At 68.5% G+C, this 44,886-nt stretch carries 28 protein-coding genes and 1 pseudogene; 7 read left to right on the top strand and 22 right to left on the bottom strand.

All coding sequences use genetic code 11. The annotated features are described in order from the left end of the window. Nucleotides 1–329 precede the first annotated feature (329 nt). A complete protein-coding gene (locus tag AB0D74_RS48225) occupies nucleotides 330–2,762 on the top strand; it encodes a UvrD-helicase domain-containing protein (RefSeq protein ID WP_362602242.1) in 2,433 nt (810 codons plus the stop codon). Between the two features lie 377 nt (nucleotides 2,763–3,139). Here AB0D74_RS48225 and AB0D74_RS48220 read toward each other — a convergent pair whose 3' ends face one another. The 4 genes from AB0D74_RS48220 to AB0D74_RS48205 all read right to left on the bottom strand — a co-directional run bounded on the left by AB0D74_RS48220 (nucleotide 3,140) and on the right by AB0D74_RS48205 (nucleotide 7,710). Next, nucleotides 3,140–4,825, bottom strand: a complete 1,686-nt coding sequence (locus tag AB0D74_RS48220) for a DUF6119 family protein (RefSeq protein ID WP_362602239.1) — start codon at nucleotides 4,823–4,825, stop codon at nucleotides 3,140–3,142. 97 nt (nucleotides 4,826–4,922) lie between these two features. Then, a complete protein-coding gene (locus AB0D74_RS48215) occupies nucleotides 4,923–5,783 on the bottom strand; it encodes a nucleotidyltransferase domain-containing protein (protein ID WP_362602236.1) in 861 nt (286 codons plus the stop codon). 48 nt (nucleotides 5,784–5,831) lie between these two features. Further along, on the bottom strand, nucleotides 5,832–6,206 hold the full coding sequence (locus tag AB0D74_RS48210; protein WP_362602232.1) for a hypothetical protein: 375 nt from the start codon (nucleotides 6,204–6,206) through the stop codon (nucleotides 5,832–5,834). Nucleotides 6,207–6,387: 181 nt separating this feature from the next. After that, nucleotides 6,388–7,710 carry a helix-turn-helix domain-containing protein gene (locus AB0D74_RS48205; RefSeq protein WP_362602229.1) on the bottom strand — a complete coding sequence of 441 codons (1,323 nt, stop codon included), beginning with the start codon at nucleotides 7,708–7,710 and terminating at the stop codon, nucleotides 6,388–6,390. 608 nt (nucleotides 7,711–8,318) lie between these two features. On the opposite strand from AB0D74_RS48205, the gene AB0D74_RS48200 reads away from it, so the two are divergent. Next, the gene (locus tag AB0D74_RS48200) at nucleotides 8,319–10,868 is read left to right on the top strand and encodes a hypothetical protein (RefSeq protein ID WP_362602226.1); all 2,550 of its coding nucleotides are present in this window, start codon (nucleotides 8,319–8,321) and stop codon (nucleotides 10,866–10,868) included. 9 nt (nucleotides 10,869–10,877) lie between these two features. Here the strand turns inward: AB0D74_RS48200 and AB0D74_RS48195 are convergent, their stop codons facing one another. After that, nucleotides 10,878–13,211, bottom strand: a complete 2,334-nt coding sequence (locus AB0D74_RS48195) for an NB-ARC domain-containing protein (protein WP_362602223.1) — start codon at nucleotides 13,209–13,211, stop codon at nucleotides 10,878–10,880. A 494-nt stretch (nucleotides 13,212–13,705) separates the two neighbouring features. On the opposite strand from AB0D74_RS48195, the gene AB0D74_RS48190 reads away from it, so the two are divergent. Further along, nucleotides 13,706–15,553 carry an SIR2 family protein gene (locus AB0D74_RS48190; protein ID WP_362602220.1) on the top strand — a complete coding sequence of 616 codons (1,848 nt, stop codon included), beginning with the start codon at nucleotides 13,706–13,708 and terminating at the stop codon, nucleotides 15,551–15,553. A gap of 119 nt (nucleotides 15,554–15,672) precedes the next feature. Here the strand turns inward: AB0D74_RS48190 and AB0D74_RS48185 are convergent, their stop codons facing one another. Further along, entirely contained in the window at nucleotides 15,673–15,921 is a 249-nt protein-coding gene (locus AB0D74_RS48185; RefSeq protein ID WP_362602217.1) for a hypothetical protein, read from the bottom strand. Between the two features lie 11 nt (nucleotides 15,922–15,932). Next, entirely contained in the window at nucleotides 15,933–16,124 is a 192-nt protein-coding gene (locus tag AB0D74_RS48180) for a hypothetical protein (RefSeq protein ID WP_362602212.1), read from the bottom strand. 506 nt (nucleotides 16,125–16,630) lie between these two features. On the opposite strand from AB0D74_RS48180, the gene AB0D74_RS48175 reads away from it, so the two are divergent. Further along, entirely contained in the window at nucleotides 16,631–17,422 is a 792-nt protein-coding gene (locus AB0D74_RS48175) for a methyltransferase domain-containing protein (RefSeq protein WP_362602209.1), read from the top strand. On the opposite strand, the pseudogene AB0D74_RS48170 reads toward AB0D74_RS48175, so the two are convergent. After that, a pseudogene (locus AB0D74_RS48170) lies at nucleotides 17,387–18,527 on the bottom strand (IS630 family transposase). The gene AB0D74_RS48175 and the pseudogene AB0D74_RS48170 sit on opposite strands and share 36 nt — an antisense overlap. A gap of 356 nt (nucleotides 18,528–18,883) precedes the next feature. Next, nucleotides 18,884–19,189, bottom strand: a complete 306-nt coding sequence (locus AB0D74_RS48165) for a hypothetical protein (RefSeq protein ID WP_362602206.1) — start codon at nucleotides 19,187–19,189, stop codon at nucleotides 18,884–18,886. On the opposite strand from AB0D74_RS48165, the gene AB0D74_RS48160 reads away from it, so the two are divergent. Next, nucleotides 19,179–21,773 carry a helix-turn-helix domain-containing protein gene (locus AB0D74_RS48160; RefSeq protein ID WP_362602203.1) on the top strand — a complete coding sequence of 865 codons (2,595 nt, stop codon included), beginning with the start codon at nucleotides 19,179–19,181 and terminating at the stop codon, nucleotides 21,771–21,773. The two genes, AB0D74_RS48165 and AB0D74_RS48160, sit on opposite strands and share 11 nt — an antisense overlap. Nucleotides 21,774–21,904: 131 nt before the next feature. On the opposite strand, the gene AB0D74_RS48155 is transcribed toward AB0D74_RS48160, so the two are convergent. The 7 genes from AB0D74_RS48155 to AB0D74_RS48125 all read right to left on the bottom strand — a co-directional run bounded on the left by AB0D74_RS48155 (nucleotide 21,905) and on the right by AB0D74_RS48125 (nucleotide 30,769). Beyond that, nucleotides 21,905–22,432 carry a hypothetical protein gene (locus tag AB0D74_RS48155; protein ID WP_362602200.1) on the bottom strand — a complete coding sequence of 176 codons (528 nt, stop codon included), beginning with the start codon at nucleotides 22,430–22,432 and terminating at the stop codon, nucleotides 21,905–21,907. A gap of 94 nt (nucleotides 22,433–22,526) precedes the next feature. Beyond that, nucleotides 22,527–24,878, bottom strand: a complete 2,352-nt coding sequence (locus tag AB0D74_RS48150) for a hypothetical protein (RefSeq protein ID WP_362602197.1) — start codon at nucleotides 24,876–24,878, stop codon at nucleotides 22,527–22,529. Between the two features lie 165 nt (nucleotides 24,879–25,043). Beyond that, complete coding sequence (locus AB0D74_RS48145; protein WP_362602194.1) at nucleotides 25,044–26,405, bottom strand: CapA family protein; 1,362 nt, start codon at nucleotides 26,403–26,405, stop codon at nucleotides 25,044–25,046. Beyond that, nucleotides 26,398–28,284 carry a CocE/NonD family hydrolase gene (locus tag AB0D74_RS48140; RefSeq protein WP_362602191.1) on the bottom strand — a complete coding sequence of 629 codons (1,887 nt, stop codon included), beginning with the start codon at nucleotides 28,282–28,284 and terminating at the stop codon, nucleotides 26,398–26,400. The genes AB0D74_RS48145 and AB0D74_RS48140 overlap by 8 nt, the downstream gene beginning before the upstream one ends. After that, a complete protein-coding gene (locus AB0D74_RS48135; protein WP_362602188.1) occupies nucleotides 28,284–29,153 on the bottom strand; it encodes a transporter substrate-binding domain-containing protein in 870 nt (289 codons plus the stop codon). Before AB0D74_RS48135 ends, AB0D74_RS48140 begins: the two co-directional genes overlap by 1 nt. 59 nt (nucleotides 29,154–29,212) lie before the next feature. Further along, nucleotides 29,213–29,998 carry an amino acid ABC transporter ATP-binding protein gene (locus tag AB0D74_RS48130; RefSeq protein WP_362602185.1) on the bottom strand — a complete coding sequence of 262 codons (786 nt, stop codon included), beginning with the start codon at nucleotides 29,996–29,998 and terminating at the stop codon, nucleotides 29,213–29,215. A gap of 3 nt (nucleotides 29,999–30,001) precedes the next feature. After that, nucleotides 30,002–30,769, bottom strand: a complete 768-nt coding sequence (locus tag AB0D74_RS48125) for an amino acid ABC transporter permease (protein WP_362602182.1) — start codon at nucleotides 30,767–30,769, stop codon at nucleotides 30,002–30,004. 115 nt (nucleotides 30,770–30,884) lie between these two features. On the opposite strand from AB0D74_RS48125, the gene AB0D74_RS48120 reads away from it, so the two are divergent. Beyond that, nucleotides 30,885–31,976, top strand: coding sequence for a DUF5937 family protein (locus AB0D74_RS48120; protein ID WP_362602179.1), 1,092 nt, complete (start codon nucleotides 30,885–30,887; stop codon nucleotides 31,974–31,976). A 103-nt stretch (nucleotides 31,977–32,079) separates the two neighbouring features. Here the strand turns inward: AB0D74_RS48120 and AB0D74_RS48115 are convergent, their stop codons facing one another. The 5 genes from AB0D74_RS48115 to AB0D74_RS48095 all read right to left on the bottom strand — a co-directional run bounded on the left by AB0D74_RS48115 (nucleotide 32,080) and on the right by AB0D74_RS48095 (nucleotide 43,101). After that, nucleotides 32,080–34,293, bottom strand: a complete 2,214-nt coding sequence (locus tag AB0D74_RS48115; protein WP_362602176.1) for a DUF262 domain-containing protein — start codon at nucleotides 34,291–34,293, stop codon at nucleotides 32,080–32,082. Between the two features lie 526 nt (nucleotides 34,294–34,819). Further along, complete coding sequence (locus tag AB0D74_RS48110; RefSeq protein WP_362602173.1) at nucleotides 34,820–36,772, bottom strand: DUF3732 domain-containing protein; 1,953 nt, start codon at nucleotides 36,770–36,772, stop codon at nucleotides 34,820–34,822. A gap of 32 nt (nucleotides 36,773–36,804) precedes the next feature. Further along, nucleotides 36,805–37,281 carry a three component ABC system middle component gene (locus AB0D74_RS48105; RefSeq protein ID WP_362602170.1) on the bottom strand — a complete coding sequence of 159 codons (477 nt, stop codon included), beginning with the start codon at nucleotides 37,279–37,281 and terminating at the stop codon, nucleotides 36,805–36,807. Between the two features lie 2 nt (nucleotides 37,282–37,283). Then, nucleotides 37,284–38,486 (bottom strand): ABC-three component system protein, encoded by a 1,203-nt coding sequence (locus AB0D74_RS48100; RefSeq protein WP_362602167.1) that lies wholly within the window; start codon nucleotides 38,484–38,486, stop codon nucleotides 37,284–37,286. Nucleotides 38,487–38,784: 298 nt separating this feature from the next. Further along, nucleotides 38,785–43,101 carry an NACHT domain-containing protein gene (locus tag AB0D74_RS48095; protein ID WP_362602164.1) on the bottom strand — a complete coding sequence of 1,439 codons (4,317 nt, stop codon included), beginning with the start codon at nucleotides 43,099–43,101 and terminating at the stop codon, nucleotides 38,785–38,787. A gap of 636 nt (nucleotides 43,102–43,737) precedes the next feature. On the opposite strand from AB0D74_RS48095, the gene mauJ reads away from it, so the two are divergent. Beyond that, nucleotides 43,738–44,610 (top strand): methylamine utilization protein MauJ, encoded by an 873-nt coding sequence (gene mauJ, locus AB0D74_RS48090; protein ID WP_362602161.1) that lies wholly within the window; start codon nucleotides 43,738–43,740, stop codon nucleotides 44,608–44,610. An 86-nt stretch (nucleotides 44,611–44,696) separates the two neighbouring features. On the opposite strand, the gene AB0D74_RS48085 is transcribed toward mauJ, so the two are convergent. Next, nucleotides 44,697–44,886, bottom strand: a 190-nt coding sequence (locus AB0D74_RS48085) for a sigma factor-like helix-turn-helix DNA-binding protein (protein WP_362602158.1), incomplete at its 5' end; no start/stop codon positions are given.

Here is a 44,886-nt window from a genome sequence, read left to right as displayed (position 1 = left end):
CCGGTGAGTACTTACTGGGTGGCGCCACTTCTTCCTCGTTTCCTTGTTCAGGACAACCCTATTGGATGCCTGTCCGGAAACTTAGTGGCCCCTCAGTACGTTCCGCGATTCCTGTCTCTGCAAGCGCCGGCGCTGAATGTGAAACCGGCGGCTGTGGCATCGGATCGTGAGCGGCGAATCGGAGGGGGCAGCCGCATAGGAATCGGTCGCTCTTTCGGGATTCCGTGCACCTGTCTGATGTACGGCGTCCCGGTGTCAGTGGCCGCTGCCAAGCTGATGGCACGCGGCCGGAGCCAGGGGGCGAGGGCTGGAATTGACTGACAGCGCGGGTGGAAAGGACGGGCGGCGTGGCCTTGAGGGCGACGGCTGAACAGGAGGCGGCTCGGGAGGCGTTCGCCGCGGGCCAGGACGTGGCGCTGGTGGCCGGCGCCGGAACGGGCAAGACGTCCACGCTGGTGATGATGGGATCAGCGACACGGCAGCGTGGCTTGTACGTGGCCTTCAACAGACCGATCGCAGACGAGGCCAAGAGCCGGTTCGGGGCGAACGTTGAATGCCGTACGTCGCATTCGCTGGCGCACCGTGCGGTAGGCCGCGAGTTCCAGGGTCGTCTCGACGCCTCTCGCCATATGCCGCTTAAGCGCACGGCGCAGTTGCTGGGGCTGGACCGGGACATGGCGGTGGGCAAGCGGCGGCTGAGGGCGACGACGCTGGCCCGGCTCGTGATGGAGATGGTCCGCCGTTTTTGCTACAGCACGGATGAACAGGTGGCGGCCCGGCACCTGGGGCCGGTGAACGGGCTGGATGACCAGGGCGCGCAGTATCTGGCGGAGGTGCTGCTGAAGCGTGCGCGGTGGGCGTGGGAGGACATCTGCTCGCCCACGGGGAACCTACCGTTCCAGCACGACCACTACCTGAAGATGTGGGCGTTGACGCGGCCGAGGCTGCGGGCGGACTTCGTGCTGCTGGATGAGGCGCAGGACACCAACCCAGTCCTGGAGGAGATCTTTCTGGCGCAGGATGCGCAGCGGGTGTGTGTCGGGGATCCTGCGCAGCAGATCTACGAGTGGCGGCACGCCAAGGACATCATGAGCGGTTTTCCGGGCCAGCGGCTGGAGCTGACGCAGTCGTTCCGGTTCGGCCCGGCGATCGCGGAGGTGGCGAACCGGTGGTTGCGGGCTGCCTCGTCGACGATGCGGCTGACCGGGCACGCCGGCGAGGCGTCGGGGCTGGGGCGGGTGGAGGTCCCCGATGCGGTGCTGTGCCGGGGCAACGCGGACGCCCTCGCAGAGGTGCTGCGCTTCCTCGACGAGGGTGTGCCGGTGGCGCTGGCCGGGGGCGGCAAGCCGTTGTTGAAGATCGCTGAGGCGGCGATCGACCTGCAGGCCGGCCGGCGGACCTCTCATCACGAGCTGTTCTTGTTCTCGTCCTGGGGCGAGGTGCAGGAGTACGCCGAACAGGACTCCGCGGCCGCCGATTTGAAGGCGATCGTGGAACTCGTCGACGCGTACGGGCCGCAGCAGATCATCGCGGCCGTGCAGCAGATGGTGGACGAGGACCGGGCGCGGGTGGTGGTCTCGACTGTTCACAAGGCCAAGGGACGCGAGTGGCAGCGGGTGCGGATCGGTGACGGATTCACTCCGCCTGCGGAAGCGGCGGGCGCGCGCGGCGTGCATCCGGCGGAGGCACGGCTGATCTATGTGGCGGTGACGCGGGCGCGTGAGGTGCTGGACACCACCGGGATCCAGTGGGCCGAAGCCCAGATCCGACAGGCCTCGAGCGGGTCGGTGACGAAGACCGCGGACGGTGTGCCCCTGGCCGCGCTGTCCCTGACCGGCCAGCTGGAGTACCCGCGCTCGCCGATGTCCCTGTTCCTGGCCCGGCATCTGCCCCGGATGGACCGGCTCGTCAGCAGGTATCTGCCATGGGCACGGGGGCTTGGGCCTGCGGTGCAACCGATGGACGAGCGGCGCCCCGACTACGCGGCCCTGGGACACACCATCGACTACCGTCTGCGGATCAACCTCGGCCACGGCCCGGGAGACGCAGTGACCACCGGTATCCGGCTGCTGGGCAGTGCTCTGCCCCTGACCGGCGCTCCGGCGGCCGAAACCCGCACCGCCCTGTACACGGCGGGCATGCGGCTGCTCGCCCGGCTCCACGCCCATCTGGAGGGCACGTCCCTGCTGGGTGAGCAGGAGCTGACCCGGCTGTGTCACGTGGCCGGCTTCTACGAGGCCGTCTACCGCAACGGCGCCTTCTCCCGGCGCCGCAACCTGCTCGCCCAGGCCAATGAGCGCACCACCCTGGACCAGCTCACCGCGGCAGTACCGGTGTACGTGCTGGAAGACATCGCCGAACAGATGAAGCTCGCCGAACAGCCCTTCGCACCATTGAGGCAGCTGCCGGAGCGACAGCGGGTGTGCGGGCCGGTGTTCGCCGGCAGCCGCGACCTCGGCGGGGCCGACGCGGACTTCATCGCGGGCGGCATGCTGATCGACTGCAAGGCCACCACCCACGCCCACACCCTGCACCGCTCCGCGGTGCACCAGCTCGCCGGATACCTGCTCCTCGACTACGACGACGCGTACGCCATCGACCGGGTCGGCCTCTACCTGTCCCGCCACGGAGCCCTGATCTCCTGGACGGTCCAGGAGTTCCTCGATGCCCTGGGAGCCAGGCTTCCCCTGCCCGAGCTGCGTGCTCTGCTGCGCGGTCACCTTCGCCAGGCACAACGTACGGCGCGTCCCGGGACACCGTGACAGGCGCGCCACCGGTGATCCCGTCAGTGCCCGCTACGCGCCACGGACTCCCTGCCTTCCGGCCTGAGGCTGGGCGGGAAGGCATGGAACGACGGCCCTGCGGTGCGCACTTCGCATGCGTTGGTGTGGCGCCGCCGGCAGCAGCGCCCTGTTGGCACGGCAGCCGGGCACAGGCCCCGCAAGTGTCCCGGCCTGGTGCCTGGCGGGGAAGGAGCCGGCCCAGGGGTGTCACCAGCCGCTGGCCTGTGTTCCCCCGCTGCTCGTCTGTCCCGGCGTGCGGGAGATCCATGTCGACGACTCGCGGTTTGCGACCACGCCCCGGTGCACCCCCGAGCTGGCCGTGGCGCAGGGATTCGTACCGCGGGGCTGCCCTTGGTTCAGCGGTGGATGGCGACGACTTCGACGTCCGCGTTCATCGCGCGCAGCCGTCTGACTGCTTGGAGCAGCGAGACCTGGGCGAAGGCGAAGAGTGAGTCGACGTGGATGTCCTTGCCGTCTTTGAGGAGGATCCCGAAGACTACCCGCAGGGTGCCGAAGTCGTGGAGCAGGCGATGGTCCGGCGTGTGCGCGGCCACCTGTTCGAGGAATTTGGTCCGCACTTCGATGTCGCTGCGCAGCGTCTCCACGGCGGCCACGCCCTGGGCGAAGAGGTGGTTGAGGGGGGCTGTGCTGGCGGGGGCCTTCTTGATGCAGATCAGCTGGTTCTCGGGGCCGAGGACATCGCAGATCTCCAGTCCCCCGCCCTTGAATTTCTCCGTGACGATGTCCTTTTTGTCGAACAGGAGATACCCGTCAGGCTCCGCTGCCTGGCGGTTGAACCAGTCCTCGTCGTGGGAGTCGTGGCCCCTGGAGTTGGGCGGGCCCTTGGGCCATGGCGGCAGGGTGACTGTCTGCGGCTGAGTGAACAGGGCCGTGAGTTCTTCCTCCAGAGTCTCGAGGAAGCCGGCACCGACCTCGAACCATTTGCCGTTGCCGTAGAAGAGGCGGTCGGTGCCCATCGTGATGTCGGCGATGAGCCACTCTTTCCCGTTGGTGGTGACGCTGGCCGGTGTCTGGCAGTCGTCGTCGCTGTACATGGTGACCCGTACGTCGCCGAGCGCCTTGAGCCGTTCTCCTTCAGGCTTGTCCTGTACGAACTGCAGGAGGTGGTGCAGTTCGAGATCGCTGGTCTCGATCGTGCGGGCGCCTCGTCTGGCCCGGAACGCCTGGGCCGAGCTGTAGCTTTCCTGGCATGAGTCGGGAACTCCGATGGTCAGGCGGGGACTGTCCGGGTCCGTGAGGTGTGTTTCCAGGATCGCCTGGGCCTGCACGGCCTTGTGGCTGCGGTTGTCGAGGGTGTGGACCCTGCTGACAAAACGCAGTTGCGGCAGCGGATCGGGCTTCGCGCACACGTCCTCGATCGCCTGGAGGTCGCTGAGGAACTGCTCCACGGTGGTGGCCAGGGGGAGCTTGATGGTGGCCTGTGAGCACTCGACGCGGGCGTGCCGATTCCTGCCGGTCTCCAGGGAGGTCAGCGACAGGCCGCTGACGGTCCCGCAGATGCGGCGGACGACGGCGCCGAAACGGTCCAGGCCGAAGTCGTCGATCCGCTCGCCCCGTGACACCGAGTACTCGTCGACACGACCTCTGCCGTCCATGATCTGGTTGCGGATTTTGATGACCCCGTCGTCGTCGAGACAGCGGGTGGCGAACTCCAGTCCGAACTCGTCGTCACGGAAGTAGGGATCCAGCATGTGCTGCCCTACCCCGTAGCTCAGCGCGTAGGTGCCGCGGTCGGTGCGCATGAGGATGAGTCCCGCCGCGGCACGGCTGCGTTCGTTGACTGACAGTCCGGTGATGGATTCCACCGCGCTACACCAGTCGGCGCGGTCCCGGGGCACGCCTCCGGTGATCAGCAGGCCCTCCATTCCCTGGCGGGTGAACTCCCTGGCCTGGTAGTCCTCGCTGTCGAGGTATCTCTCGCGGACGAACGAGCGCAGTTCGGGGGTAGTGCCCTCGGGGGGCTTGAGCCGGTGGAGGGTGGACTTACGGGTGGCGGATCGGGATGTGCGGGTACTGCTCACGACGGCCTCCCCCATGCGCGAAGCGCTTGAAGACACCACGAAAGCAGACAGGGCGCCGTCTTCACCACCGAACAGGTCTATCCGGCCCATGGGTGCGTCACCGGGAAGGCAGAGCAGAGCGGTCCCGGACGGTGATGTGGAGGGTGTGCAGGGGCTGGGTCCGTGTGGGGCGGACGACCTCGAACCAGTCGGTGCCCTCCTGCAGGTGGTGGGAGATGCTGCGGTAGTGGCTCCAGCCGAATCCGATACCGGTCTGCCATGTGGTGTCGCTGTAGCGGCTGCCGATGACCGGTTCCCCGTGCAGGTAGACGGAGTCGAGGGGGCGGGAGGTGGCTTCGAGGTGGGCGAGGACGGCTGCCGCGGCGCGGCGCAGCGGGCTGGTGTCGGTCCAGCGGGTGAGCGCTTCGTGGGCTGCGGGATGGGCGGGTTGAACGTCGGGGAGCAGGAGTTGGCGGACGGTGACGGCGTTGCGGTCGACGAGTTCGGTGAGGGTGATGCGCACCGGCCGCGGGACCCAGCGATCGATGCCGTCGAAGGCATCGATCATGTGGTCGCGTGGGGCCCGGCCGGCCGCGGGGTCGGGGGTGATGGCGGCGAGCCGGGCGCGGGCGGCGTCGACGGGTTCGCCCCGCTTCCATAGCAAGGTCATTTCGAAGCCTTCCGCTTCGAGGGTCTTGCGTTCGCCGAAGTGGATCTGCAGGCCGCGGCTGGTGCCCTTCAGCGCGCGCTTCATCGAGGCGGAGGGGTCACGGCCGTAGGACAGGGCGTGGAGGAACTCGGAGGTGAGACGGTCGTCGGTGCGGTGCTCCACGACCAGGTCGACGTCCGAGGGGTTGAGTGCGCCGCGTGCGTAGGACCCGAAGACGAGGATCTCGTCGACGAGGTCCAGCGGCCAGCCTCCCTCCTCCAGCCGGTCGAGCATGCCGTTCAGGAGCGTGGTGGCGCGCTCGCGTTTCACGGAAGGCCTCCGCTGGTCGATTCGGATGCCGGCTTCGGGCTTGTGGTTTCAGCCGGTCTGCCGTGGGGTGGAGGGGGCTCGGGAGATGATCGTGCTGAGGGTCCCGATGTAGGTGGTGCCCAGTTCGGTCACAGTCCCGAGGAAGGAGCCCGGGCCGTGGCGCACTGCGCTGACGTAGTTCTCGGGCAGGAGCACACGGTCGCCGACCTCGAGCGTGCCGGGGCCGCTCCAGCGGTATCCGTAGCCGTCGACGGTGATGGCCTGGTCGCCGTCGACCTCAAAGCGGCGGTTCTTGGTGTCGAGTTCTTCCCGCAGGGTGCGTATCTGGCGCTCTAGGTGTTCGACCTGGGCAGCCTCTGAGCGTTGTCTCCATTCTCTTTCCTGCGTCCGGCCGGTCTCCAGGCCCTGCTGGTATGCCTCCACGAGGGCTCTTTCGTGGTCGGTGGTGTGCAGTTTGCAGGCGAAGCCTGGGCCTGAGAACTGTGCACGGCAAGGATTGCCGGACTTGGTGGGGCGCCCGCAGGAGCGGTGATGTACCTCTTCGAACACGGGGGTTCCTCACAGGGTGATGGGGTGGCGGCCGGGGGTGTGAGGCGGCGGCGTACTACAGGGCGGTGGGCAGTGAGATCACCGGCTGGGAGATGGCCTGCGGGATGCAGGCGGGAGCGGTGCGGCCCGCCTGGGCGCAGGTCAGGGTGAGGAGTTGGAGGTAGCCGAGGGAGACCGGCCGTCCGGGGAGTTTGCCGGTTGCCTGTTCGAAGCGCTGGAGTGTGGCGGGCTTGATATCCAGGTGCCCGGCGGCATCGTGGAGATCGAGTCCTGCAGCTTCGCGGGCTTCCCGGAGAGGTTCGGCGTTGTCGTGCCAGACCTGCGGCGCCGTCTCGGCGCTCTCCCGGGCAACGGCGGCCTGGGCTGCGGCAAGGGCGGTCTGGATTCGGCCGGTACGGGGGCCGAGTAGGAACCGGGCCAGCCGGGCGGCGTCGGCTTCACGATCGACGCCCTCGCTCCAGGGCTGGGAGGCCTCCTCGTACACGCGGCCTCGGGCCGTGGCGCACTCCTCGCGCTCACCGGGGTCATGGGTGCGGTGCCGGTCGCTGGTGCAGGCCAGCGTGCTGTCCTTCGCGAGGTCCATGTCGCGGTCCTCGTCGTCGCTCTCGATCCCGTCGATGACGGCCTTGACCTGTCGGCGTTCCTGTGGGGACAAGACACGCGCGAGTGCCTCCGCGGCGGCCTGGGCTTCGGGCCGGCCGGCGGGCTCGAAGCTGCCGCCCCAGGCGTGGGATGCGTCTTCTCCTTCCGCTTTCTGGAAGGCCACGTCGATGGCCTCGAAGGTGTGCGGGCTCCAGGCCTGCATCATCAGGATGATTTCCTGCAAGGCATCCTGGGCGGCCAACTCCGTCTCCCGGACGGCGCTGCCGTGGCGGCGCCGGGTTCCGGTCATCCAGTCGGTGAAGGTCTCAGGCCGACGGGGGTCGGGCAGCTGTGTGTCCGCGAACCAGCGCACCGCCCTCACGACGCAGGCGTGCGCGTGCTGGATGACGGCGTACCAGCCGAACAGTGCCTCGCGGTAGTCATCCACATGCCGGTCCTCGGCGAAGGTGCCGGTCTCCGTGCGGCAGTGCTGCGGGCATTCCGCCGCGCTCACCCGGTACAGGGCGGCACGGGCCTCGGGAAACGTCAGCAGAGCGGCGTCCAGGTGCTCGTATTTGGGGCCGCGGTTGCGGCGCTTTTCGAGACCGTGGTCGAGGAAGACCTGGAAGCGGGGTTCCTCACGCCAGTGGGCCGCGGCGCTGCGGACACGGGCGTCGCTCTGCCACGCGCCGGTCGCGATGACCTCCCGCAGCGCCGAGGCCACGTCCCGGCGCAGTGTCGCACCCAAGGTGATCAGGACCGGCAGGCACTGGGGATCGTTCCCCAGCGTGGACATCACCAGATTGACGTCATCGTGACGGTGAAGATGACGCTGGAACATGAACGCCCCCCATTGACGCAGCAGACCCCGGCCTGGCTCCCGCACGGACGTGGAGCACAGTGCCTTCATCCTGCACCAGGGCTCGGACATCCGGCCGTTGCTCAGAGTTTCAGCGGCTCTCGGCATCCGGGGCGACCTCAGGCACATGGCCAGGGCCTCGGAGACGTCCGCACCGGCGCCGGCCGCCGACGCGGACTGGGTGCGCAGGGCGGTGAAGTCCACATACGGCTGCCCGTCCGGGGAATCGCCGCCAGGCGCGTTCGGCCGAGCACCCTACCTGGCAGACACCGGGCGACACGGGCAGCACGTGAGGTGGGCGATATGACGCAGCCGGGGGCCGGAAGTAAGGCTTGTGCAGAATCGTGGCCTTCGGGTTCTCGTGCGCCGCCGCTGCCGGGGCGTCCGCAGCAGCGATGGTGGTGGCTTAGCGAGGGGCCGGTCTTTGCCTCTTGTCCCCCGCATCACGGCTCGGGCGACGGCAGGGCAGGGTCTTCAGGCTCCGGACACATCGCAGGGATGGCCGGGGGAGTCTTTCAACTTGTGTGCAGGAGGCCAAGACTCCCGTGAACGGGACACTCACCTGCTTCACCGGGGCCTTCTTGGACATCGTGCAGAACGGCATCCGCGAGGTCTCGGTGCCGGCGCTGCGCCTGGACCGGATCTTCCTCGAACTGCACGCCCGGCTACGGGAAGCAGGACTGCCCGAGCCGGTGCAGAGCGGGGCCCGGGGAGTTCACGGGTTCCTCTTCGCCCAGAACGCCTCCCATCCCGACCACCCCAAGAAACCTCCGGAGGCTGTCCCGGCATCCGTTGCCGGACAGGAGGCCCTGCTGGACCGGCGCACCTTGCTGACCGCCGTCGGCGCCATCGGGCTGACCGTCGCCAACACCGTGCTGGCATTCCCCCGCCACCCTGCCGACCCGGTGGCGGCTTCGGGTTCCGGTTCCACGGACAAGGCTGCGAACGCAGCGGCAAAGACGGTGGCAGCCTCACTGGGACAGCCGCTCCTTGGCCACACCGACCGCGTCTACTCAGTGGCCTTCCGGCCGGGAGGGCGTGTCCTGGCCAGTGGCAGCGCCGACCAGACGATCCGCCTGTGGAAACTCTCCCGCCGAACAACCAGCACTCGCCTGCTGCGCGGTTACCCCATGGGCCCGGGCCTGAGCGTGCGAGCAGGCCACAGCATGGACCGGCACGATCCCCTCGGCAGTTGCCTCGATATCATCAGGCCAAGTGATCAAGACGGGTGCAACGAGGTCAGGGGACGGGCCAGCGTGATGGGGGAGGCTGCGCGGTTGCGGGTTCCGGTGGGTGAGGACGCGGATCGGTGGATCACCCGTGCGGACTGCCAGCGTGTCCTGTTCATCGTGCACAACGTGACCTCGGCGAGCCGCCTGCTGGATGTGCTCCCGCTGCTTCGCGACGACCTTCGTGTCCAGATGTTCGTCACCTGCATAGGCTCGTCTCCTTTTCTGGCGGGAGTGCCGGAGCTGCTCGCGGAGACGGGTTTTCCGGTGCTGCCCTGGGAACAGGCCAAGGACACGGTGTTCGACCTGGCTGTCGCCGCGAGCTACGGCGGCGAACTAGATTCCGTACGCGGCAAGTTGGCCATTTTGTCCCATGGTGTGGGGTACAATAAAAGGCTGGGGACACCGGACACCGGACACCGGACACCGGACACCGGACACCGGACACCGGACACCGGACACCGGACACCGGACACCGGACACCGGACACCGGTCTTCGGGCTGTCGCCGGAGTGGCTTCTCAAGGACGGGCGTCCGCTGGCCACCGCCACGGTTCTCTCGCATCCCGAACAGCTCGACAGGCTGCGTGCGGCCTGTCCGCAGGCGGTGCCGACCGCCGTCCTCGCCGGGGACCCGTGCTATGACCGCATCCTGGATGCTCTCCCCCAGCGCGACCGCTTCCGCCGCGCTCTGGGGGTGGGGCCCGGCCGGCGGCTGATCGTCGTCAGCTCCACCTGGGCGCCGCGTTCCCTCTTCGGTGGTGCCGCAGGACCGGGGACAGATGATCTGCTGCCCTGGCTGCTGTCCCGTCTGAGGGCGGAGCTGCCGACCGACGAGTACCGGACCGTCGCGGTGCTGCATCCGAACATCTGGTACGGCCACGGGCCCGGGCAGGTCCGTGCCTGGTTGGACAGCGCCCGGCGTGCCGGTCTGGACGCCATCGCGCCGCTCGGCGGATGGAGACAGGCTCTGATCGCCGCTGACTGCGTTCTCGGGGATCACTCCAGTGTCACCTATTACGCGGCGTCCATCGGCGTGCCCGTCCTTCTAGGGGCGTTCCCGCACGATGACCTCGACGCGCTCTCCCCCGTGGCGCGCCTCGGCCGCACCGCTCCCCGCCTTCATCGCCAGGGAAGTCTGCGGGCGCAGATCGACCAGGTGATCGCCTCGCACTGCATGGACCGGTACAAGGAGCTTGCGGAGCAGACCAGTTCGTCGCCGGGAGAGTCGGCTGCTCTCCTGCGCCGTCTGTTCTACGGGCTGATGAGCCTTCCCGAACCTGCAGGGCAGCCGGCGTTGCTCGACCCTCTGCCGCTGCCGGCGTCTGTGCCGGCCCGGGTCAGTGCGCCGGTCACCGTGCTCGCCTCCAGGATCCGCACGGTTCCGGCCGAGATCAGTGTGGCCCGGTATCCCGTCGTCGGGGACGAGTCCGTCCCGGTGCAGGACCCAGCTCAGGGAACCGGCGCCGTCCATACGGTGGTCGACGAGGAAACCCGGGAGACCAGTCGGGTGCGTATCGCCGATGTCGTCGTACGGTACGCGGCTGCCGATGATCCACGGCTCGGCCCGCCGGCCGCCTGGGCGGCAGAGGCACTCGCCCGGTATCCGCACTGCGGGCTGGTCGCCTACATCGACCGTGCGGATCGGTGTGTGGCCGGCACGCGCGCGGGAGACCTGGTGCAGCTGTCGGCTGCGGCAGGTCCGGACGGCCGGCCCGACCTGTGCGACCCCGCTGCCTACGCCTGCGCCCTGTATGCCTGGCTCTCGAGCGGCAGGGCCCTTGCCGAAGCCGTCCCCGAGTTCACCGTGCGCACCGGTGCCGTGAGGCACCGCGTCACCGTCGAGCTGCTGTCTTCGCCCGCATGATGACAGATCTCACGGATGCGCCCCGGCCAGTCGGGCCCGGATACGTTCGAGGCCAGCCTGGTCGCCGTTTTGTTCGTAGCACGCGGCGGCGGCGTGCAGGTCCTCTCTTTCCTGTGCGGGGCGGCCCGCGAGACGGTGGCAGTCGGCCCTTGCTTCAAGGGCCTCGGCCAGTTGCAGCCCCGCGCCTGCCTCGGTCATCGCTGTGACGGCCTCGTCCAGGCACACGCGGGCGAGCTCTGCGTCTCCCCCGGCCAGATGTGCGTCTCCCAGGCTCATGTAGACGCGTCCCGCGTTGTACAGATCGCCGCCGTCATCGCCCGGCAGCCGGCGGAACTGCGCGAGGGCGTCGTTGAGCTGGATGACAGCGGTGCCGAGGTCGCGCCGCCGGGTCAGGACGCGGCCGATGTGGTGGTCCAGAAGAGCGGTGGCGCGCGGCACGTCGCCGAATCCGTCCTCGCCCGGGCCGATGCGGCGCAGGATCGCCCGTGCCTCCTCGAAACACCGCTGGGCCGCCTCGAACTCCCACTGCTTGAGGTGGAGCAGTCCTCGTGCCTCGACAGCGCTGGCCTCTCCGCGGTGGTGGCCGCAGGCCCGCTCCGCACTCCGGGCGTGATCGAGGGCATCAGCAGCCTCGCGTGCCTGGCCGGCTCCCATGTAGGCGAAGGCGAGCTGTGTCCACATACGGCCTGCGGCGCGCCGGTCACCGAACTCCTCGGCACTGCGCCGGGCTGCTTCGATGCCGAGCAGGTGTGTGTCGATCCACTGCGTGTGGAAGCCGAGTCGCAGGTGCAGGCCCCACATGGCCTCGCACAACTGCCATACGAGGTCGTCGAAGCCGTGGTGGGCGGCGGCCCGGATGACGGCCGCGAGGTTCTCTCGTTCCCGGAGCAGTTCGGCCAGGGCGTGTTTGCCGTCGTCACGGGCGCGGCGTTCGGGCAGGGCGAGGTGCTGGTAGGCGGGGCCGAGCCGCCAGCGCAGCGGCATGACCCGGAAGTCCGCGCCCGCCGCGAAGCGCAGGTGCGCGATGGCGACCCGGCGGATGGCGGCGGCCATGCGGCCGTGGCCGTCCTCGGCGACAGCCCGTTCGTGGGCGTGTGCCCGGGTCAGGTCGTGGAACCGGTAGCGCTCTTCGCCCACTTCCTCCAGCAGGTGCACCCGGGCCAGCTGCTCCAGTCGCACCCGGGCCTCGTCCATGCCGATTTCGGCGGTGTGTGCGGCGCACAGGACGGTCACGGTCGGCCAGGCCCACACGGCAATCGCCCGGTAGAGCGCGGCGCAGTCGGGCGTCAGTTCACGGTAGGCGGTGTCCTGGGCAAGACGTACCGGATCGGCCGGGACGTCGGGGCCGCTCTCGCTCACGACGGTGCTCCCCTCCTGGTCGTGGCCGCGGATCCGGTCGGCCAGTTGCCGCGCGACGCGCTCCCAGGTCAGGTGTTCACGCACGGCCAGGCTGGCGCCGGTGGTGCACACCGCGAGGGGGACGCCGCCCGTGCCGTCCGCGACGGCCCGGACCACCGCGTCCGGGGCCGGCGCGCGATCGTTTCCGACGACCCGTCTGATCAAGGTGACCGAGTCCTCAGTTGAGAGCGGGCCCAGCAGGTAGGGCCGGGCGCCGTGGTCGCCGACGAGTCCCTCAAGCCGGTGACGGCTCGTCACCAGAACAAGAGCGTGGGAGGAGGCGGGGAGCAGCGGGGCGGCCTGGGCGGCACTGTGCGCGTTGTCCAGGACGACGATCATGCGTCGGTCTGCCGTGCAGTCACGGTAGAGATCGCGCTGGCGGGCCTCGTCGCCCGGCACCATGGCCGGTGGCACGCCGAGCCGCTCCAGGAAACGTGCCAGGACATCAGAGGGCGCAAGTGCCGTACTGGCTGAGGCTCCTTGCAGGTCCGCAAACAGGACACCGTCGGGAAACCGCTCCTCCAGCGCGAGCGCGCACTGAATGACGACGGCGGTCTTGCCGATGCCGCCCTGCCCGGTCACCACGGCGACAGCGGGCGCCCCAGTCGCCCGGTCATCGTCCATCAGTGCAGTGAGCCATGTGAGCACGTCCGCTCGGTCCGTGAACATCGCCGTCGTCGGCGGCAGCATCCGCGGACGCACCGCGGCCATTCGCGGCGTCAGCCACGAGGCCTCACGCACCCATTCCCTCACCTCACGGGCATCCTGCGGTGAGCGGCTGAGCAGTTCCATCAGCCATGCGGCAGCCGCCGCCCGCTCGGGCTCGGTGACGGGCAGGGAGGGGCGGCTCGCACTACCGCCCGCGGTATCCGTGTCCCGTCCCTCGGCATCGCTGCTCCTGCGGCTGAGCAAGTCGTAGAGCTTCTCGGAGGTCCGTCTGCCCATCTCTCCGCCCGCTCCAGACAAAGCCCCCGAGGTAACCGTGCCGACAGCCGAGGACACCATGCCCATCAACAGTTCCACTGCCGCCTCCCCCAACTCGCCTTTCCCGCAATGCTATCCACGAGATCACCGACACAGCCGACGGCGACGCCGCCACGAGAGCGGGTGTGCAGGGGGCCGGCGAAGCGAGTGCGGACGGTACCGGGACCTGCGCGCGGTGTCCGAGCCGTCCCTGTGCGCAGGCGCGTGTCCCGGCAGGTGCCGGACAGCTGCGGCAGCGGGCCCTGCGCGCCGGGGACACACCGTCACCCCTGCAGGCGGGTTCGCCTGCCGCGCGGACGGCGCCGCGACGGCAGGCCGCGACGGGGGCACCGGCGCGGAGCAACCCCACCCCATTCTCGTCATAGTGACGATTATTGAGGTAGTGTTGAACACCAACAGGTGGCTGGTGGTGCCCTCATCCGTGGGATGGGTCACCGGCACAAGGAGGCACTGGGGTGGAGAGCGAGACGGGCGCGGCGGGCGCCTCGAACGGTCCGGTCGTCGTGCCGGCCGGGACCCTCATCGAGCCGTCGATGGCGCTTGCGCTGAACATGCACTCCAGCCCGGGCGTGTACGCGCTGCTGCTGGGGGCGGGCATCTCGATCGCGTCGGGGGTGAAGACCGGGTGGGGTGTGGTGGAAGACCTCGTCGGGAAGGTGGCCGCGGTACGCGATCCCGATGATCCCGGTGCGCGCGCGGCGGCCATGGCGGATCCCGAGAAGTGGTGGGAGGCCCACTGCGGCGAGCCTCTCGGCTACTCCGCCCTGCTGGGCTCCGTGGCACCGGGGCCCGCCTCGCGGCAGGCCATGCTCGCCGGCTACTTCGAACCTGCGGAGGGCGACGAGGCCGGCGCGAAGGGGCCGACCGCTGCGCACCGGGCGATCGCACAACTGGTCACGCGGGGCAGCATCCGTGTCATTCTCACCACCAACTTCGACCGGCTGACGGAGCGGGCGCTGCAGGAGGCGGGGATCTCGCCTCAGGTGGTGCACCGGCCGGAGCAGTTCGACGCCATGCAGCCGCTCGCGCACAGCCAGGTCACCGTGATCAAACTGCACGGCGACTATGCGGACCTGGAGCAGCGCAACACGGTCGATGAGCTTGAGGCCTATCCGCAGGCTCAGCAGAGGGTCCTGGAGCGTGTGCTAGACGAGTACGGGCTGATCGTGTGCGGCTGGTCGGCGGACTGGGACGCGGCGCTGGTGCGCGCGGTAGAAGGCACCCGCTCACGCCGGTACCCGATGTTCTGGTCCCAGTACGGTTCCCTCGGGTCCGCTGCCCGCCGGCTGACGGCCCGGCACGGTGCGGCGGTGATCGAGGGCATGGACGCGGATGAACTGTTCACCGGCCTGGTGCGACGGGTGGAGGCGCTGGATCACCTGTCGGTGGCTCCCGTCACCCGGGACGTGGCCGTCATCCAGCTCAAACGCGCCCTGGCCGACCCGGTACGCCGCATCGAACTGTCGGACCTCGTCTCCCAGGCCGTCGGCCAGGTCGTGGACGGCGGCACCCCGCACCGTCGGCCGGTCGTCTCCCCTCCTGCCACGTGGGCCGACACCTTCGCGGCCCACGTACGCGGCTACCGGGCCGACAGCGACACCCTGCTGCACCTCCTCGCCAACGGCATCTACCACGACGACGGGACCCACGATCGGCTGTGGCTGCGCGCCGTCGAGCGCCTGGTCCGCATGCGCGAGGTCACCCCCGGCCGGTACGACGAGTGCCTGGAGAGGCTGCGTCACCTCCCGGCACTCCTGGCGACCTGGACCATCGGTGTCGCCGCGGTCCTGAGCCACCGCGAAGAATTGCTGGCGAGCATCGCAACCCGTCCGCAGTGGGCCTATCCGAGCTCCGGCCGCACGCCCGAGGGCCCTGCCTGGTATCTCAACCCTGCCCATGTCATCGAGACCCAGGGGCTGCACGACATGCACCGCGCCGAAAACGGCAACAGGCTGCCGTATCCCCAGAGCAACTGGCTCAAGGACACGTTGCGTGAGCCGTTCCAGCTCGTCGAACCCAGCGACACCGCCTACCAGGAGGCCTGCGCACGCTTCGAGTTCCTGATCTCCATGACCGCGATGGACACCGACCTCGAGTTCCGCGCCAACCCGTGGGCCGGCGAGTTCCTCCTCCACGCCACCTGGGGGTGGGACAACACCGGCCTGGCCGGATCCGTCGCCAAGGAACTCAGTGACACCTGGCCGCTCCTGCAGGCCGGCGCGTTCGGGGGAAGTCTCGAACGCGCACAGGCCGCCCACGCCGCGCTCGTCGCCTGGAGGAGCCCGAACCAACGGCATCGGTGACACCCGCCGCACAACGGTCCCGCCGGGCCCGACCCGCACAACGGGGCCACGGTCGCGCCGAACGGCCGGCGGAGCACGGCCATCGCAGACAACACCCGCCCGCAACGGCATGGTGCCCTCTACTTCTCGCCGGAGAGGTCGGCGGCAGGGGGCTGGTAGCCGCAGGAGCAGTGCTGGCCCTCGCGGATGTAGCAGTGCTCGAAGTGGCCCGCGAAGACGTCTCCCTCCGCACGGTCGGCTTCCGCGCGCAGCGCGGCGGCTTTCTCCAGCCACATCCGCTCCTCGTCGGTGCGTGGGCCAGCGTGTATCGGCGGTACGCGCTGTTCCAGCTCTGCGGCGCGGGCTCGAAGGTCGATCGGATCGCTCATGATCAGTGTTCTCACTTCAGCTTGTTGCAGCGGCCGGTGGCCGTGAAGAAGGTCCGTACGAGGTCGCCGGGCATCCGGTAGCCCTTGACCTTCCCGAACCCCGGCCCCTGCGGCTGGATCGGGGTCTTCATCCCATCAGGCCGCCAGCCCTCGCGGACACCGCGCTCCAGGATGCGCTTGAGGGCGCCGCTGTGGCCGCGCAAACTGCTTCCGTCCGTGCGGAGTTCCTCGTCGCTGACGAACCCGTCGTTGACGACCGCTTCCCTTAACGATGTCCTGCGCCCGCGATGGCAGGGTCCCGGACCCCGTGGTCGCTGCCGGAGCCCGCTGACACCCGCCCCAGCCGTCGTGGACTGTCTCGGCGGGGAGGGCACCAGCAGCCCGGGGCTCAGGTGCCGTCTGCTCAGATCAGTGGCCGCGGTGCGATGACCCCGTCGTCCGCTTTCCAGCTAGTGCCGCATCAGACAACGTTGGCCCTGTAGTACCGCTGGAAAACTCGTCGAGAAAGTCTGCCTGGCGCGTCCGAGGATGGGTCTTTCCTGGCCCCGTAGCGGTGCTTGGGTGGATGCGGGGGTGGAGGCCGGAGTGGGTTGCCTGGCAGTCTCCCCTGGGGCCCGCAGCAGCCCACTTCAGCCGTCGCAGAATACCACCTGACCTGGCCTTTCGTCTTCCTCGCTCCTATGATCGCACTCGGTCGAAGGGGGGCCGGGTGGACCGGACCGTACGCACTGTCGAGGACGTTTTCGCGCTCTTGGACGGGCTGTTCGCATCGGAATCCGAGGCCGGCCGCTTGGCGACCGGCGACGGCAGGGACTTCTGGAACCGCTTCTACGCGGACCGGTCAAGGCCGGTGCCGTTCTTCGTGGCGAAGCCGGACGAGAACCTGGCCGCCTACCTCGACCAGGGCCTGATCGCTCCCGGTCGGGCCTTGGACCTGGGCTGCGGGGCGGGCCGCAACACCTTGTTCCTCGCTTCACGCGGATTCGAAGTGGATGCCGTCGATCTCGCTTCAGTGGGCATTGCCTGGGCCAAGGATCGGGCTCGCGAGGTCCGGGGCGATATCCGCTTCCTGTGTGGTGATGCGTTCGCCCTCTCCGCCACCGAGTTGAGCGGCCCGTACGACCTGGTCGTCGACTCGGGATGCTTCCACCACCTGCCACCGCACCGCCGTGTCAGCTACCTGGCCCTGCTGGACCGCGTCCTGGCCCCCGGCGGCCATGTCGCGCTCACCTGCTTCGCCGCCGGCGAGGGGGGAATAGGGTCGGAGCTCGCCGACGCGGACCTCTACCGTGAGCGCGAGTTGCAGGGCGGACTCGCCTACACGCCTGAGGCGCTGCGCTGGATCTTCTCGGACCTGGTCGAGGTCGAACTGCGTCGCATGCGCGAGGAGCCGGCCGAGTCAGCGCTCTTCGGTGTGACGTTCCTGTGGACCGCGTTGTTCCGTCGGGATGCAGCCTCTGCCGTATCAGGCGACGTTCGCCCTGTTCACGACCTCGCGTAGGCGCTCGTCCTGGGCGTGCTTGTTCCGCCAGATGAGGTAGCGGCGGATCATGCTGCCCTGATCCTTGTGACTGGCGTGGTCGGTGCCGTCCAGGGTGAAGTAGCGCAGGGCGGTGAACTGGGCCTCGATGCGGTTGAGCCATGAGCTGTTGGCCGGGGTGTAGGCGATTTCGACGTTGTTGGCCTGGGCCCAGTCGGCGACGCGGTGGCAGCGTTTGGTGGTCAGGTGCGGGGAGTAGTTGTCGCAGATGATCGCGATGCGCTTGCCGGCCGGGTGGAGGGATCGCAGGTAGCGGCAGAACTCCAGGAACTTGGAGCAGTTCTTGGTCTTCTTGATGTGGCCGTAGAGCTGGTCTTTGCCCAGGTCGTAGGCTGCGAACAGGTGGCGGACGCCGTGCGGGCGGGTGTAGGTCGCGCGGCGTCGCCGTCGGGGTTCGCGGTCGGGGTCCTTGTGCGTGCCGCCGCGTTCGGCCCACTGGCGGCCGGGGTGGGGCTGGAGGTTGAGCGGCCCGAACTCGTCCAGGCAGAAGATGACCTCGGGCTCGCCGGGCTCGGGCAGGACCTCGCCGTCGGCAATGGCATAGAGGTGCTCGACGCGAGCTTTCTTGGCGGCGTATTCGGGGTCATGGGAGGTCTTCCAGGTCTTCAGTCGTTGAAAGTTGAAAGGTGACGCCTTCCTCGCGGAGCAGGATGCGCAGGCCCTCGTGGCTGATGGCGTCGACCACCCCCTCGGCAATCAGGAAGTCGGCCAGTTTGACCAGGCTCCAGGTCGAGAACGGCAGCCCGTGCTCGACCGGCCTGGACTTGGCGGTCTTCTTGATCTCGCGGCGCTCAGGCAGTGTGAACGTCCTGGGCCGGCCGCCCTTGTACCTGGGGTAGAGCGAGGTGAAGCCGTCGGTGTTGAAGTCGTGGATCACATCTCGGACCCGATCGGGGCTGGTGAACGTCACTGGGGCGATCTTGGCCACGTCCATGCCCTGAGCCGATAAGAGCACCATCTGGGCCCGCCGCCAGGTCACCACCGATCCGGTTCCCCGGCGGATGATCTGATGCAGCCGCTGCCCTTCGTCGTCATCGATCTCGCGGACCCGCACACGCTCAGCCACCCACCCACCCACCCAGCATGGCGTACAACGAGCCGTCCCGATCACCATCTGAACGGCTCGTCACAACAGGGCGAACGTCGCTTGATGCGGCACTAGTCCTTAAAGATCACGGCGTCGGGTGGCCCGAGGGCCGCGGCAAGGGATTCCGTCAGGGGCATCGCCGCGGGCAGTTGGACTGCGTGGGCGATGAGTTCGGCGATACGGCTGCCGGTGACCAGTCGCAGACAGCATCGGCTTCGTTCCGGGCAGTTGAGATGCTGGAGGGCGGGGCCGTATGTGAGCGAGCCGGCGTGCAGCCTCCAGCTCTCGCTCAACGGCTAGAGGCTGAGGTTCAGGCGGTACATCTGACTGCACGGTCAGCCTGCGAGGGCCATAGCGGCCGTCGCCAAAGCGGCGGCCACCGTCACGGTGGCGGCGAAGGCGGCAGCAGCTCGGGTGATGGCGGCCGGATAGCTTGCGCCGTCGCGGCGTGAAAGGTAGCCGGCTGCGGCTGCGGCCGTGATGGCGAGCACGAGGGCGGCCAGGGCGGTGAACAGGGCCAAGACCAAGTGGGGCGACACGGTGACGGATCCTTTCCCGGAATGGGGCGGCACGGGGATGTACCGACCGCAAATCTGGTGGGGAGTGCGTTCATCGGGGTTCGGGTGAACGATGATGGACACGGTCGAACACGTCGTAGCGGGGAAGCGGGGGCGTCAAGGGTTGAGCGGGGGAACCCGGAAGGGCGATGGGCAGGCACTGGCCGAGTTGCAGGCGCTTTTGGAGCAGGGGCGCGCCAAGGCCCGGATGGATCAGACGCAGCTCGCACGGCGTGCTGGACTGGGTCGCACGACGGTGAGCAAGGCCTTGCGGGCGATCGATCAGGTGCCGTCCGTGACGACGGTGGCCGCGATGGCAAAGGCCCTGGGCCTGGATGCCGACCGGCTGCTGGGGCTGCAGAGGCAGGCAGACGCGGAGGCCCAAGGTCTGACGGAGACGGCTTCGGACGGCGCGAGGGAGGGCATCGGGCACCCGATCTGCGCCTGCGACCCGTATGACCTGGAAGTCCACCCCGCAGGCGCCGCGGAGGGCGACGCCGCGCACGCAGCAGCGGGTACTGAGCTGCCGCGGACAGCACAGGTACCCGTCCTGCCGGGATATGTGCGACGCGGTCACGATGAGGTCCTCGATCAGGTCGTACAGGCAGCGTCCGCGGGGCGCAGCGGCATGCTTGTCCTGGTCGGGTCGTCCTCCACGGGCAAGACCAGGGCGTGTTGGGAGGCTGTCCAGCCGCTTGCCGATATGGGATGGCGGCTGTGGCATCCCTTCGACCCCACCCGGGCCGAAGCCACTCTCGCTGACATCCGGCGAGTGGGGCCGCGCACCGTGTTGTGGCTCAATGAAGCCCAGCACTATCTGGGTGACGCCCAAAAGGGCCCGGACATCGCCGCCGCGGTCCGCTCCTTGCTCACCGACCCGGGTGCCGGGCCGGTCTTGGTGCTGGGAACCCTCTGGCCCGAGTACGACCGCGCCTACACAGCGCTCCCCTTCCCCGGAGAGTCGGACCGTTTTGCGCAGGTCCGTGCGTTGCTGGCAGGACGGACCGTTCCCGTGCCCGATGCGTTCGACGACGCCGCGCGGTCGGCGGCACGTGACCTTGCGGCGGCCGGCGACCGGGTGCTCGCTGCCGCCTTGGACCGTGCCGAAGCAGGCCGCGTCACGCAGGAGTTGGCCGGTGCGCCCGAGCTCCTACACCGCTTCCGCACCGCCAGTCCACCGGCGCGTGCCCTTCTTCATGCCGCGATGGATGCCCGTCGGCTCGGCGCCGGTCTCCACCTTCCGCTGGCGTTTCTCACCGACGCCGCCGTTGACTATCTCACCGACCGCGAGTACGACGGGCTGGGTCCGGACTGGGCGGAACAAGCTCTGGCCGAACTCGCGGCACCCGTGCACGGTCGGCTCGCCCCTTTGCAGCGTGCCCGGCGACGCCCCTCCCGCCGCGCTCCCGGAGTTCGACGGGATCGGGACACCGCGCGCGGCGTCGTCTACCGGCTGGCTGACTATCTGGAGCAGCACAGTCGAACAGAACGCCGCGGCCTGTGTCCGCCGGCTTCCTTCTGGGAGGCAGCTCACCACCATGTGACGGATGTCCAAGACCTCGGCAGGCTCGCCCACGCTGCGGAAACGCGGCATCGGCTCCAATGGGCCTACCACCTCTACAAGCGCGTGGATCCCTGGTTCGCACTCAAACGGCAGGTCGGCTTCCGCCTGCGTGCCGACGACAGGGAAGGGGCAGCCGAACTGCTCAACGAAGCCCTCGCGCAGGGGTGTCGTGCCGCCCTGTTCGAGCTGGTCCATCTCCGGTTGGGCTCCGGCGACCGGCAGGCTGCCGAGGAACTCCTGGCCGAGCCCGCAGCCAGCGGCGACCCGTTCGCGCTCAGGGAGCTCGCAGCTCTGCGGGAGCGGGCGGGAGACGCCAAGGCTGCCGAACAGCTATTGACTGAAGCCGTCCGTGCTGGCGATACGCAGGCCCTGTTCGCTCTCTCGTGGCTTCGCCGTGCCGCTGGTGATGACGAGGGTGCCGAACGCCTTCTGGTCCAGGCTGCCGACGCAGGCGATGCCGTCGCTCAACTCATTCTCAGCGAGCACATGCAAGATGACTCCGAAGAGCTGACGAGCTCGCTCCCCCATCACGTTGAGGCCTCGGCCGACGCGGATGCTGCGCCGCTTGCCGAGACGGGATCCGGGCACAACCAGTCGGTCGACCTGTCCCTCGCCGAAGCTGCCGAGGCAGGCCAGCCATGGGCCACGATCGAACTCGCCCGTCGCCGGCAGCAGGCCGGAGACCCTCAAGGCGCTGAACAGTTCTTCACCAATGCGGCTGAGGCCGGTCATCAGTGGGCCGTCAATCAGCTTGCCCGTCTCCGGCACGCTGCCGGAGACCATGAGGGCGCCGAGCAGCTCCTGGCGGAGGGCGCTGACAGGGGTGAGCCGACCGCTTTTTTCGAGATTGCCCGGATCCGCCGAGCGGTCGGTGATCTACCCGGCGCGGAACAAGCTCTCAACCGGGCCGACGAGACCGGTCATCCTCAAGCCCTCATCGAACTCTTCCTGCTCCTGACGGCGGCCGGAGACGATGCCCGCGCCGAAGACACCGTCAAACGCGCCCTCAACGCCGGGAAAGCCTGGGGCGGAACCAGAAGGGACGTCTTCAGCATGTGGAGCTACGGGCTTGACCCTGACGGAACTCCCACCCCGCCCTGGTGACCACTGCGCGGGCTACTGAGCCGCGCGGTCGGGTGGTGCCGGCACTGGCCGGAAAACAGGGCAGGACCACCGCGGTCCGAACGGCCTGCAGTATCTGGTCACCTGCGGCTCGCCCATGAAGCCTTCGCTTGCTACTGGCTTGCGTACGGCGGCGGGCAAGTGCGCAGACCCGCCGCGGCGTGGACGGCTGTCATGGTGGTCTGACTCGCCCTGTATGCCAGGTCCTCGAAATACACCATGCTCAGGTTGCGGTGCCTTTCCCGCTCTGCGTAGACGTAGGGCGCCAGTGTGGTCCAGACGCGGGCGATTGCGTTGCCGTAGGCACCGAGGATGAGCTGCTCGTCGACGATCCCGTGGGCGACGAGTTTGCCGACGTCGTCGTAGAACAGTCCCACCCTGCGGATGTGCATCTTCACCTCTTCGGGAAGCATGCGATATCCGCCGTGGGCGGAGTGGGCTGCTGTCAGATGATCGCGGATGTACTCGATCGACCGGGAGAACTCGAGCGTCCGGGTCTCTTTGAAGAGGTCAAGGACGATCGGCAGCAGGTTGGAGTGATGAGCTAGCCGCAGCTGCCTGCGGGCCACGGCGAGGGACGTGGCCAAGGCTCCGGCGGAGACAACCAGCGCGAGCACGTTGAGTAAGGCGGAAGCATCCATCCGACGACTGTGACCGCTTCCGGCTCCGGAGCGAAGAGTCCCGCGCGTCGGCGGCCGGGGCACCATAGTCAGCCATCCGCTCGAACGTTCAGCCTTAAGCCGGGGCGAGGGGTTCGAGGACGGGCGCGGAGGAGCCCACGGCGGTGAGCAGATAGACGTCAGGGGCGTACCGGCCCGCCGTACGCAGGCCGTGCAGTTCGCGTCGTGCCACCGTCAGGGTGGCGGTGTTCCATGCCGGAGCGGCGGTCGCGAGGAGGAGCCGGTGCGCGGCAACCGCTTTGCAGCCGTCGAGGAGTTTGCACAGCTCTCTTTTGATGTCGCGGTGGACGCTGCCCAGGGTGTTGGTCTTCTTCGCTTCGCCGAGCCAGATCTCGTCGGCGCCGGCGAGGGCGAAGTCGATCTCCACGAACGGCTCTCCGTCGCGGAGGATCTCGAACTCCGCTGCGACCAAGGGGCGCGTGCCTCTGGCCTGTTGGCGCAGGTAGCGGGTGGCGAGCAGGGGCACGTCGGCGTTGTTGTCGATGAGTTCGGCGACGGCTGGGTGCAGTTCGTAGGACCATTCGGGTTCGCTGGTGTCTGTTTTCCAGCGTGCCTGGACGAGGTCGTTGCCGACGCCGCAGCGGCGGCAGCGGTAATGCTGTGTGATCTCTTCCAGGGGGTAGAACTCGAAGGCCGGGCATTCCTGGCAGCCAAGGGCCAGTCCTCTGCGCAGAATTCCCTGTCTGGCCCATTCGTCGACCTGGGTCCGCCGCTGTGGTGTGTCCCACTGCGGCGCGACGGAGGTGGCGGCCAGGGCGCGGAAGGTCATCACCACCGAGGTCTTCAGGGCCCACCAGGCGTCTTCGGGCTGGCCGGGATGCTGCTGGCCGGGCAGGAAGGTCTTCAGCAGGTCCCAGCCCGGGCTAGCGGCGAGGTCCTCAAGGGCCGTGCGGGAGCCGAGAAGGCGCTCGGCCACTGCCGACCGTTTGCCTGCGGCGCTCGGCTGAACAGCCTGCGGCGCAGCCGCCGTTGCCAGGATAGCGGGCAGGCTCGGCCACCTCAGTCGCGGTGCGGCCAGCCTGCCCGCCAGGGAAGCGCCGTGGGGGACGAAGTCGAAGCGGTGGGAGGAGTAGGTGATGCCCCCGTCCGCGGCCCTCACGAACGTCTCCCACACGTTGCTCTGCCCTGCGTACAGTGCGTCGCCGGCCAGGGCGCGGTGCGGTGGCAGCGGGTGGTCCGAAGCCACTAGCAGGACCTGCCATTTGTCCCGGGCTGCGTCCAGTCCTGCTGGTACCTCCGCGGGGAGCCCCAGGGCCGCCTCCAGTGAGCCGTCCGGCAGCACTGTGGCCGGCAGCGAGCGCGGCAGATCCCACGCCTGTTCGTGTACATAGAGGCTGCTGCCACTGGTGCGCAGCTCGTTTGCCGGCACACACTCGAACCCCTTGTCGTCCACCTCTTTGCCGTCGACGAAGGCGCGCGGCCGCCGGTCCCACATCGTGCGCATCCGCGCCTCGACGTCCTTCACCGGCATCGAGGCGCTGGTCACGCGGACTGTCCCTGTCCCTGTCCAGCGCGGAAAGCGGCCCATGATCGTCAACGGGCTCGGGTCAGGCCACGGCAGCCACATACACGGGCCGTGGACCAGGCCGGCGAGTTGGGCCAGCGCGAAGTCCTCGGGTCTGTCCCCGACGACCACTACCGGCTCCGATTGAAAGCGGGCGCGGTCCAGGCGCACGCATCGGGCCGCTGCGGGGTCGAGCAGGGCGAGTGTGTCCTGCGGCGATGAGGGATGCAGCCAGTCCAGCAGTGCGGTGTCGGCCCGCTGGACGACGCCGTCTCGCCAGCGCGCCTCATCGGGTATAGGGGAATCGTCGGGGGCCGCTTCCAGGTCCACGCCGACGCGGGCCGCGTAGGACAGCACAGTCGGCGTCGTCACCAGGGGGAAGGGGACGCCCAAAACTGGCCGGACGGCCACGTCGGCCAACACGGTCAGGCCCATGTTGGCCGGGTCGTCGAGCAGATGCGTCTCCTGCACTGCCTGCCGAATGGTGTTCACGCTCAGCCGCTCTCGCAGTCCCGCGAGCGCAGGCTCGAGGTCCGGCAGCCCACCGAAGTTCCACGGCTCCGTACGTGCGTGGTCTTCGGCTTCGCGTCTCGTCTCGCTCTCAAGGCCGCCCAGCGCCCGGGACACGGCCCCCGGGTAGATCCCCTCGACCGTGGCGCCGGAAGGCATGTACTCCAGTACATGATCGGGCTGCATCCGCTGCATCGCATCCGCCAGAGCAGGATGACCGACCGCGGAGGCAGGAACGACCGCTCCGGCACAGCCTCCCCAGACCCGGCTCAGCGCGCCCAGACCCGCCGCAGCCCAGCGCACCCACTGCGCCTCGGCAGACGGCACCACTACCAGCAGCCGCGGCGGCCGCGCGAACGCCCGCAACCCCAGGAACCGAAACTCATCAGCCACTCCCCCACTCTGGCAAAGCAGCCGCCCCGCGAGCATCCGATATTGCCCGCTCCAAGGCCCGAGTCAACCGTGTGCGACCGCTGTCACCGATCCTGGTCCGCCCATGACACCATGAGCGCCAGCGGTGCGGTCCAGTACTCAGACCACCGTGCCAAGCGCAGGCAGTCAGAGGCTGAGGTGGCCGATCCCGTCCTTGATCGTGATCTCGGTTCCGAACGGTTTCGAGAGCCGCTGCAGACGCTGGAGAATCCGGTCCGCGATGGGCGGGTCGGCCAGCCGGGGAATGCCGCGGTCGGCGTCGCGGGGGCCCTCCCAGTGGAGTTCGGCGGGGTGCAGTTCGACGGCATGCAGGGTGCCGCGGCTGTCGTACTGGCTGAGGGCGATGACGGACTCGTACCAGATCTGCTCGCCGAAGACGCCGTGGACGCGTTTGCGTTCCAGGAACTCGGCCTCGGTCTCGCCAGGGTGGGGGGCGTCCTTGTCGTAGGCGCCTGGGGTGAGTGGCTGCTGGGTGTTCTCCATGAAGAAGAAGTTGCCGAGGGAGTAGAAGATCGGGCGGCCTCGGTAGACCTCGATGCCGCGCAATTGGTGCGGGCCGTGGCCGATGAACGCGTCGGCGCCGTTGTCGATCGCCTCGCGGGCGATGAGGGGGAGGAAGTCGGGCGGGTCCTGGCTGTAGTTGCCGGGTTCGTGGGTGTGCATGGTGGCGATCGTGAAGTCGGAGGTCTGCTTGGCCTGCCGTACTGCGTGCAGCACCTCGCGGCGGTCCGACTCGTCGACGGTGAAGCGGAATTCGACGTCGTCGGGGTGGGGGCCGGTGCCGGGTTTGGCCGTGTAGCGAGTACCGAAGAGCGTGACGGTATCGTCTCGGCGGTCCGCCTCCAGTACGGAGGCGCGTACGGAACCGGGCGGCAACGCGTCGCGGATCAAGGCGAGTTCGCGCAGACGGGCGGCGGGAACGGCGATGTGCCGTGTGGTGCGCAGGGCGTTGACGCCGGGGCGGCCCGGGACACGGCCCAGCGGATCGGCGGCGCGGGACATGGCCTCGAAGCGGGAGGCGACGGAGACCAGCGAGACGCGGCCGGCCGGGGTGGTCAGGAACCGGGGAGCGCGGGCGTCGGCGAGGGTGTCGCCGGTGCCGGCGTGCACGATACCGGCCTCGGTGAGCAGTCGGTCGGTGGCCCGCATGCCTGCCACGCCCCAGTCGGTGGTGTGGTTGTTGGCCCGGGACACCATGTCGAAGCCGATCCGGCGCAGGTCGGCGGGCACCCGCGGGGTGCTGATCAGCCATGAGCCGCCGGACTCGGCCTCCGGCCAGCCGCCGAATGTGGCCGGGTCGACGGCGGTGCTCTCGAAGTTGCCGAAGGTCATGTCGGCGGAGCGCAGCAGTTCCAGCATGCGGGGCGAGCGGGTCTCCAGGAGCGGAGCGAGCGCGTCGTCGAGGACCAGGTCGCCGACCGCGGCCAGGGTGAAGCCGTCGCGGACGCCCGCGTCCCGCCAACTGGGGGACAGCGTTCCGTCATGCATGCGGGGTGCCTTTCCGGCCGAGGACCGGCAGGGTCAGCCAGGAACGGCCGCCCATATGGACCCGGTTGGTCGCGACGGCCTTGCGCCGTTCACCGACCTCCGTGCCGCCGGTGTTGGAATTGAGGTCGAAGCGGGGGAAGTTGCTGGAGCTGACGTCGAGCCGGATCCGGTGCCCGACGAGGAACAGGTTCGCGGTGTCCGGCGCCTCGACGGTGATCTCGTACGTTTCGCCCGGCACCATCGGCTCGGGATCGCTGAAGGAGTCGCGGTAGCGGCAGCGCAGGATGCCGTCGGTGAGGTTCATCGCGAAGCCCTGCGGATAGTCGGCGCTCGGTGGATGGACGTCGACGAGTTTGATCGTGAAGTCGGTGTCCGGGGCGCTGGAGGACACTGTGAGGCGCACGCTGACGGGGCCGGCGACGGCAAGAGCCTCGGTGAGCGGCGGGGTCTGGAAGACCAGCACGTCGGGCCTGCTGTCGAGGGGCAGATGGGGCTCGGTGACGCCGAAGAACCGTGCGTCGGGGTGTTGGTGGAAGGCGCCCCCGCTCATCACCGGCTCACCGGAGGTGACTTGGCCGCCGAGGGTCGGCACCGGGTCGCGCGGGTCGAAGTCGTATTCCAGGAAGGGCGGGGAGCTCTCTGGCGCCCGCTGTGAGAGGGTTCCCGTGGCGCCCAGCGTGAAGGTGACGATCTGGGTCTCCTCCGGCGGCCAGGAGGCCGCGGTGCACCAGTGACCGCCGTGGTCGAGGCGTCCCTCGGCGGTGCACCGGCCGGAGCCGCCGCCCATGAGGAAGTACCTGACGGGAGGCGGCGGTTCCGCCATGCCGTCCGGGGCGAGGTGAGCGTCGAACCAGCTCAGCCGCATGGCCGCGTAGCTCTCGGCGAGGCTGCCGTCCAGGCGGGCGTCCGGCCCGAAGTCGACGTCACCGGCGAAGGAGTCGCTGCGTCTGCCGTGGGTCCACGGGCCGAGGACCAGGTAGGCGGGGCTGTTCTTCTTGCGGCCCAGTTCGCGGAAGTTCTCCGTGGCCGTGCGGATGTACGGGTCGTACCAGCTGGACATGTGCAGGCTGGGGACGTCCGGGAAGGCGTCGTAGTAGCCGCGGGCGTAGATGCCCGGCTGCTGCCAGTACGGGCCGAACGCGCCGTTCTCCCACTGCTCCAGCAGGTAGTCCTCGTACTCGGGCACGAACCGGAGCGGGCTCGCCCCGCGGCGCCACGGCATACGGGTGAACCAGGCGGCCAAGTCCTCCGAGTCGAGGGTGGCGCGCAGGGTCGGATCGGCGCGTACGGTCTCGCTCAGCTTGGCCCGGTGGAACGCCCAGGTGGCCTGCTTGAGTTCAAACGCTCCGCCCATGCGGGTGCCCGCCTCGTAGGCGCTGGCGAAGCCGCCGGAGTCGAGGAACATCGCGGCCAGGTGCGGTGTTCCGAGCGAGGCGAGCGCGGCCTGGGCGTGCGCGGAGTAGGAGACGCCCATGGTCGCCACCCTGCCGTCGCACCAGGGCTGTTCGGCGATCCACTCGACGGTGTCGTAGCCGTCGGTGGCCTCGTTGAGGTACTTGACGAAGGTGCCCTCGGAGTCGCCGCGGCCACGGCAGTCCTGCCGTACGACGCGGTAGCCGCCCCGGGTGAACACCTCCGCCGCGGTCTGAGGCGCGGGCGGGTTCTCGCCCCCGAGGGCGCCGTCGGAACCGCGCGCCTCCCGGCGGCCGTATGGTGTGCGCTCCAGCAGGACCGGACCCGGGCTGGGGTCGGGACGGTCCGCGTAGACATCCGCGATGAGCAGGACGCCGTCCCGGGCCGGTATCCTCAGCGCGCTCCGCCAGCAGGAGCGGCCGCCGGGCAAGGACACCCGCCGCCATTCGTTCTCGGTCTCCGGCATCACTTGGCTCCGGGGAACTGGGCGGCGAGCGCGGGCCACGCGGCGATGAGTTCAGGCTCCGGCTGGGTGCTGAAGTACTTGCGGTAGAGGTTGGCGTAGGTGCCGTCCTTCACCATCGAGGCGATCTCGTTGTCGAGAGCCTTGAGGAAGGCCGTGTGGTTCTTGGGCACGGCCATCGAGGTCGGGTGGTCCACCGGTGCGGAGGCCGCCTGCCGCAGGCCGGAGTACTGCTTCATGAACTCCGTCGCGTCCGGGCCGCCCACCAGGAAGGCGTCGATCTGGCCGTTGAGGAGTTGGCTCACCGCGGCGTTCTGGGTCTGGAAGCGGACCGGGTCCGCCTTGGGGATCTTCACCGGGAGCTGCGCCTCCTGCGAGGAGCCGGTGACGACTCCGACGCGCTTATCGTTGAAGCCGTCGAAGGTGGAGATCTTGCTCGACTTGGTGGTCAGGACGACGACGGTGCTCCAGAACAGGGGCTTGGTGAAGCTGACGCTCTTCTGCCGTTCGGCGGTCACGCCGAGACCGGAGGAGGCCAGGTCGAACTGGCCCGCGGTCAGCCCCGTCAGCGATCCGGTGACGGTCGTGGCCTTGTAGTCGACCATGAGGCCGAGGCGCTTGGCGGCTTCGTCGGTCACGTCGACGATGAATCCGGCCGACTTGCCGGAGTCCTCGGCGTACGCGAAAGGCGGCTGGCCCGTCTGCGTGGCGGATCTGATGGTGCCGGCCTCGATCAGGTCGTACGGGTTGTCGTCCCCGGATGTGCCGGTACCGCTCCCGCAGCCTGCCAGCACGAGGCCGGACAGGGCGATGACCAGAAGCGAGTGGCGAGGTCTCGCAACAGAACGGGAGGAAAGGGGTGCGATAGGCATGGCGAACTCCTTGAGCGATTCGATGGTGCGGGGGGGGTGCAGCAGCGGAGCGTGTGCTGTCAGAGCACCCGGGCGAGGAACTCGCGCAGCCGTGCCGTCTCAGGGTGTTCCAGCGTCGGGCGGGCCGGGCCCGACTCGGCGATGCGGCCCTCGTCCATAAAGACCACCCGGTCGGCGACCTCACGGGCGAAGCCGATCTCGTGCGTGACGGCGATCATCGTCATGCCGGAGTCGGCGAGCAGCCGCATGACGTCGAGGACGTCCTTGACGAGTTCGGGGTCCAGCGCCGATGTGGCCTCGTCGAACAGCATGACCTCAGGCTTCATCGCCAGCGCCCGGGCGATCGCCACGCGCTGCTGCTGGCCGCCGGAGAGCTGACTCGGCCGAGAGTGCGCCAGGCCAGCCAGGCCGAGCCGACGCAGCTGGGACACGGCCGTCTCCTCGGCAGCGGCCCGGTCCATCTTCAGGACCTTGCGCAGAGCCACGGTCACGTTGTGCAGCACGCTCAGGTGCGGGAACAGGTTGAAGTGCTGGAAGACCATGCCCACCCGGGTGCGCACCGCATCCACGTCCACCCCAGGGCCGGTGATCAGGTCGCCGCCCAGGCGTATCTCGCCCGCCGTCGGCGGCTCCAGCAGGTTCATACACTTCAGCAGGGTGGACTTCCCGGAACCCGACCGGCCGATGACGCACACGGTCTCGCCCGCCGCCACATCGAGGTCCACGCCACGCAGCACCTCCACATCGCCGTAGCTCTTATGCAGGGCGCGGACGCCGACCGCCGCTACAGGGCCCGTACCGGCGTCGAGGGCGAGGGCATTCTTCTGGGACAGGATGTCGGACATCGCTCAGGCCTCCAGCACGGACGGAACGGGCGGAACCGCAGTCGGCGTGGAACCGGCCGCAGGCCCTTTCGGCTTGCGGCCGCCGGTCCGCAGCCGCAGGTCGAGCCGGTTCACCAGGTAGGTGAGCGGGATCGTGAGCAGCAGGTAGCAGGCACCAGCGGCGACGAGGGCAGAGGAGTTGTACGTCGCGGCCTGACGCTCCTGCGCGATGAAGTAGAGCTCGCGCTGCCCGACACCGAGCCCGAGCAGATACACCAGGGCGCTCTCCTTGATGTCGATGATGAACTGGCCCGCCAGCGCCGGCAGTACGTTGCGCACGCCCTGCGGGACGACGATCACCCGCATCGCGGTCAGATAGGACATACCGAGACTGCGCGCCGCGCTCAGCTGCCCGGACGGCACAGCCTGGATACCGGACCGGAAGATCTCCGCCAGGTAGGCCGCCGATATGAGGCCGATGGCGAGCACCGCGTAGCCCAGCGGTTCCCGCCCGAACGGACGGATCCCGGCCGCCGGCAGGCCCAGGCCCACCAGGCTGACGGTCACGATCGCGGGCAGACCGCGGAAGACATCGACATAGAGGCGGGCGGGCATCCTCACGAACCGGCGGTGCGACAGCAGCAGCATCGCAAGGAGCACACCCAGGACGACGCCCATGACGATCGCCAGCGAGGCGATCAGCAGAGTGTTCCTCAGACCCTCGGTCAGCAGGACGGGGAACGCCTTGAACAATTCGTCGGGGTCGAAGAACGTTTGCAGAAACAGGTGCATCGGCCGGAGCCTCTCGCTGCTCGGAGCGGAATTGGACGCAGCCTAGGTCTGCCGGTCGACCGCGACACCGATGCTTACCGCGAGCGCGGTAAGCATCGGCTGTACGCTGCGGAGCATGGCCGTGGTCATCACCTTGCAGGGCGTTGTCCCGGCGGATGTCGCAGTGGGGCTCTCACCGCTGGCCGAGCTGATGGCGTGCCTGCACTCCATCGCCGAGCCCGAGCATCACCTCGACGTGCGCCCGTGGCTGGAACGCGTGAGCGCCGCCCTGTCCGAGGAGTCCAAAAGCCTGCTCACGGTTCATGCACCGCTGTGGAACCGGCGGCGCTGCCGGGTACTGCTGCCGCTGGCACTGCCCCTGGGAAGAACACTGGAGCAGGAACTCGCCCGCCTGGAGGCGCTCCCATTGGACGAGTTCGTGACCGTCGTCGCGCCCGGCGTCCACGGCGGTGTCTTCGACACCCGCGACCTACTCATCGACGAGAGCGTGCAAAGCGCCTACGTACTCTCCAGCGAGAGGCGCTCCTTCAGCCGGGGCGAGCTGGCCCGCAGGCTGCTCCAGGCCCCGGAGCAGATGCGCGCCGGTCTGCTGGAACTGCTGCGGCGCTGCGCCGCCGAGTTCTTCGACGCCGAATGGGCACGGGTGCAGCACCGGCTGGAGAGCGAGTGCGCCCGCGTACGGGCCCGGATCCAGGCGCTGCCGCTGCCCGAGGCGCTGGCCTCGCTCAGCCCGAACGCCGTCGTCGGACAGAATCCACCGGCTGTCGTCTTCGACAAACTGCAGTCGCTGAGAGCCGACCTGTATGGTCGTCGCTGTCTGCTGGTGCCGTCCGCGCACGCCCGGCCGCATCTGATCGTCAAGGACGATCCCCCCTATCCCGTCGTCGTGCACTTTCCTGTCGAGTGGATGGACAGTACGAATCCGGTGGAACGGGCCACGCTGGCACAGGTACGGCTCCGGCTGGCGATCCTCTCCGAACCCGCGCGACTGGAACTCTGCCGGCATCTGGTGAACGAACCAATCACCACGTCGGACCTGTCCGTACGCACGGGAATGAGTCTGCCGCAGGTGTCCCGCCACCTCGGGCGACTGCGCGAGGCCGGCCTGCTCACCTCTCGCAGGGACGGCCGGCAGATCTATCACAGGCTCGACACCGACTGCCTCATGCACCTCGTCGTGGACGTGCTGACCTCGATCATCCGCTGAAGAACCCGAGTCCCCGGCTATCGAGGTTGTTCTCCCGGGCAACCGGTTTGGGGGCGAGCCGCGGTGCTCGCCCGACGATCAAGATCTTTTATCCGGGGTGCTGCTACAGGTCGCCGGAGGCCACCGCGCGATCGCGCAGGGTTCGCAGGCTGATGCGCACCCCCGTCTCGTCTTCGACGTGCCAGTCGTTCATGCCCTGGCAGGTCTTGGTGCCGCGGGCGACAGCGCCGGCTTCGTCGACCCGGCCGTAGGGGGTGCCGCCGGTTGCGGTGAGGACGATGCCGCCGTCCTCGTCGATGGTGGCCCAGTGGTCGGTGGAGCGGTAGGTGAGCACGATCCGTGTGCCGGCGGTGAGGATCTGGGCTGCGACCATTCGGGCGACGTCCGTGCGACGGCGCACGGCAGCAGGCCTGCGCAGCGTGGCGGCTGGGCGTGTTGGGGCAGGCGGCTGGTCAAAGCCGCCCGGTTCACCGGGCATGGGGATGGGCAGGCCCAGACGCTCGGGGTTCCAGATGTGTTCGAACAGGTTCAGATACAGCTCCTGACGGGTCTGGATGATGGAGGTCATCGTCTCCCGCGGTCCGAACGGCCTGAGGGCTTTGTCGAGCTTGTGGGTCTTGATGAAGTCCCGCAGCAGCGGGTTCCGCTGGTCGTAGCCGGGGGCGATGATGCCCAGCAGGACGTTGCTGCGGGCGTAGTAGCCGGCCTTGTCGTTCAGGGGCAGGTCGTTGATGCTGGAGTTCTCGCGCCCCATCAGCAGGCCGAGGCCGCCCAGTTGATTGCGGCGGCTGCGGAAGACGACGGGGTCGGGGATCTCTTCCTGCACGCGGTGGTGGTGGTTCGCCCACAGGTGCTCGATGTGGAAGCGGTCCCGGTCCAGGTAGGCGAGCACATCGTGCGGCCGCTGGCAGGCCTCTTCGACGTAGGCGGTGGCCCGGGCCAGCAGGTATCGGATCTGATGGGCGTTGTTCCCCCGCAGCCCCAGGGTGACTGCCTCGCGTACCGAGCCTCCGTCTTGGGTGACGAGGTCGCCCAGCGCGGAGGCGGTGTCGGCCACGGTGCGGCACCTGCGCAGGAGGGGGACGAGTGTGTCGTGGACCAGGGCGTCGGCGTCGGCCGCCTGCACGGGCAGGTCCTGCAGGATCCGCAGGGCGTACCAGCGGTCCATGTAGGCGGCGACGATGCGGCCTTTGTCCTTGGCGTCGGTGGGGCGGTCGTCCGGATCGATGGCGGCGAGGACGGCGACCGCCTGGCAGCTGAGTCCGTTGCGTTCGTTGAAGAGCACCGCCTCCAGGCGGTCGCCGTCTTTCTTGAGTGCGCGCGCGGCTGCGAGGAAGGGCCGGAAAAGCCTGGCCGACTTCAGCAGATCCCGCACGAAGTGCAGGAAGTTGCCGGGGCGTTCGGGTACCAGTCCCAGGTATTCGGCGTTCTGGCGGACCCACACGTTGAGGTTACTGTCGATCTGCCGGCGGTCGTTGTCGTGGCCCTCGCGTGCGCAACGGGCCAGGAGGAAGGCCTTGATGAAACGGGACGCGGCGGTGGGATCCTCCCGGTCGATGGCCAGTTCCCGCAGCATCTCGTGCCATTGGGTGTTCAGCTGGTCTTCGTTCGCTTGGACGTGGGACAACAGGTGGCTCTTGAGGAGGTCCACGGCGGTGAGGCGGGCACCGCGGTCGTTCATCGTCTCGAACATCCGGTAGCCGTGGTCGGGGCTGGCCGCCCGGATCCCGACCAGGACCACCCGGTCCAGCAGCCACTCCGTGAACCGGGTCAGGTTCTCCGCGTCGAGTTCTTCCATGAGCTGAGATTCGATCTGCTGGCTGCGTGCCCACAGATTACGGCGGGACAGCGAGTCCCCCACGCCCGTTTCGTACTTACGGGCCTCGGCGACCGCGCGCAGGACGAGTTCGTGATCGGTGATGCCGAGCGAGAAGTGCTCGCCGTCGATCGTGATCACCCGGTTGAGCCGGTCGACGGCCCGGGTGTCTGCGCGTTCCTGCGCCGACAGGCGCAGTTGCAGGAAGAGCAGATGCAGCGTGACGAACCGTTGCTGTCCGTCGACGAGGTAGCGCCGGTTCTTCGACGGCTCGTAGTAGACGAACGGTCCCAGGAAGTACTGCGGGGCAGTGTGCGGCCGGCGCAGGTGCGCCGGATCGCTGGACCAGTTCTTGAACGATCCGCACAGATCCCGCAGCAGCGTGCGGACTTCGTCCTCTCCCCAAGTGTAGTCGCGCTGGTAGTAGTCGATCTCATAGGTCACGTCACGGAACAGTTCCTTCAGGCTGAAGCCCTGGGACCTGATCTCGTCCGAACCCATGACACCACTCCCCGCCTGCCGTGCGTATCCCCTTATCCTCCCAACTCCCCCTGGCGGCGTACAGACAGCGTGCGGCAGCCCTGGACCAGGCTGGCCCCGAGGAGCCGCTGAGGAACGAGTCGGGCGCGGCGGTGTCGCGGACGGTCCCTGTCCGAACCGGTTACGTCGCGCCGATCCGCCCGTATGCGTTGCACGCTGCGCTCTCTACCCAAGGGCGCCCTTCACCCGGTGCGGCACTCCTCTCGCGTGCGATGACTCTCGGCGCGAGGCAAACTGCGCCGAGCCCCGCGTCTGGATGTGTCCCACGGGCGAGTAGGGAGGCTTGCCGCGCTGACCGACTGTCCGGTGTCTTGTGATGGGACAGCGGGGGACAGGCGGGCAAGCCTCGGCCACGCCATCGACTCCGCCGTGCCAAGGCCGGGAGACCTCATACATGCGGCTCGGGCCTCGCAGTTATCGCGTTTGCAGGGGCCGGGCGCCCTTGCGAGCGGGTGTCTGTTTCCTCGCAGGAACACCCACCCAGGTTTCAGTCAAGCCAGTCGTTCGGGATCAGGGCCTTGCGCTGGCCGTCGGTGGGCCGCCAGTTCTCGACAATGGCTTCCTGGAACCACGGCTCTTCAGTGAGGTTGGCGTGGTCGCACACGATGATCTGCAGGGCGCCTTCGTTGAGGTCAGCGACGTCTCTGAGGAGTTCGAAGTAGGCGGTGACGGTGTCCCAGTCGGCGTCCTGGACGGTGGTGGCGTCTTTGATCTTGGCGGGGAAGAAGGCCTGGGTGGGCTGGTCGAGCATGAGGAAGCCGGGGACGGGCCGGTGGTGGAGGCGGAAGTAGGTGTGCAGGGCGAGGTGGGCGACCATGTGGTAGCCGATCCAGTTCTTGGCGCTGCCGATGCGGTTGAGCGGGAGGCGCCCTTGGGGGCGTCGTACGACGACGTTGAGTTGGCTGAGGCTGATGGCGACTTCGTCCGCCGAGGCGGCCTGTCCCAGGTTCAGGCGCCGGGCCCAGACGGTCATGTTGTGGGCGATGTCGGCGAGTCGTCGTTCCGTCTCGGCGGCGACGTCGTCCTCGTCGATCAGGGCTTGGAGGGTGGTGACGTTCTCCTGGGCCAGAACGAGGTTGTTGCGCAGTTCGCCGATGTCGCCGACGGGTGATCCTGTGCCGGCGGTGAGGGCCTGGTCGATGCGGCCCTGGATCCGTGCGATGCGCACGTGCTGGTCCTGGAGGTTGCGCATGCGTTCGTCGCTGGCGGCCAGTTCCCGCAGTTGTGTCCCGTTGACCTTGAGGTGTTCGACGACGGCTGCCCGTTCGGCTTGGAGAGATCTGCGGTGCTCTTCGCGGATCGGCTGGATGCCCTGGGCCTGTTCGAGTTCTTCCGCGAGCTGTGCGGTGAGGGTGTTGATCTCGGCGGCAGAGGCATCCGGTTCGTCCAGCGGTCGGGTGCACAGCGGGCACAGAGCGGTGTCGTAATGGTAGTCAGGTCCCAGGAGGTTGATGGTCTGCAGGCGGCCGAGTTGCAGGTGGAGTTCGCCGGTGAAGGCCTCTCCCTGCTTTTGCCAGCGGTCCACCAGGGCAAGTGCCTCGTCGAACTGCTGCAGTTGCTCGCGCAGTTGCCGTCGCTCCTCGGTCAGGCCCTGGCGCCGATCGGTGAGGTCCACCGGGCCCACGGTGGAGACCGTGACGGTCAGTGCCTGCTCCAGCAGGGAACGGATCTCCTCGGGGCCGGGCGCCTGCGGGACTTCTTCCAGGAGTCCTTCGCTCTGGGCGAGGCGGAGCAGGGCGACGCCGCTGGCGTCCACGGCTTCGCGGTGGCGGTGGGCGTCGTCGAGCTTGCGCTGGGCGGCACGCTGGGCGCGCTGGGCCTCGTTGAGGTGGTGGCGGCGCAGGGCCTGTTCGGGTCCGGCGGCTCCAAGGAAGTAGGGCAGGGTGTCCTTGAGGGTCTGGGCGATGCCGTTCTCGGTCTGGCGGTGGAAGAGGGCCTTCTTGTCGGCGATCTCGTTCTGGTTCTGGAAGCACAGCAGGGCCGCCTGGGCGATGGAGACGTCGAAGGCCTGGCGGGCGGCGCCAGCGGGTGGCTGGAAGCGGAAGTCCTCGATGCCCAGGCGGGCGCTGAGCTGGCTGCGCAGCGCGGCGACGTTCGAGTTCGGGGTCAGTTCGTCGGCGCGGGGCAGGTCGAGGGTGTCGCCGCCGGTGCGGATCATGGCCTGTGTGGTCGAGGCACCCGCGGGACGGGGCCGGGCCAGGAGCATACGGCTGTCGCGGAAGGCGACCAGGAGTGCGTACCAGCCCACGGTCTGATCGATCGGTTCGTCGGGGAGGTTGGGGGCGCTGCGGCCCAGGCAGTAGTCGACGATGTCGAGGATCTCGGACTTCCCGGTCTCGGACTCGCCGGTGAGGATGTTGAGCGCCCCGGGACGAAACCGCACGACCCGGGGGGTGGGCCTGCCGTCTCGGTGGTAGAGGGCCAGGGCGAGTAGCTGCATGGTGGTTCGTAGGCTCCTTGGACAGAAAGGGGTCAGGGACGGACGCCGAGGAGGCTGTAGGCGAGGGCGGGCTCAAGGACGGCGAGCCAGCGGCCGACGAGGCCGGCGCGGCGCGCGCAGTCCGCGACTTCTTCGCTCGGAGCCTGCGAGGCGGCCTTGGGTGTGCGGAGGCAGCTCAGTCCTTGCGCGGTGACCTCGAGAGCGTGGTGGCGTACGGCGGTGCGCAGGCTGGCGCGGGTGTATTCGGTCAGGGCGGCGGCCCGCGGGGCAAACGCGGCCTGGTGCTGGGGGTGTTCGGTGAGCCAGGCGGACATCGAGTGGACGGCCTGGGTGGGAAGGTCGTTGCGGGTGTCGGTGGGCAGCACGAAGGGCAGCACGAGGAAGGCGCTGGGCCAGGGCAGGGGGCGGTCGGCCTTCTTGGTGGCGGCGTGGACGCTGGTGGCCAGGAGGTAGGCGCCGAAGGCCGTGTTGAGCAGGGCCTGCGCTTCGGGGACGCGGTGGTTGGTCATGGTCACTGGCCTGGCTGCTCGGTGTGGCTCTGGCACAGGTCGGGATAGTCGGGATGCCAGCCGACCGACTCGTCGTCCTCAGCGCTGTGGGCCCGGCCAGCGAGGCTGTGCAGGGTGCCGCGGCCGATCCAGCTTTCTGTGGTGCTGCCGGGCCGGGCGGGGATCCCGCCCGCCTTGTCCATGGAGTCGCCGAGGACCCGTTTCCCGACGGCCTTGCGTTCGGCGGCGGGGGTGTCGTCCTCGACCTCGTCCGTGTGGTGGGTGAAGACGTGCTCCCACTCGCCCCACAGGATCCGCTCGTAGTCCTCGAGTGCCTGTTCGGTGATCGTGAAGTCGCGCAGCCATGCGGAGCGCTGCGCGCGGGCGTAGTGGTAGTCGCGCAGGTGGCTGGCGATGGTGCGGTCCTTCAGACCGACCCACTGCATCTGGGCAACGACCAGGTCGCCCTGGTAGGCCGCGATCTCGGCCTGGGTGAGGCGGCGCAGCGTCTCGGTGATGGGCAGGTTCTTTCCCGTGAAACGGTCGAGGGTCTCCTCCAGGCGGCACTGCAGTTCCCGGGCGGTCACCGAGGCCCGGCTCCGGTTCTTGTCCAGCAGTTCCACTGCCATGCCGTACCACCACCCTTTGATGTCGTCGAGAATGGCGCCGGCGTGCTGGCCAGGCCTGATCCCCAGTGCGCGGGCCAGCCTAGAGCCGAGGTCTGACATCAGCGGCGCGGCGTCGTTGATCTCTATCGCGGCGACGAGCCGGTAGCGCTGTGCGGGGGTGAGGTCGGTGAACTTCTCGCGGTCTTCGGCGGTGTTGCCGGGCTCGGCCGCCTTCGCGACCTTCTCCATGCCGGCCAGCGCATCGTCCACGGAGCGCCCGCGGCCGGGGCGGAGCTGGTGGAGGAAGGTGCCTTCGGCCGCGACCTGGGTGGTGGCCAGCCTCAGCAGGGGCATGGTCCCGTCGGACAGGCGCCCCAGTACGGTCAGTGCATCGATCCAGGAGGCGACCGAGCGCCAGAAGTCCTTGCCCGTCTCGCTCAGTCGGCCGGCCTTCTCACGGTGTTTGGACTGCAGCAGCACGGACGGGTCGTCGCTGTCCTGGTAGAGGAACTCGATGTCGTCGAGGACTTCCATGCGGACTTCGACCGTGATGTCGTCCCAGCTGCGCTCGGCGAGTTCCACCAGGGCCAGTTCGCACTGGTAGAGGTATCCAGTCATCTGGCCTGCCGCCGAATGCGACCCTGCTTGTGCCACGTTCCCCACTTGTGGTCGGACCTGTACCAACAGCAGCCGGCTCGCCGGCCAGGAGAGCCACACGAGACACGGTGCACACGGGTGTCAGCAAATCAGCACGAACCAGACCCCCGCTCCCCTGTCGGCGTAACCTAGCACTTCTCGGGCAGGGGTCCGGCGTGTGTTCGCCAGCTTCTTCCGGACCGTGGTCCACAGCGCCGAACCGGCCCGAGCGACGACAACTGCCCCGCCCAGGTGCAGCAGGAGATGAAGGATCCGCTGGTCAGGTGTTCCGCTGTGCTGGGTTGCGGATGGTGCAGTCGAGCACGAATGCGCGGATGTCCAGGTTTCTTGTTTCGTTGAGGTGAGCGGCTTGGGCGTCGTACGTCTCTTGCAGGGTCGCCTGGGTCTGGCCTGCTGCCGGCCGCCTGCGTTCCTTGGCCGTCCATTGGCCGTTGGGGAAGAAGGCAACCAGGTAGAGGCCGTCACGGGTGCGGAGTGCGGCGAGGTAGTCGTCGGCGAGCTGAGTCTCCATGGCTGTGTCGATCTTGTCGTGCCAGTTGCCTTTTACTTCGATGGCGACCTGGGCGACGGGTTCGTCGGGCAGCCGCGGCGCGGAGTGCGTCCGGGTCTCGGTGGGGGCCTGCAGGAGTAGATCGATGCGGTCTCCTGCTCCCTTGATGTTGCGGTAGACCTGCACCTCGCGGTTGACGAGGATGCCGCCTTCGGCGAGGTCGCGTCGCAGGGTGTGGGCGAGGTAGTCGGATATGAGGTTCTCGTCCTTGGGGAAGCGCAGCCGCTGTTTTCCCTTCTTCCCGTCGGGAAGGGTTTCCAGCTCGGTTTCGTTCCACAGGATCGCCGCGGGGAGGGTTCCTTGGGCCAGGTCCTCCTGGATCTTGTTGAGGAGGACGAGGACAAGGTCCAGGAGGTCCGTTGCGTCTTTGACCAGCCGCCGGCGGGGGTCGTGGATCAGTTCGCGTAGTTCGCCGGGAGTGGGAGGGACCCAGGAGCGTTCCCGGTGCGTTTCCTCGGCTTCCTGTACCAGCGTTCGCAGGATGCCGTCGTGGGGACGGTCAGCTGCCAGAGCACGCAAAAGACCGATGGCTTCACTGGTGCCTCTGGATGCGAGGTGGTCCAGTACGACGGTGCCGTGATTCTGCAGGGCGGACGCTTTGTACGGAGGAGTGGCCTCCGATTCGTAGTGGTCCAGGAGGATCCGGGCGATGTCGGCCAGCGCGGGCGTGGGCATTTTGGTGAGCCATGCTTGCGTGCTGCGGGAGCGCTGGAAGGCGCCGGCGACCGCTTCGAGCGCACTGCTGTCGGTACGGAAGCGGTGTTCGGCGGTCTGCCAGATCTCCTGGGGGATCTCGGTCAAGAAGACGCGCAGGTACGCGGCGTCGAGACCCCCGTCACGTGCCGGGTTGGGATCGCACAGCGGCAGGCCGAATCGCTCGAGCACCTGGTGGCGGGTGTCTGAGCTGCCGTGCTGCAGGAGTGCGGACAGGACGAAGGCCAGGATCTCGTGGCCGGCCGGGCCGGTGACAGGGTAGGGAGCGTTTGCGTGCGCCTGCGCGGTGAGATCGGTGAGTGTGTGCTGCAGTCTGGTTTCCAGTTCCGGGGTCCAGATACTGGAGGCCAGCTGGAGGGCGGGCATGATCTCTTCGCCTGCGTAAAACGCTCTGACCAGTGTGTCGTAGGTGTTTTCGAGTTCCTGCGCGGCATGGGGGCGGGCCTTTTCCAGCAACCGGATACGTGGGCTGCTGTGCTGGGCTGCGGGGCTGGTGAGGGGGAAGGCCAGGAGGGTGGGCGCCCAAGCTCGCCACTGGCCCGGGGGGAGAGTGTTCAGTGTGTCGCCGTCATCGAGGAGCGCAGTGAAGGCGAAGACGGCGGCCCATGGACGCCCGGGGAGGTGGTGTGTGCCGATCCAACTGTCGTCGGCGGGGAGGGCTTGCGTGCAGAAGCGGTGTGCCGCGGTCAGCAGAGAGCGCCGGTAGTCGTCCGTGAGGATCGCGGTACCGGGCAAAGACAGCAGGTCACCGGGGACTTCGACTGCGAGAAAGGTACCGGTGTCCGGGTGGCATTGCAGGTTCCTGCACAGGGCCACGAAGCTGTCGGTGTCGCCCGACTCGGCTTGTGCCAGCAGGGCGCGGGTGGCTGCGGCGAAAGCGGCTCGGCCTTCCCACGGGCGTGCCGAGGACTGCCGGCGTGCCGCTTGAGCCCTGAGCTTCTGTGCCAGGGGGCTGTCGAGGAGGATGGGTTCGAAGTCATGGGCGAACACCTGCGGCCAGACTCTGGTGCCGCGCGTGGCCCAGGCCGCTTCCTGCCCGCTGTCTGTCGTCCTGACCGTGGACCACACATGCTGGAGCGCAGGCCAGGCGTGGCGGGCCTGTTCGTCGCTGAGGCTTTTTTCCAGGTCCACGAGCCATGAGAGGTCCGTGGCGTCGAGCAGGCCGGTGCGTTGTTCTCGTTCGGGGCCGGTGGCCTCCGGAGAGCGCCAGCGGAAGGGCCGTGAGGGGTGCGTGTCCCACCCCCCGGCCAGTTGGAAGGCGTCCTCGTCATCGCGGGCCACGTCGATGAGGTGGCGGGTGAGCGTGCGGCGCAGATCGCGGGCGTGCTGGTCGTCCGGATCGTCCAGCGGGGCGCACAGCGGGGCGGGAACGGCCAGCCGCGGATAGGTTCGCAGGTAGGGACGTAGCCGTGCCGCTACGGCGGGGATGCGTTCTTCGGCTGCCGGCCCGCTCAGCGCTCGGTCGAGGAGGCCTTGGGTCATCGCGACTGCGCCGGACCAGCCGGCCCAGGGGGACTCGCGGTCCATCAGGCGTGTGGTGGCCCAGTCAAGGAACGGTGTGATCTGCTCGTCCGTGAGCGAGGCAGGCAGGTTCTGGCAGAAAGCGGTGTAGTGGCTGGGGTCGGCTCGCGGCGGTGTCAGCGCTGAGGTGAGTTCGTCGGTGGTGAGCCAGGGCCGGCAGATATCCAGAACGACGCCGCGCAGGCCGTCGGCCGGATCCTGCTCGGGGTGCGCGGCCAGTTCGGCCAGGATGGGTTTGAGCACAGGGACGGCCCTCTCCGCGTCCAGCATGCGGGCGCAAGCAGCAGCCAGCCGACGCAGCTCATGAGGGCGTTGGGTATCCCGGGCGATGGCCGCCACCGCCGGCAGAAGCTCCCCGAGCCGGTTGTCGGCGATCAGCATGAGAACGAGTTCGAGCTCATGGGTACCGTGTGACGGGCGGCTGACAGCGTCGTGGAGAGCTTGCTGCAGTTGCTCGGCGAGGCCGGGGTGTCGCAGGTTTCCCGTGGGCCTCCAGTGCCGGCCGTGGCGGGGCGTGTATTCCCGGACCTGCTGCAACAGCCCGTCGACAATGAGTTTGGTGCAGTGCGGGTCGCCGATGTAGGAGCTGTAGGAGGCGATGGCCTGCGGGTCGATTCCGATCAGCCACGGGCCGAGGTCCGGGCGTAGGGCGATGAGCCAGGCCGCCAGTTCGTACAGGGCGGTGGGGATGCCCGGCTCACCGACCTCGCCGCGATGGACGAGAAGTCCCTGCAGTTGTTCGCGCGGGATGTGGTGGTCGGCGAGGTAGCGGGCGGTGAGGTAGGAGGCGATGGAGGCGTGAGCGGGGCCGGCGGCGGCAAGGCCCCGGCTGCTGAACAAGGCGCTGTGCAAGACGCTTTCGATGAGGGGGCGCTCGATGACGAAGGTGTCGCCGGTGGTGGTTTCTCGTGCGCCGAGGAAGGTGTCGATGGGCAGCAGGGCGCGGTCCGGCCCGGGGGCGCGCACCGTGGTGATGCCGTCGGCGCCGGTGAGCAGGCAGTAGCAGGTGAGGCGGGCGGCGGTGACGAACCTCTGGGCCTGGTTGCCGGCGAGGTCGTCGGCAGCGCGGTCTTTGCCCTGGTGCATGACTGCGTGGGGAAGGGCGAACGCGTACAGGTCGGCTCGGCTGGCGGGCAGTGCACTGTGTTCGAGGAAGGTGTCCAAGAGCAGGTCGAGGGTCAAAGGCGTGCGTGCGAGCGTCTGGGCGCCGGCTGCGGTGACTGCTTCAGTGAACTTTTCGGGGTCGGCCCCCTTGGCTGCGGCAGCCACGGCCAAGTCGCTCTGCCGCAAAGGCGCCAGGGTGTAGGTGCGGGTGTCAGTGATATCGAAGGCGGTGGCGACGGCCTCGCGCAGCGTTTCGGTGTAGGCCATGCTGCGGCAGGCAACCAGAACGTGCAGTCGGCGGCAGTCATAGGTGTCGGCCAGGTCGGTGAACCAGCCGGCGAGTTCTTTGCCGGTGGCATGGCACTCGTCGACGCCGTCCAGGACGAGGAGGTGTTCGGATGCCGCCGCGTCGTCGGACGGGCCGGACTCCGGTGATGTCGCCTGGGAGCCGAGCTGGCGGAGGACCGGTCGGGCCTTGCGGATCAGGTCTTCCCACAACCGGACCTGGCCAAGGTCGACGCGCACGCAGGTGCCCGGGTGTCCGCTGCTCTGACGTGCTTCGAGAATGGTGGACAAGGCGTGTGACTTGCCGATGCCCGCTTCCCCGAGGAGAACAGCGGAGGTGGCGCAGGCCTCGGTCAGCGGCACAACCAGCGAGGTCTGGCTATACCAGCTGGGCGGACTCATGAGGAACCCGCCAGCGTCGACCAGGACATCCTCCCCTACAGGAACACAGAATCTGTCTAGTCGCATACCGTCCCCCTTCAGCAAGAACACCGAACCTACCGCCGCACCGCTCTGGCCTGCATGCCCGTTGGTCTGCGAGCCGACCGGGGCGGCGGGCCATGGTCTGTGCGTCCTCCGGCCGCAGGGGGTTGTCTGCGTGTCCTGGTGTCTGGTCCAGCTGCCGTCCTGCTGTTTTCCCTTCCGCTTTTCGGTGTCTTCGTCGGTGTCGTGCTCCCGGCCGTAGTGATCCGCAGCCGACGCCGGCCAGCTACCGTCGGCGTTCTCACTCAGCTCCTTGCGGCCGTGCGTTCCAGCAGCGTCGTAGCAGGCCTCGCCGATGGACGTGCCTCTTGCCGGCCAGGGGCCACCGTCGGATCAGGGCTGCGACTATCCGCGCGCTCACTCCGGCGCCGGGGCGAACGCCCGGATCAGGTGGGAGCCCGTACACCACTTCCCAGGACACAACCCCTGCGGCCCATGGCCTGGAAGAACACCGCGGGGGCCTCGGCATGCGGGCTTGTTGTTCCGTGCTGCAGCGCAGCGCGACCTCACTGGAGCGAGGCAGGTCGCCTGTGGAGGGCTGCCTATCCTTTCTGCATGGCTCAAGAGATCGACTGGCCGAGTCTTGCGTACGGTATCCGCATGCCCGGCATAGGCATCGAGGAGTTCGAGGCCGATGGCAGGTGGGGTATGCAGGAACTCTCTCCGCTGGGGCTACTCGTGCCCCTCCCTCTCACTGCGGAGGGCTGTTATGACGCTTCGCTCACCGTGCCATCGCTCGAGGACGTGCTTTTCGTGGCGGACTGCATCGCCTTCGATCACGACTCCCCCACCGTCGTCGTTCCCCTTCATGAGCCGGCCGCGGCTCCCTACGAGCCGGTCGGGCACGACCGACCGTGGGCTGCGGCCAATCACACATACCGTGACATCCTCGACTCCGTCGCCGAGCAGGCTCACGAGATCCGCTATACCGACGTGCTGCGGCTGCGGTATGACACGTACGGCGATCTGCTGACCCGGTTCAGCGACCGGTTCACCGGGCGTAGCGAGCCGCTTGCCCTCTACGCCATGGCCATCAGGCACGTTGATCTGCTCGCCGAGTACATGGGGCTGTACCGCGTGCTGGAAACACCACGCCGCGACAACGGCCTGGGGTTCATCACTGACCACCTCGATTCCCTTGAGCGGTACGACTTCGGGAAGTTGCTGACCATTCCGGTGTTCCTCCCGCAACACGCTGAGGAACCCATCGAGGTGTTCTCCGTCCTCAGAGAGCGAGCGCTCGGCCGCTTGGAGGCCCTGAGGACGGCCGGCATCGATACCGCCAGGCATCTCTATGCCATCCGCAACGGCCTGGCGCACGGCAAGCAGGACCTGATCCTCAACGACTTCGGTAACACCGTCGACGCCGTGGCGGCCGACCTGCCTCTGCTGAAGCTGCTGGCGCGTATCGCTGTCGAACAAGGGTGACTGTTGCTGTCACCGTTTCGCATGTGGCCGGGGCAGCTTTCGCAGCCTCCGTCCCTTCGATATCCCGTAAGCGGGAGGCTGTGTGATCAGTGGTCGACAGTGTCCGGGAGGAGCCGGCCGAGCGTGCGCACGGCCCGGTACTGGAGGATCCTGATCGCAGCTTCCTTCTTGCCCATCAGGTGGGCGGTCTCGGCGACCGAGAGGCCCTGGAGGAAGCGGAGCGTCACGCACTCCTGCTGCTGGGGGTTGAGGCGCCGTACGGCGTCGAGCAGGGCC

The organism is Streptomyces sp. NPDC048278, assembly GCF_040652195.1.
In the GTDB taxonomy this organism is placed as follows: domain Bacteria; phylum Actinomycetota; class Actinomycetes; order Streptomycetales; family Streptomycetaceae; genus Streptomyces.
This window is presented reverse-complemented; position numbering and strand designations above follow the sequence as displayed.

Coding starts and splice junctions, on each gene's coding strand:
- AB0D74_RS48205 (WP_362602229.1), bottom strand. CDS start 7,710: ATGTCCACGCTGGGGAACGATCCCCAGTGCCTGCCGGTCCTGATCACC.
- AB0D74_RS48195 (WP_362602223.1), bottom strand. CDS start 13,211: ATGGGCAGACGGACCTCCGAGAAGCTCTACGACTTGCTCAGCCGCAGG.
- AB0D74_RS48185 (WP_362602217.1), bottom strand. CDS start 15,921: ATGAGCGATCCGATCGACCTTCGAGCCCGCGCCGCAGAGCTGGAACAG.
- AB0D74_RS48160 (WP_362602203.1), top strand. CDS start 19,179: ATGATGGACACGGTCGAACACGTCGTAGCGGGGAAGCGGGGGCGTCAA.
- AB0D74_RS48155 (WP_362602200.1), bottom strand. CDS start 22,432: ATGGATGCTTCCGCCTTACTCAACGTGCTCGCGCTGGTTGTCTCCGCC.
- AB0D74_RS48145 (WP_362602194.1), bottom strand. CDS start 26,405: ATGCATGACGGAACGCTGTCCCCCAGTTGGCGGGACGCGGGCGTCCGC.
- AB0D74_RS48140 (WP_362602191.1), bottom strand. CDS start 28,284: ATGCCGGAGACCGAGAACGAATGGCGGCGGGTGTCCTTGCCCGGCGGC.
- AB0D74_RS48135 (WP_362602188.1), bottom strand. CDS start 29,153: ATGCCTATCGCACCCCTTTCCTCCCGTTCTGTTGCGAGACCTCGCCAC.
- AB0D74_RS48130 (WP_362602185.1), bottom strand. CDS start 29,998: ATGTCCGACATCCTGTCCCAGAAGAATGCCCTCGCCCTCGACGCCGGT.
- AB0D74_RS48125 (WP_362602182.1), bottom strand. CDS start 30,769: ATGCACCTGTTTCTGCAAACGTTCTTCGACCCCGACGAATTGTTCAAG.
- AB0D74_RS48120 (WP_362602179.1), top strand. CDS start 30,885: ATGGCCGTGGTCATCACCTTGCAGGGCGTTGTCCCGGCGGATGTCGCA.
- AB0D74_RS48115 (WP_362602176.1), bottom strand. CDS start 34,293: ATGGGTTCGGACGAGATCAGGTCCCAGGGCTTCAGCCTGAAGGAACTG.
- AB0D74_RS48110 (WP_362602173.1), bottom strand. CDS start 36,772: ATGCAGCTACTCGCCCTGGCCCTCTACCACCGAGACGGCAGGCCCACC.
- AB0D74_RS48105 (WP_362602170.1), bottom strand. CDS start 37,281: ATGACCAACCACCGCGTCCCCGAAGCGCAGGCCCTGCTCAACACGGCC.
- AB0D74_RS48100 (WP_362602167.1), bottom strand. CDS start 38,486: ATGACTGGATACCTCTACCAGTGCGAACTGGCCCTGGTGGAACTCGCC.
- AB0D74_RS48095 (WP_362602164.1), bottom strand. CDS start 43,101: ATGAGTCCGCCCAGCTGGTATAGCCAGACCTCGCTGGTTGTGCCGCTG.
- mauJ (WP_362602161.1), top strand. CDS start 43,738: ATGGCTCAAGAGATCGACTGGCCGAGTCTTGCGTACGGTATCCGCATG.